Origin of the sequence: Streptomyces flavochromogenes (assembly GCF_000717595.1) — a bacterium.
GTDB classification, from domain to species: Bacteria; Actinomycetota; Actinomycetes; order Streptomycetales; family Streptomycetaceae; genus Streptomyces; species Streptomyces flavochromogenes.
Map to the genome: position 1 here is coordinate 112,381 of NZ_JNZO01000010.1, position 57,671 is coordinate 170,051.

Genomic DNA, 57,671 nt, shown 5'->3' on the forward strand with positions numbered 1-57,671 from the left:
CGGATCCAGGACTGCTGAGGCGAACGCGCGTGTGCGAAACCGCCTGTGGCCTCCAAGGCGACGAACCCGTGGAACGTGCTGCGCAGCAACCGGACCGCGTCGGTCAGGTCGGGCTCGGCCAGTCCGTAGCCGCGCAGCATGCCGTAGGTCAGCTCGACCGCACGTCGCGGTCCGAGGGCCTTCGCGGCCAGCTCGGGATCGATCTGGATCGGGGTCTGCGTCGCCGTGTAGCGCCCCGGATTCTCGTGGGCGTACTCCCGCCACGCGTTGGCGAACGCGACCAGGGCGTCCTTGCCTGCCAGCCCGGAGGTTGCCTCCGCGATACGGATGGTCTTCTCGTCCGCAGCCAGCAGCGCGATCCGCCCGCGCAGATCCTCCAGGCTGCGGACGTGCGTGTAGAGGCTCGCATCCTTCACGCCGAGCCGCCGAGCCACCCGCGCCATGGTCACCTGGTCCAGCCCGACCTCGTCGGCCAACTCGGCTCCCGAGATCGTCACTTGCTCCGCCGTCAGTCCTGCCCGCGCCATGGATCCTCCCCTTCCTAGGGGCCCTAGGTATAACCTAGGGTCCCTAGGAAGGGCAAGCTGGCAACCATGGTGAGCACTACGCCGGCCGCGCCGTCGACGAGCGACTGGGGGAGGGCATCGCCATGGCATGCACGTCCGGCGCATTCGGCCGTCGCGGCACTGGTCGAAGGTCAGCCGTTTCATCGGGCAACAGTCGGCACCTTGTTCGTGCAGAGAAGAGGGAGGAAGCGAGCGCGCTATCTGAAACTACGTCGCCTGGAGTGGTTCAGGGCTACGGCCAGTCACGGACATGATGTACGACTGCAGGACCTCCAAGCTTGTGTCAGCGAGGTAGGCCGTCTCGGTGTGGCCGCGATACTTCATCTGGTCGGCGGTCAACGCTTTCGGGACGCCTTGAGCTCGAACCCAAGACTTGATTTGACGCTCGAACGCCCAAGCGTCTCTGGTGAGGTCGAAGTTCCAACGAGCGACCGGCGTCCAGCCTTGAGAGAGGTGCTGGGCCAGCCTCTGCTCGCTGTTGGCGATGCCCCACTTGAGTGCCTGGTGGCCGTCGTGAACGACAATGTAGAGATAGCCGGGTTTGGCGGGGTCGATGCCGCGCTCCGCGCAGCCCGCGCACCCTCCCTGTGAGCCCCGGATGTTGTGCAGTGTCGGGCCAGGGTCCAGGATCCTCTCGCACTTCATGCAGCGGGCTTTCCAAGGAATCTCCGTGCTGCCGGGATAGGGCACGAGCGGATCGAGTGCCTTCTCCAGCATGCTGGCGATGGCTTCCTCGTTGCTGAGGCGCAATGTGTCCGCGATCTTCTCCGAGCGGCATGACCAGCACTGGTGTCCGCGGGAACGGATCTTCGCATAGGTCGGAGTTCCGACGTGTCCGCAGCGCATGCAGCGACACAACCAAGGCTGAAGAGAGCCGGGGTAGTGCACGAGAGGCTCCAGCTCGGCCTTGCTCGCGATCTTCCGCGCGTCCTCGTCGCTGACATCGCGTCCCGCGCAGTTGGTGCAGCCGCCGCGGCCCTTCTGAACATGCGCGAGCTTCTTCGGCTTGATGATTCCGCAGTGGGTACATCTGGCAGACCATGACTTCCCCGCACCCGGGTAGTCCTCCAGCGGATCCCATCCCCACTGGAGCATGACGGCGCAGGCCTCCGCTCCGTCGCGGCTGAGCCTTGCTGCGATCTTGCGTGACCGACAGGTCTTGCTGCAGGCCCCTGTCCCCTTGTTGACAACATCGTTGTAACGTGGCGAACTCGCCTCATTGCACGTCAGGCAGAGACACTTCCAGGGCAGTTGTGTCCCAGGAAAGGGTTCCAGTGGGCGCGCACCCCGTGCAAGCATGGCTTCGACGGCGTCGGCTTCGATCACTCTACGTGCCACTGAATATCCCCCTCGAACAGGACGTTGTGTGAGCGCACCCCCACACTAAAGGAGCTTGAATTCCGCGTTTTGGGGGCCGGTGAGGCGGAGTGGACCACGAGGCGACCACGACTCCCGAGTGCTCCACTGGACGGCGAGTGTCGGATTGCCGCGTCGGCCGTTGCAACTTCAGTCGTGGCACGCGCGGCCATCTGTCAGACGTTGGGATTCTCGTGAAGATCGAGGAACCCCCGCGTTCCTGCCTTGAGGTCAGCTGAGCGATCCTTTCCTCGGTTGCAGCAGGTTGGTGGAGTTCGACGAGGCGTTCCGCACCCAGCGTCTGCCGGGGCGGCCGGTGTCTGCGATCCCCGGTGTGGGGCGGGGCTGGGTAGTGCTGCTGCGGGGCCACGATCCCAGCGGAGGAGCAGGTCGCCCAGGACGAGATCACGCACCCGGCGCTGGCCGGCGGTCCTTGGCCGGTGATCGATGTAAGGGTGCAGCGTGAGGACCGGGACCCGTCGGCGGCCCCGGCCCGCTCCGTACGCTGCGCCGGAGGACGTCCTGCTGCCCTGCGAGCGGCCGGAGTTGGAGGCTGCGCGCAGATCGCCACGGGGCTGCCCCGGGGCCAGGGGGTTCGTGTGCGACCTCGGCGGCGTCGGCCTGGATCGGCGGATGGCGCTGTGCCAGCCTTGAACGCTTCTTGAGGTTGGACGCCGTACTGAGGGGAGGGACGCTCCAGGGATTCCAGGAAGGGTCCCTCCCGGCTCAGGTGTGTCAGCTGTGGATGAACCACCAGTTGTCGGCCTGGTTCGGCTCCACGTAGTCCTGCTTCTCGCCGCCGGTGGCCTCGCCGGAGCAGCCGGCGCCCGAGTAGCCGATCCAGTGCAGGTTCCCCTTCCACCACCAGCCGCCGATGTAGTTGTCCTTCACTGGGGTGTTGAAGCAGGCCGTGGTGTACTCGTCGGCCTGGGCCCCGACGGGGTGACCGAGGGCGATCGCACCCCCGTTGACCTTCTCCCGATGGAAGCGTGTTACAGGCCGATCTGGACGTAGTTGGCGCTGCCCTGGTTCCAGGGAGCCAGGCGATTGGCTTCCGAGGTTGGCGCCGGAGCAGCCACCGCTGAAGTAGGGGTGTCACTTGCTTTGGCACGGCCCTTGAGGGCGTTCTCCGAACGGGGCGTCCGGAAGCAGTGGCCGAGCCATTCGTCCTTCTGGTTCCGGCGAGCCGGGAGAGGCTCACTCGCCGACGTACCACCGTTGGTTCGTTCCGTCGTTCTTCCGCCACAGCTGTGCCGGCGCGCCGACAACGTCGCTGAAGTTGCCGATTTCGATGGTGTAAGGGCTGAAGGAAGTGAGGTATTCGACAGGTCCCTCGCCCTCCGCGCTCCAGCGCATGAAGCGCTGGTTGTGCTCGTAGTGGCAGGTCCACTGGATGAGCTGGACGCCGTTCCCGGCGTTGCTGCCGGGGACGTCGATGCACTTTCCGCTGTTCTTGTTCGCGATGGCCCACTGGTTGGACCCATGGACGTCGTAGAACCACCAGAGCTGGTTGGCGCCGCCGTGGCAGTCCCACTGCCGGATCGGAGCCTCGTCGTCGAGTCGCCAGTCGGCGACCTCCAGACATTTGCCGGAGGCCCGGTTGATGATCCTGAAAGGGCCCTGCAGTTCGTCGTCCGCCGAGGCGGGCTGGGCGAGTGCGCCGTTCTCGTCATACGGATGCAGAACACGGAAGGGGCTGATCGTGACGGCCGACGCGGTCGGCGCCGTGACGGCGAGAAGGCCGGCGGAGACCACCACGGCTCCGAGGGCCGCGGCGGTCTTCTTCCATAAGGACATGAACGTGCCTTCCTGCTGAGTGGGGGTGGTCCCCCACGGGTGAGGACGACCCTGCCCGGCGCCTCTAACCGCTCGTTAACGACCGGGTCGAGCGCTCTGACGACCGGGCTTCAGAGAGCCTGGGCCCCGCGCAGCAGACCGCGCACCCGGGCGGCGTCAGGGGCGCCAAGCCGCTCGTCGACAGCCAGTGCGCGACGGAGGAAGGCGCGCCCCTCCTCGGAGCGGCCCAGCTCCCCGAGGGCCCGGCCGGCGCCCTCGCACGCGCGGGCCTCTTCGTAGGGGGCCCGTATCGCGTCGGCGAGGGCGAGGGCCTCCTCGTGGCATTCCAGTGCCTTGCTCCAGGCGCCTTCGGCAAGCCGAAGATCTCCGAGGATGACGAGTGCGCGCGCTCGACCGCCCCGGTCCCTTGTCTGCCGGCACAGTTCGATGCCCGCCCGTGCCAGGGCCACGGCGTCCGTGTGCGCCCCCAGCGAGGACCGCGCCTCGGCCAGGTGCATCGTCGCGTAGGCCCGTCCGAACAGGCTGCCGAGCTCCTCACAGAACGCCAGTGCCTCGCACAGGCCGGACTCGGCGGCCTCGGGCCGACCCCGGCGGAGGTCGACGCGCGCGAGGTACGTGAGGGACTGGGCCTCACCAAGTCTGCTGCCGATCTCGCGGAACAGGCGCAAAGCCTCCTCGATGCTCTCCGCGGCTTCGTCGTACGCACCGGTCAGCCGCAGCACGTCGCCGAGGTCGACCCGCGCGTTCGCCTCGCCCAGCGGATTGGCGAGGCGCACGTACAGGACAAGTGCCTCCCGGTGCCGCGCGATGGACTCTTCGTACCGGCCGAGGGAGGTCAGCACATCGGCGAGCATGGTGAGCGTGTTGGCCCGGCTGCGCTCGTCCTCCCGCTCCCCGTACGGTTCCAGAGCCCGCTCCAGATACTGCGCAGCCTCCCAGTAGTCCCCGGTGCTCTGGTGCAGGTGCCCGATGTCGATCCGGGCGGCGACCTGACCTCGAGCGTCGCCTGTGTCGACGAAGCACGCGAGCGCGCCGCGTTCGCTCCGCATGGCGTCGCCGAACCGGCCGGTCAGTCGCTGGACCCTGCCCAGGCCATGCAGCGCGATGCCCTCCCCCTGGCGGTCTCGCAGCTCGCGTACGAGTTCCAGAGCCGTTCGGAATCCCGCCTCGGCCTGCTCGTAGTCGCCTCTGAGGCAGTTGATCATCGCCGTGTCGAGCCGCGCCTGGGCCTGTCCGCCGAGATCGGACCTCGTCAGCGCCGCGGCGAGCGCGGTCCCGTGCAGCCGTAGAGCCTCGCTCCAGTGACCCGTGGTGCGTAGGAACTCGGCCATCGCGGCAGGCAGACGGTGGGCGTGAGCAGTGAACCCGTGCCGGGCCGCGTGCCGGACCGCGGCGACCAGGTTCTCCTGTTCGGCCTGCATCCAGGCCCGTGCGTCCTCGGCCGCGCGGAGGACCGGCAGGACGGCCGTCCCGTGCGCGGGGAGCCCGGCGCCGGGCGCCGCAGCGTGCCGGGCCAGATGCCGGTCGGCCTCGACGGCGGCACTCAGGTAGTAGTCGAGAACGCGTTCCACGGCGGCCCCGGCCGAATCGCCGGTGTCCTCGGCGGCCCGCTCCCGCGCGTAGGCGCGGACCAGATCGTGCATGCGGTACCGGCCGCGCACCCGTTCCTCCAGCAGGTGCCTGCTCTCCAGGTCGTCGAGGAGGGCGCGGGCGGTACCCAGGGGAACGTCCTCGGCGGCAGCGGCGGCGTGGACGTCGACGCTGTCCCCGGGCAGCAGGCCGATCCGCTGGAAGAGGCGCCGGCTGCGTGGGGAGAGGTCCCGATACGACAGCGCGAAGGCCGCCTCGACCGAGGTGTTTTCGGAACTGAGGGCGTCGAGACCGCCGTGGGCGGCGCGGAGCTCCGCCACCACATCTGCGGGACCCCACGCGAGACGGTGCCGCAGCCGGGCGGAGACGAGCTGGAGCGCGAGCGGCAGATGCCCGCACAGAGAGCCGAGTGCGGGGACCGCCGGATCGTCGGCGGTGATGTCGACGCGTGCTGCCTTGGCCACGAGCAGCGTGACCGAGGCTTCCGGGGTCAGCAACCCGAGGGTGAGGGGCGTGGCGTCCACCAAGGCCTCGAGGCGCTGCCGGCTCGTGACGAGGACCAGCGAGCCGGGCGTGCCCGGCAGGAGCGGTTCGACCTGTTCGCTGTTCAGGGCGTCGTCGAGGACGACGAGGAATCGGCGGCCGGCGAGGCGGCTGCGCCACAGGCTGGCGAGGGCCGCCTGGTCGGTCGGCACGCGCTCGGGCAGTTCGCCCACGGCGAGCAGCAGGCTCGTGAGGGCCTCCACCGGGGCGACCGGTGCGGCGCCCGACGTGTGGGCGTGCAGGGTCAGGAAGATCTGGCCGTCGGGAAAGGCACTCTTGAGACGGTGGGCCACATGGACGGCGAGGGCCGTCTTGCCGACCCCGGGCATGCCGTCGACCGTGAGGACCTGCACGGCGCCGGGATCATCGGCGGAGGCGTACGGGACGGCGTCCAGCAGCCGGTCGATCTCCCGGTCCCGGCCGGTGAACGCTGCCGCCTGGCGGGGGAGCGCCGTCGGCGCGGCGACCTCCTCCGCCCGTGGGGCGACGTCTGCGACGCGCGTCCCCCGCCTCGCTCTGCCCCCGCGGTCGGGCCCGGGCACGCGCACCGGTTCGTCCTCCAGCGCCGCCTGGTACGCGGCGCGAACCACCGGGCCGGGCTCTACTCCCATGTCGTGGACGAGCGTGCGCCGCAGCCGGTGATACGCCTCCAGTGCCTCCGCCCTCCCGCCCGTCCGGTGCAGAGCACGGACCAACTGCGCGTGGAAGGACTCCCGGAGCGGGAACTCCTCGGTCAGGCGGCGCAGTTCCGGCAGCAGTTCAGCGAGTCGGCCTTGGCGAAGTGAGGCCTCCCCCCGTAGTTCGACGGCCTGCAGACGGGCCTCCTGCCACTCCGCCACCTGCGCGGCCGCCGCGTGGGCGAGGGTGGGGAACTCCGCGAGTGGAGCGCCGTGCCACAGCGACAGCGCCGCGTCCGTCTCGCGCCCGACCTGCTCCCAGTCAGCGCGGAGCCGGGCGGTGCGCGCTGCCTCAAGATGACGGGCCAGGAGCGTGTGGTCCACCTCGTCGGGGGCGGCTGTCAGCACGAGTCCGCCCGCTTCGCTGCGGACGCGGGTGCTGTCACCGAGCGAACGCCGCAGGCGCATCAGGTGGTTGTGGAGCGAGGCACGGGCCCTGACCGGTGGGTTTCCGGCCCACAGCAGGTCTTCGAGCCTGTCGAGGGGGAGTACCCGGTTCGGTTCAAGCAGTAGCGCCGCCAACAGGGACCGGGCCATAGGGGACCGCGGAGCGAGGTCGCCCCTGAACGCGTCCCGCGCGACGAGCACGCCGAGCACGCCGAACCTCATGCTCACCCCCCGTGAGAACGCGGGGTCGGTCAGTACCCGCAGCTCGCATGATACGGCGGCGGGTCGGGCGACCGGGCGCAGCGGATGGTGTCGTGCACAAGCCGGCTCATACATGGTCGTGAAACCTCGGCGCGTGGTCTTGATGACCTGAGCCGGAACCGGGCCGAAGTCTTCCTAGAGGTGGCCTTGTGGCGATGCGTTCACCCCGATGGCTGGCGACGCGTCCGATCTCCGTGACTGGCCGGGATCATGATCGTTACTCGCAGTGGCAGCTCCGAGGGCAGCGGTACGGCCGCCCTCTCGCGCACTGAACGCGTGTCCGACGTCAGGTCGTCACGAGGAGGAATGACGAGTGGGTGGCTGGATCAGTGTCGGTCTCGGGGCTGCGGCGGTGCTGTGCCCGCTGCCGCACGGAGACGTGGCCGTCGTCATGGATCACTCTCCCACCCACGGTCACATGGTGGTCTGTGCCCCGGACGTATGGGTCGACATGGGCTACGGCGGCGAGGTGACGGAAGCCCCGCGTCCCGCGTGCGCTCCCACGACCCCGCGGCCCACGGTTCCGCCGACTCCGTCACCCACCGGGCCGCCGCTTCCGTCTCCTACGGCGCCGGCTCCTCCGGCGCAGCCGTCACCACCACCTCCGCCCCCGTCGGTCCCCGAGCCGGCGCCGCCGAGGCCGCCCGCGCTCTCGTCACCGGAAGCCGCTCCGGAACCCGCTGCCCCCGCACCCGGCCCCGAGTCGGCGCCGCCGACGCCCCCGGTGCCGAGCGTCGCCACCCCCGCTCCGGCGCAAGCGCTCAAGACATTCCAGTGGGAGCCGCGTTCGCACTACACGGGAGGTCCCTCCCGTCCCGCTCCGGCCAAGCTCTCGATGACCATGTCCACGGTCGTGATCACCCTGCCGGCTGTTCTGGCCGCAGCCGCCCTGCGGCCCGGGTCCCGTCGTCGCGTCCGCGGCTGACCATCTGCCTGTCGTCCGGCCGCCGGGCCCTCCATCGGCCCACGGCGTCCGCCCCCGTACCTCCTACACATCGCCTCGCTCGTCCTGGAGTTATGCAATGCCGGAATGGCTCGTCTACACCCTGGCCTCGGTCCTGGTCTGCGTTCTCGTCGTCACGGCGACCGTCCTGCGGCACCGCCGCGTGGCCGTCGACGAAGACACCTCCGAGACACCGGACGTCCTGGAGTACATGGTCATGATGGTCGGCGTCGTCTACGCCATCGTGCTCGGACTGGCGATCGCCGGGGTGTGGGAGGCCCGTACCGCGGCCGAGGACACCGTCCAGCGCGAGGCCCAGGCCCTGTACGAGATCGATCAACGCCTGGACGTCTACCCCGACGCCTTCCGGACACAGATCAAGGAGCACATCGACGCCTACGCCCGGCACGCGGTCACCGCCGAATGGCCCGCTCTGAAGGACGACCTGCCCGTCGACGGCACCGGCGCCGAACTGCTCGGCCGCATCCGGAGCGACATCGCTCATCGCACCCCGGCGGACGAGCTCCAGGCTCAGGCCTACCAGCCGCTCCTGGACCAGGTGGCGGCGGCGGACGACGCCCGTCACCAGCGCCTGGACACCTCCGGCACGACCCTGCCCGCAGCCCTCTGGTTCGGCCTCCTCGCCGGTGCCCTGGTCACCCTCGGCCTGCTCTACACCCTGCAGATCCGCCGCTCCGCACGCGAACTGCTGCTGGCCACCACCTTCAGCGCCCTGGTGGTCTTCCTGCTCTTCCTCGTCTGGAGCTTCGACGCGCCGCTCGGCCACTCCGGAACGGACTCCGCCCAGCCCTTGAGCGACCTCATCGACGCCGCCGTCTGACCAGGGATCACGAAGGATCGCGACACCGCACGTCGTGAAGCCGGGGCCCATCGGAAGCGGCGGGGCGGTACGGCACGGTGCCGGGTCGCTTGCGCCGTCGAGCCCGAACAGGAATCACGCAGACCTGCATCCGGACCGGTGCCGACAACGGAAGTGCCGGTGAGCGCCCGTCTTCATCCCCCGAGAGGCGGGCGCTCACCCCGCCCGGACAGCGAGACCCCGGCTGCCCCGCTGGCTGGTGGTGACGGCTGACCGGCGATCCGCCGCTGCCCGTGGTGGGCGGCATCAGGGAATGGGGCGCACTGGGAGGTTTTGACGTCGCCCATGACCTGCCTGCATCGCTTCGGCCTGTGCAACCTCTTCACCACTGGCTACGTCCTGTCGCCATACCCGGACAGATGCGACGGCCCCATCGCCTCGTACGGCCCCCGCAGCCAGCCCGGAACGAGCGGAGTCAGCCTCGGCCCGCACATCACGGCTTGACCTTCCAGCTGGGTCGAAGGTTTACCGTCGAAGGCATGACGAGCTACCGCATCTCGCAGCTGGCCGAACGCAGCGGCGTGCCGGCCACCACGCTGCGGTTCTACGAGGACGCCGGTCTGCTCCCCGCGGACCGCACGCCGTCCGGGTACCGGATGTACGGCGAGGACGCGGTGGAGCGCCTGGCGTTCATCTCCTCGGCCAAGCTGCTGGGCCTGGCCCTGGACGAGATCCGCGAGCTTCTCGACGTCCGCGAGGAGGGGGTGTGCGCCTCGGTACGAGCGCGGATGCTGCCGCTGGTCGCGGACCGGCTCACGGAGACCGACGGCCGGATCGCCGAGCTGCGTGCGTTCTCCGCCCACCTGGCCGGTGTCCACGCCGAGCTGTCGGACCCGGCGCCCGCTGGGACGTGCGGGCCGGACTGCGGCTGCACCACGGCCACGGGCCCGGCACCGGCCGGGCCCGTGGCGAACACGCTGTCGCCCATCCGCCCCGCCTCGGCCACCGAGGCGCGGCGGGACGCCCCGGTGGCCTGCACGCTGGGCGGCGCCGAACGGAGCGAGCGCACCGAGCAGTGGCAACAGCTGGTCGGCCAGGCCGAGGGGCGCGAGCAGATCCCCGACGGTGTCCGTCTTTCCTTCCCCGCCGGTGCCGAGCTGGCCGGCGAGGTCGTGGCGCTCGCTGCGGCGGAGCAGGGCTGCTGCGCGTTCTTCGACTTCACCTTGCGTCTGACCCCGATCGCTCTCCAGCTGGAGGTGCGGGCGCCCGAGTCAGCCGCCGGGATGCTGGACGACCTTTTCGGGGCAACCGCCTGACCACCCCAGACCTCGCGTCCCGCCCGACCGGGCCTCGGCGCATGCTCGGCGCCGGCGCGGCCGCGGCCGCCGCCTGTGCGGTGTGCGTCGCTCCTCGTCGCAGCGATCTGGTGCACGCACCGGACCCGGACGGCTGCGGGGCCGACCCGCCCACAGGCGCCTGATCACGCGGGACGTGAACGTCGAGCCGGTCTGCTTGGCCGTCGTGCAGTCTCCGGTGTCGCCGTGTGCGCCCTATTCCAAGGCTGCGGACCGGTTGTCCAGCAGGTCCAGCAGCGGTGCCCGATGGAGGGCGGCGATGGGTTCGAGCAGGTCGGGGTGGCGCAGCAGGGGCGCGGCGTCGTGTTCGTGGTCGCTGGGGCTGGTGAGGCGCGTGAGCTCGCCGGACTGGCCGCGGTCGGCGAAGTGGTGGGCGCCGACGGCGAGTGCGGGGGCGGCGAGGAGGCAGGCGGCCCAGCTGACGACGGTCTCGTCCACCCAGGTGCGCCAGGCGTCGTCGGCGTCGTCGCCGTGATCGGCGCCGGTGAGCCAGTCGAGCCGCGCGCTTCCGCCGGGGCCGAGGAGGTGCAGGATCTCGGCATCGATCGCCGTCGGGAACCGCAGGGCGGTGGCGAGGGTGACGGCCTGCTGGGCCTGGGCCTCGGCCAGAGCCCGGCTGAATGCGCCCGGGGCGGGTGGGAAGGCGGTCAGCAGCCAGCGGGTGCCGGCGGCTATGACGGGTGCGAGATCGGCGGTCACGGCGGCTTCCTCGGGGGCGTGCTCGCCCCGGCCCGATACCCGGGCCTGCGAGCTGCGGCGCGAAGCTGCGCCGCTCCGCTGGTGGCCGGCCAGCGTAGCCCGGAGCGGCAGGCGTGCGGCATGACGCACGTCACCGTCCATCCAGGGCGGCGGGCCCGCACGCGTACCCTGCGGTCCGGCGCCCCGCACGCGTACCCTGCGGTCCGGCGCCCCGCACGCGTACCTGCGGCCCGCCGCTCCGGACGGGGTCAGGACTTGCCGCGGCCCGTCACGAAGTCGCGGGCCCGGTCCACCAGACCGGCGCCCGGTGCGAGGAGCTTGCTGGCCGTGGGGCTGCTCGGTGCGGCCGGGTGCGGCCGCGTGGGCGCCATGGACTTGGCGCGACGGATCTTGTCACCGAGATCGTCCAGCTGCTGCGGAGTGCAGGCTCGCTTCAGCATCGGGAACAGGTTGCTCTCCTCGTCCTGGACATGGGCGGCGACCTCGCCCATGAGCTGCTGCAGGAGCGGGCTCATCTGTGCGTCGTCGGTACTCATCTTCTCCAGCCGCTTGAGCATCTTCTCCACGCGCCCGTGGTCCTCGATCTCCTTGTCCGCCATCGGCCCGCCGCCCTCCACGTGCTCGCGCACCGCCGGATAGAGGTACTGCTCCTCGGCGACCGAGTGCCGAACCAGCTCGATGGTGAGCTCGTCGATGAGATCGCGGAGCTCCTGCCCGGCACTGGTCATGGCCTGGATCCGGGCGAACATCTCCTCCACCTCCCGATGGTCGGCCATCAGCTCGTCGATCACGTTTCCGCCGTGTCCCATGTTTCCTCCATGCGTTTTCGTGCGGTGGTGGGGCCGGTCCGACCCGCCCCGATCGGTTCCCCGTACGGCCCGGAGGCGCCCGGCCGCACCGGGAGTCTCACCCGCTCGGAGGAGCCGGCGGCCACGAGCCGGGACGGCGCGCGGAGCAGAAGGAGCGTGTTTCACTGCCGGTCGCTCCTGGCCGCCAGGAGGCGTCGGAGCGGCCAGGTAGTGATCAGCCGGTCTGCTCCCAGGCCGATCCGGGCCGCGCGTGCGTACCCCGTGCTCTGCCAGCGCAGCTGTTCGGGGGCGTGGGCGTCGGTGTCCACGGCGAAGAGGCAGCCCGCTGCGGCGGCCAGGGCGAGCAGGTCGTCCGGGGGGTCTCGCCGTTCGGGCCGGCAGTTGATCTCCACCGCGGTGCCGGCCTCCGCACACGCGGCGAACACGGCTTCGGCGTCGAAGCGGGACTGGGGGCGCCCACGGCCGGTGATGATCCTTCCCGTGCAGTGCCCCAGGACGTCGACACGGGGGTTGCGCACCGCTGCCAGCATGCGGGCGGTCATCGGGCCGCGTTCCGAGCGGAGCTTGGAATGCACGGAAGCCACGACGAGGTCGAGTCGGCCGAGGAGGTCGTCGTCCTGGTCGAGGGAGCCGTCGTCGAGGATGTCGCACTCGATGCCGGTGAGCAGCCGACAGTCCGGGCCGATTCTGGAGTTCACGGCGGCCACGGCCTCCAGTTGGCTCCTCAGCCGCTCTGGGCTCAGTCCGTGGGCGATCGTGAGCCGTGGTGAGTGATCGGTCAGAACCGCCCACTGGTGGCCCAGGGCGCGGGCCGCGTCGGCCATGTCCTCGATCGGGCTGCCGCCGTCGGACCAGTCGGAGTGCAGGTGGCAGTCGCCGGTGCTCGCGGCCGCGAGGTCCCAGCCGGCCCGGGCGTCCGGGCCGGTCTCGTCCTGCAGACGGGCCAGGTAGTCCGGTACCGCGCCGGTCGACGCCTGGGAGATCACGTCGGCGGTGACCGGGCCCACCCCGCGGAGGTGAATGGCTCGGGCCGCGTCCACCGGGCCCGGTGGCAGGTCACGGACGGCGTCGGCCGCCGTGTGGAAGGCTCGCACCCGGTACGGGGACGCCCCACGCCATTCGAGGAGGAAGGCGATTCGGCGCAGAGCCTCGTCCGGGGTCATGGCAGAGGGGTTCCGCCGGTGGCGTTGACGATCTCTCCGGTGATGTAGGAGGCCTGGTCGGAGGCGAGGAATACGAAGGCGGGTGCCATCTCCACCGGTTGCGCGGGCCTGCCCAGAGGGGACTGCTCGCCGAACGTCGTCGGGTCGGGCATCGTCGCCGGGATCAGGGGAGTCCAGACCGGACCCGGCGCAACGGCGTTGGCCCGGATACCGCGCTCGGCGAGCATCTGAGCGAGGTTGTGGGTGAAGGAGATGATCGCGGACTTGGTCATGGCGTAGTCGAGGAGGTGCGGGCTGGGCTGGTAGCCCTGCACGGAGGCGGTGTTGATCACCGAGGCGCCGCGCGGCATGTGGGCCAGTGCGGCCTTGGTGAGCCAGAACATGCCGTACAGATTGGTCTTCATCACGCGGTCGAACTGCTCGGTGGTGATCGCCTCGATCCCGTCCGGCTGGGCCATCTGGTAGGCGGCGTTGTTGACGAGAAGGTCGATGCCGGCCAGCTCGCCCACCGTCTTGTCGACGAGGGCGGTGCACTCGTCTTCGTGCCGGATGTCGCAGGCGACGGCGACCGCCGTGCGGCCCGCGCCGCGGATCAGGCGGGCGGTCTCGTCGGCTTCGTCGCCCTCCTCGGGCAGGTAGGTGAAGACGACGTCGGCGCCCTCCCGTGCGAAGGCCAGGCAGACGGCCCGGCCGATCCCGGAGTCCCCTCCGGTGACCAGCGCCTTGCGGCCGCGCAGCAGCCCGTGGCCTTCGTACGTGTCCTCGCCGTGGTCGGGGCGGGGATCCATGGCCTCGGTCGAGCCGGGGTGGTCCTGATCCTGCTCGGGAAACGGGGGCCGGGGGTGCATCCCCACCGGATCGGTGAGGCGGGGGCGGTCGTGGGAGGGCATCGCGGGTTCCTTCCGGCACGGTCGGGGGAGATGTCTCAGGCAGAGGGCGGATAGGCGGCACCCTTGAGGCGACGCGCCAGGTGCGCGGTGTTGGCGGCCAGGGTCCTGGTCGTGGCCGCCGTCTGTTCGGGGGCCTTGTCGAGGTCCTGGTAGTCGGTGCCCTGCATGGCTTCGCCGACCCAGTAGGTCACCGCGTTCGGGGCCAGGGAGAAGCCGACGTCGTTGAGGCCCTGGAAGAGTTCGGCACTGACGTGGTGGGCGCCGTCCTCGTTGCCGACCACGCACACGGCTGCGGCCTTGCCGTAGGTGAGCATGCGGCCCTCCTCGTCGCTCTCGCCCAGTTCGGCGTTGAGACGTTCCAGGACCCGCTGGGCGATGCTGGAGGGGTGGCCCAGCCAGATGGGCGTGGACAGGACCAGAATGTCGCAGCCCAGGATCGTGTCGCGGATCTCCGGCCAGGCGTCGCCGCCTCCCATGTCGACCTCGACGCCGGGTTCGACGTCGTGATCGGCGATGCGGATCACTTTCCCGGTGACACCGTGGTCGGCGAGGGCGGCCATGGTCTGCTCGGCGAGCAACTGCGAGCTGGACGGCTTCGGCGAGGGCGAGAGCGTACAGACCAGTGCGACGGCGCGCAGCGGCGTGGTTTCCGTGGTGGTACCCATGTGGTTCGGCTACCCCGATGGTCCGGCCCTATCCCGACCCGTACGGGGAGCCCTCCGCCTCGCGGCGGTCGTGCAGGGCCTTGGTGGTCCTGGCCTGTGCCCGGGGCTGCAGCGACCCGGCGGACGACCTTGTCCTCGCCCGCGAAGAGCCCGTCTCGCCGACTGTCCTCAGAAGTGGATGTCGTCCGAGGACGCCGTCATCCCCAGGTGAGGCTCCCTGCATGAGTGAGTGGGATCGCCCTGGTCGCCGCCGGTTCGGCCATCTTGGTGGGCATCACGACCGCGTGCCGCCCTCGGCGGCTCCTGCGTGGGTCGCGATGGCCTTCGTTCGGCACGCGAGCAGGCTACGGAGCGCTTCTGACCCCGCTTCGTTGCGCATCTGCTCCTCGTGGACGAGGAGCCATCGCGCTCCCGCTTCGACCTCGGCCCACGCCAGTCGGCTGCGCCGGTTCTCGGCGCGTCTTACGTCACTGCGAAGAAAGCCCGCCCCTGCTGCGAACCCTGCGGCCACGAGGGCCAGCAGTGCCGCTGGAACACGGGCATCTGGCGATGACAACCCAGCAGCGCCGGAAAGCGCGGCGAGCACCGCAGCGGGGAAACCGAGCGCGACATCCATGAGGGACCAGAAACGGACGCGATGGTGGGCAGCGCGCTCCCGCCGTTCCGCTTCGGCCAGCACACGCTCGACCTCAGCCCGGTAGAGCGCCCTCTGGCCCTGCTTACTGCCCGAATGCCGCCTGTCGTCACCAGCCACCAGCCCATGATGGCCCAGGAATCCAGACAATGATCACTCGAGCCGCACCCGTGCCGCCGGCCGGGGGCGGCAGGATCTCCGGCGTACGTCTCGGAGTGCGACCCCGCAGCATGTCGCCTGGCAGCACGTCGCCGGAATCGGCCGGCAGTGGACGCGCGGCCCTACCTTGCCCTGGGCCAGGGGCAGGAGACCGGGGCGGATACCGGCTGGCCCGGCAACGGCGATCCACGGCGACGTCCCGCCGACCTCGACGGGGCCGCCAGGTGGCGTAAGCCGGCCGAGGGTGCGAGGCCGAGCGACCGGGCGCGTTCCGGCGAGCATCGTGCGGATCCCCGCCGGCGCGTCCGAGGGCTGTTCCCGGGGACCGGGTCGAGGTCACAGCAAGCGGTCCACCAGCCCGTCGACGTAGTCCGGGGTGAGCGGGACCATGCCGAACAGGACGCGGATGTACATCGGGGCCAGGATGTGGTCCAGCACGTCGAGCGCGTCGGGTGCGGATTCACCGCGGTCGCGGGCGCGATCGAGCATGGACTGCAGTTGCCGGGTGCGTTCGGCGCGCAGGTCGGCGCCGGCCTGCAGGCCCTGCTGACCTCTGCTCGACAGGGCGACGGCCAGGTGCAGCACAGCCGGACCGTCGGATCCCGTGATCTCGCGGGCCACTTGGGCCGCGTACGTGCGCAGGTCGCCGGCCAGGCTCCCGGTGTCGGGCATCGGCGACTGGGCGTTGAGACGGGTGAGCGCCACGTCGGTGAGCAGTGTTTCCAGGCTGCCCCACCGGCGGTAGATGCTGCTGTCGGCCACACCCGCGCGGGCCGCGACCTCGCCGACGGTGAAGTGGCCGTAGCCGCGCTCAAGGATCAGGTCGGTGACGGCCTGGTGCACCTGCGCGACGACGCGGGCGCTGCGTCCGCCGGGCCGCCGGACTCGCTGTCCCTCATTCATGCCCCCACCTTAACGCAGTAACCACTTGCGTTTGCATGTCGAGCCTCTCTACAGTCGCTAAAGCAGTCAGCGTCTGCGTTAGTGATCCAGGGTGGATCGTCGACCGCGTCGACCGTGCCCAGCGCAACCGACAATCGAGGGGGGACCCATGACCGCATCGCATGCGGCCGTAGCCAGTCGCCGGAACCGGGCCGTACCGCTCGCGGTGACCTGTCTGGGCCAGTTCATGGTTCTGCTCGACAACACGATCGTCGGAGCGGCGCTGCCCGATATGCAGCACCGGCTCCACACACAGCTGACCGGTCTGCAATGGATCGTCGACGCGTACGTGCTGCTGGTCGCCATGCTGCTGCTGTCCGGCGGTGTCTTCGCCGACCGGTTCGGCCGCAAGCGGGTGTACTTGACCGGTGTGGTGGTGTTCACCGCCGCGTCGCTCCTGTGCAGCCTCGCGCCCTCACTCGGCTGGCTGGTCGCCGGCCGGGTGCTGCAGGGCATCGGGGCAGCGGCGCTGAGCCCTGCCTCGCTCGCCCTGCTCGTCGCCGCCCATCCCGTGCCGCAGGAACGGATCAAGGTGATCGGGCTGTGGGCCGGATTCAGCGGAATCGGTCTGGCCGCGGGCCCCGTTGCCGGTGGCGTTCTGACGGATGCCTTCGGCTGGTCTGCCATCTTCCTGGTCAACCTGCCCATCGGAGTGGTCCTGCTGCTGGTCGGCCGGCGCCACCTCGCCGAGTCCCGCAATCCGAGCGCATCCGCGATCGACGTTCCCGGTACGGTGCTGTCCGTTCTGGCGGTGGGGGTACTGACCTACGGTCTGATCGAGGGTGGTGCCCGCGGCTGGACCTCACCGGTCATCCTGGGCAGCTTCACCGCCGCGGCAATCCTCTTCGCCGCCTTCCTCTCCGTCGAAGCACGCCGCTCCACACCCATGCTGCCGCTGCGGCTGTTCCGGCAACGGCTGTTCGCCGTGTCCAACACCGCCATGGTCGTGGTCGGGTTCGCACTCATGGGCTCGTCGTTCTTCTTCTCCCAGTTCTTCGTGTACGTCCAGGGCAGTTCGATCCTGAGCGCCGGCCTGCAGACCCTGCCGGTATCCCTCGCGATGGTGATCGTCAGCCCGTACGCGGGCCGGCTCGCCGCCCGGTACGGCTTCCGAGGCGTGGTCACCACCGGCCTGGCCCTGGCCGGAGGAGGGCTCGTGGCGCTGGGCATGGTGCACGCCGACACCGGTTACGAGAACGTGTGGTGGCGGCTGGGAGCCGTCGGCTGCGGTTTCGCTCTGACCCTGTCCCCGCTGACGGGAGCCGCGATCCAAGCGGTCGACCCGGAGGAGGGCGGCCTCGCGTCAGGCATCAGCAGCACCACTCGGCAGATCGGTGCGGTGCTCGGCGTGGCGGTGCTCGGAGCCGTCGTGCGCACCCGGCAAGCCGACGGAGCCTCGTTCGAGGCCGGCCTCGACAGCGCCTTCGTCGCGGCCGGCGTCATCACTCTGGCCACCGCCGTGTTCACCGGCCTGTGGCTGGCGAGGTCCCAACCCTCGCCAGGCTCCGCGGTGACGCAACGTTCCGACGATCCTGATGCGGTCACCACGCCGAACGGGGCTTCCGCGAAGAGCCGTTGACCACGACAAGCGCCTCGGCTGGGAGGAGTTCCACAGGAAGCTCCTCCTGCGGGACACCAGCCATCACCCAGGACGACGTCCTGGATCCACTCGAGAGGAACTGCTTCCACGATGCCGCCCGTTCCCGCCGACCCCACCGTGCTCCACCCGATGCCCGAGCACCCGCGCGTGGTTCTGCTCAAGCCGCTGGTGAAATCGCCGCTGATCGAGGTCGGTGACTTCTCCTACTACGACGATCCCGACGACCCGACCGCGTTCGAGACGCGCAACGTCCTCTACCACTACGGGCCCGAGCGGCTCGTCATCGGCAAGTACTGCGCGCTGGGGACGGGCACCCGGTTCCTCATGAACGGTGCCAACCACCGTATGGACGGCCCGTCCACCTTCCCGTTCCCCACCATGGGAGGCTCCTGGGCGGAGCACTTCGACCTGCTCACCGACCTGCCCGGTCGGGGCGACACGGTCGTCGGCAACGACGTGTGGTTCGGCCACGGCGCCACGGTCATGCCCGGTGTACGCATCGGGCACGGCGCGATCATCGCCGCCGGCGCCGTGGTCACCGCCGACGTCCCCGACTACGGCATCGCCGGCGGCAACCCCGCCCGGCTCATCCGCACCCGCTACGACGCCGCGGACATCGCCCGGCTCCTCGCCGTCGCCTGGTGGGACTGGCCCGTGCGGCACATCACCAGGCACGTACGGACCATCATGGCGGGGACCGTCGCCGACCTGGAGGAGGCCGCCGCACAGATCGACCAGCCGTGACACCGCGTCCCCGCCACATCGCCCGCACCCTCGTCCCACTCCTGATGTGGGCCGGGCAAGTCCGTCCTGGACCGCCTCGCCGATGCGGCCCATGCGTTCCAGCAACCGGGCCTGGAGCTCCAGCGCCCCCTCGTCGCTGGAATCCCAAGGGGGCCTTCGCGAGGGCCCACCGCCCGGTCTCAGCGTATGGGGCGATCAGCTGCAGCACCTGCTCGTCGCGGCCCTGCCCTTCGGTGACCTCCACCAGCACCGATCGGATCCACCACCCCACGAGACGCGGCACGAGCAGATCGACAGCCACGTCAACACGGCCCGCTCTCACGAGCGGCTCGGCTACGTCACGGCACACGTACTGCGAGGTACGGCCCTCTTGAGTGGCCGCCCCAACTGCCCTGACTCGTACAGTCGTTAGCGCTCGGAGGTGCAAGCCAGTAGCCTGATCGAACGAGTTCGTGAGACATGGGGAGGGGTGGCGAGTGCAGGCGCCTGCGACGGTCGTGCAGCTCGTTCTGCTCGTCCTACTGGTGCTGCCCGGGGTCACCTATCAGTTCGTCCGGGAACGCCGCCGTGGGCCGGTGCCAGGTGAGCGTGATCTGGGTGAGCGGGTGCTGCGGGCGATCGTCGCGTCGATCGCGCTGGACGCCCTGTACGCCGTGGTGGCGGGGCCGGCGCTGGTTCGCCTGGCTCGAGGCACCGGCGGCGGCTGGGACGGCTTCGTGGAGCGGCCGCGAGTGGTCGGCTTCGTCGCCGTGGTGCTGTTCCTCGTCGTGCCGGCCGTGGCGGCGGCCACTGTTTCCCTGGTGGATCGGCGGCGGCGCAAGGCCCGGTTCCTGCGCACGCCCAGCGCCTGGGACCACGCGTTCCGCGACCGCGAACCGTGCTTCGTGCGCGTGCGGCTCAAGGACGGCAACTGGGCGGGCGGCTGGTACGGCGACCGGTCGTACGCCTCCTCGTACCCCCACCCGGCCGAGCTGTACCTGGAATCGGCGCGCATGATGGGCGCCGACGGGTCGCTCGGCGCGCGCGTGCAGGGGACAGCGGGCCTGCTGCTGCGGGCAGAAGACTTCGACGTGCTGGAGTTCGTCGAACCCGGAGAACCGGCGGCCGTGCCGGGGGAGGAGCGATAATGGCGCACGAACCCGAGCTCTCGCCCGAAGAGGCGGCGCTGCTTGAGGAGGCCACGGAGCGCGGCTACACCCCGAAACGCACGGTCGCCGAACCGGACGAGGCGCCCGGCGGCCCGGCCGGCACCTCGAACGCCAACGAGGACTGACTCGTGGGTGGGGGGTCCACGGACGGCCTGGCCGAGCGGTTCTGGGAGGCGTTCCACGTGGCCCGGCACAGCGCGGACCCCGCGTCGGTCGAGAAGGCGATCGACCTCGGCCATGCCCTGCTGGCCACCGAGGACGTGACCGAGCGCCGTTCGGTCCTGTCGAATCTCGGAGGCCTGCTGCAGACCCGCTACCACCAGACCGGCGACTTCGCGTTCCTGCAGGAAGCCGTCCAGGCAGTCACGGAGGCCTACTTCCTGGCGTACGGAAGCCCGGAGGACTCGGCGAGCTACGCCAACAACCTCGGCATGCTGCTGCACACCGCGTTCCGGCAGAACCAGGACCGCGGAACCCTGGCCGACGCGCTGGACTGGAGCCGGGCGGCCGTCGACGAGGAACCGTCCACGAAGAAGGCGTTCTACCTGGGCAACCTCGTCGTCGCGCTGCGGACGGCGTTCACCGTGACGGAAGACCTCGCCCCCCTGGCGGAAGCCGCCGAGCACGCGCGGGCCGCCGTCGCATGCTCCCCCGATGACGTGTCCACGGCCAGGAGTCTGCACTTCCTCGCCGTCGTCCTGCGCGACTGGTTCCATGAGACGGGGGAGACCGGTGTCGTGGAGGAAGCCGTCGACGCCGCACGGCGGGCGGTGGAGCTCACGCCGGCCGGATCGTCCGACGTACGCGACCGGTTGAAGAGCCTCGCCTACCTTCTCGACGACCGCTACCGGGCTCGCGGAGCGCGGGATGATCTGGCCGAACTGCTTCGGGTCCGGCAGACGCTGGTGGCCCACACCCCGGTCACCGATCCACGGCACTCGCAGAACCTCGTCGAGCTGACGACCACGGAACGAGACTGGGCCGCGCTCACCGGCGAGCGCCCGGAATCGGACCGTGGCTGGGAACGCGCCGATACCGAAGCCGAAGTGTGCGGCCGGTACGCCGCCGAGTTCAAGCAGACCCGGGACTCGGCCCTGCTCGACCGGGCGATCGAGCTCGGGCGTTCGGCGGCGGCGGCGACCCCCGTCGGGCACCCCCGTCGGGGCGTCCGGCTGGACCACTTCGCCTCCGCGCTGGCCACCCGGGGTGAAGAGTTCGGGGACCACGCCGCGCTCGCGGAGGCCGTCAGCATCGAGCGGGAGGCGGTCGCGTGCACGTCGGCGGGCCATCCGCTGCGGATCCAGTTCATGGGCAACCTCGCCGTCAATCTGAACGCGTTGTTCCATGCGACCGGGGACCTGGCTCATGTCATGGACGCGATCGACGTCGCCCGCCGTGCGGCTGAGGCCACGGCCGGGCAGGGCGACCACCCACGTTCGCTGGCGATCCTCGCGGTCGTGCTGCACAACCGGTTCCGGGCGACCGGTGAGCTGCACGTGTTGTCGGAGGCGGTGGACCGTGCGCGGGAGTCCGTCCGCCTCGGCGCGAGCCTGGTTGTCGATCAGGCCCAGCGGCTTTCCAACCTCGGCGCCATGCTGTCCGACTGGTTCACCAGGACGGGGGAGGCGAGCGTGCTCGACGAGGCGATCGCCGCGCACCGCGCGGCCACGGACGTGACGGCGGACGACGACCCCGGCCGTGCCGTGCGGCTCGCCAATCTCGGCGGCGTGCTGGGGACGGCGTACGAGAAGTTCGGCGACCGGAACGCGTTGCGGGACGCCATCGCCGCGCGTCGCGCGTCCGTGGCCGCGACTCCGCAGGACAGCCCGCACTGGCCCGGGTACACCGCAAGCCTGGCCGCCGCGCTCGCCGACTGGTGCACCAACCCCGCCGCAGCCGCCGCGCGACCGGAGCCCTCGGATCCGCACCTCCTCGCCGAGGCGGTCGACCTGGCCCGGAGTGCGGCTCGAAGGCCCGATCCGGACGCCTATTCACGGGCGGATTTACTGACCCGCGTCGCCAACGTCCTGGCGCTCGGCTTCCGACACCTGGGCGACGGCGACGCGCTGACCGAGGCACTCGGCTGCTACCGGGAGGCCGCGGAGTCTGCCGGATCGCCGACGGACAGCCGGGCGGAAGCGGCGGACCGGTGGGGCGGTCTGGCCGCCGAGGCCGGCCGGTTCGACGTGGCCGCCGAGGGGTACGCCGCCGCGGTCCGGCTGCTGCCCCGGCTCGCCGGACGCCGCCTGGGCCGCGAGGACGCCCAGTACTGGCTCGGCCGGTTCGCCGGGGTCGCCGCCGACGCGGCCGCGTGTGCACTGGCCGCCGGCGACGCGGTGAGCGCGGTGACCCTGCTCGAATCCGGACGCTGCGTGCTCGCCGCCCAGGCGCTCGACAGCCGCGGCGATCTTTCCGACCTGCACGAGCGGGCGCCCGAGCTGGCCGAACGCTTCCGGACGCTTACCGCGGAGTTCGAAACCGACACCACGAGCGACCGCGTGGCCCTCGCCGACGAGCTCGACGCGGTGACCGAACGGATCCGCGCGCTGCCCGGGATGGAGCGGTTCCTCCGGCCCCCGCTGCTCACCGACCTCACCGCCCAGGCACACGAGGGCCCGATCGTGTACGTCAACGTCAGCCACCACCGGTGTGACGCGCTGATCATCACTCCGGACGGGGTCCGGTCACGCGCGCTGGACCGGCTCAGCGAGGAGACCGTGAGTCACCGCGTACGCGCTCTGCACACCGCGTTCACGGAGGGGCGGATGGTCGCCGAGCAGGCCATCCATGACACGCTCGAATGGCTGTGGGACACCGTCGTGGGCCCTGTGCTCGCCGAACTGGGGCTGACAGCGGAACCGGCGGCGGATGGCCCGTGGCCGAGGATCTGGTGGGCCCCGGTCGGGCCGCTCAGTCTGCTCCCCCTGCACGCCGCGGGCCACCACCGCGACGGCGGGCCCGTGCTCCTCGACCGCGTCGTCTCCTCGACGACACCGACGATCCGCGCACTGGGCCACGCCCGCGCGGGCCGCCGCGACGACCGGAGCGAACCGCGGCTGCTGGTGGTCGCGATGCCGCACACTCCGGACGCCCCGGACCTGCCCGGCGCACAGGCCGAAGCCGACCACCTGGCCGCTCTCGTACCCGGCGCCACGGTCCTGATCGGCGCGGACGCGACTCGTGACGCCGTTCTCGACGCCTTGCCGGCCAGTGGCTGGGCGCACTTCGCCTGCCACGGATACAGCGACCCGGACAACCCTTCGGACAGCCACCTCGCACTGCACGACCACGACCGCGCGCCGTTCCGGGTGCTGGACCTTTCCCGGCTGCGCCTGGGGAATGCCACGTTCGCGTTCCTGTCGGCCTGCGACACGGCCCGCACCACCGCGCGCCTGTCCGACGAGGCGATCCACCCGTTGGCGGCCTTTCAGATAGCCGGGTTCTCCCAGGTGATCGGCACGCTCTGGCGCGTCGACGACGTCGTGGCGCCGGCCTTCAGTCAGCAGATCTACGGCGAGTTGATCGCGGATCGATCCGGTGCGCTGTGCGCGTCGGCGGCGGTCCATCGCACAGTCAGGCGGCTCAGGAGGAAGTATCCGAATCTGCCGTCGGTGTGGGCCGCACACGTCCACGCAGGCGCCTGATGACGCGCACTGCGTCGTAGCCGGGGTTGATCGCAGCCGACTCGACCGGCCTGTGCCACGGGCGTTCCCGTCCTGAAGGCGCCGGGCAGTGCGCGGACGGGCCGGGCGGGCCGGGCGGGAACGCGGTGCGGCCGGGGGCGAGGACGCGCCGCTGGGACTTGTCCGGCCGATCGTCCGGCAGCCCGGCCGTTGCTGCCGCCGGAGCAACCGGAGCCTGGTCCGAGGGAAACGCCGAACAAGGCGACAGCACCGCTCGTTGGGCCCCGGCCTCGTGGCCAGACGCTCCAGAGCAAGGCGCGCGCCGCCCACGCCGCTGTCGGCAGGGGCCGTTCCTTGACGATCGGCCCATGGGCGTCCGGTGCCGCAGGCGTGCCTGCGGCACCGGGTTGGGCTGCAGGCACGCCAGGGCGGGTGGGCTTCGGCTTCAGCGGCCGGGGGCGGCTGCGACCAGGTCTCGTCCGCGATCGGCGAAACGGGCTTCCCTCAAGGGGGATTGCGCCGCAGGTTCCGGTGAGCGGCCGACATCTGCCGAGGATCGCCCGGCGAGGCCGGCAGACGGGGGCGGGAGCGGGACCCGAACGCAGCCGGACCGGTGCGACTCCAGCGCGCCGTTGAACGCGGAGACGCAGAATTCGAAGTTCCAGTTGCCCGGGAACAGGAAGGCGACTTCATGCGAGGTGGTGTCGGTCGTGGATCGGTCCGCCGTGAACGGGCCGCCCTCGGTGGCGTTCCGTACCCACACCCGGTATCCGGCCGCCTGGGCGGACCCCTGCCAGGTGAGGCGGACGGTCGTGGCGTCGAGAGACTGGATCTTCACGTCTGCCGGGATGGGGGGCACACCCGCGCCTACCGTCACGGACCTGGCCACGACGGGCATACCGCCGCCCGCCTCGTTCCAGGTCACCACCGCCACGAGATAGTGGTGGCCCGGTACAAGGCCGTCGATTTGCGCTGATACGCCCTTGACCGCGGTGCTGCTGATGTAGGAGCCCGGCACGTCCTTGTCCCAGGTGATGATCTCGTACCGGTCGATGCTGTCCGTGTGCGGGCCGGTCGGCGCATCCCAGTACACGTCGAGCCCGTCGGAGGCAGGACGGGTGGAGACGTTGGTGGGCGGGGCGGCGGTCGCCGGATGCGCGGTCGCGGAGACCGTCCCGGACCATACGGACACGCCGTCGGTGCCGTTGTCGGTGTTGACCTGGTATTCCCAGGTCCAGCCGTCCTCCGTCCAGGTGGTGTCGTAGCGGTTGGTCGACACATGGGTCTGGTTCCAGTCGGCAGCGCCGGCAAGCCGGTACCGGACCGTGTAGCCGCGCGCACCGAACACCGGTGACCAGGTCACCTTCACGCCGCTCGGGACGGCCTCGGCCACGACGCTGTTCACCGGGAAGATCGGCCGCCGGGGGATCGTGGTGGGGATGCCGGGCACGAACTGACCCATGCCGTAGTCGTCGTGGAGGGTGCGTGCGAAGGCGGACGCGATCTGGAACTCCCCCAGGGCATTGGGATGCAGGTCGTCGTATCCGGCGGGGCAGGAGTTCGTGTCGCAGCTGTACGCCGCCTCCCAGTCGACCAGTTTCACCGGGGAGGCGAGGGTGCTCCAGGACGGGATCGCATCACGGAGCATCGTGTTGTACTGCCTGGTCTTGACGATCAGGTCCTGCCGGCCGTCGATGAGAGGCCGCATGGGAACGTTCGCCACGGCGAACCGGATGTCTCCCTTGGCGGCGCGGGCCCTGTCGACGAGGGTCTTCATGCTGTCCAACGTGCCTGTCGCGTCGCTGACGAGCCATCCCATGTCGTTGAACCCGATACCGAAGAGGACCAGGTCGGGCTTGTACTCCGCGACCACCGGCCCGATCAGGTCCTTGTCCTGGGCGGCCTGGCGGCCCCACACGGCGAAGTGGTCGCTGTCGAAGCCCGCGGGGATGCCCTGGGCGTACGCGCCCGAGACGGGCGGGGGCGTGGCAGAGGGACTCTCGATCTCCCCCTGAAGCGGGGGAGGGGCCGGCGGGCCGGTCGGAGTGTCAGGCTGTTTCGTCCCCTGGTAGGGGCCGACGAAGTCGACCGCGACGTGCTGGTCCTTGAACCACTCCCACAGCCGGTACCGCCAGGTGAAGTCCCCCTCCATTCCCTGGGTCATGGAGTCCCCCACCGCCAGCACCCGCAGGGGCGCACCGGTGCCGCCGATACCTCGCGACTGCCGCAGGAACGCCGCGTACAGCTTCGGCGCCATCGAGCCCAGCGCACCGGACATGTAGGTCATCGGGTTGCCGAGGAATTTGAGCTTCGTCCCGAAGTTGAGCAGGATCGTCTGCATCTCGGTGATGGCAGCGGGGCCGCTGGCTGCGACCCAGTTCAGCAACGCCCCGCCGAAAGCGCCGGCGACCGTCGGCCACACCGACGCGGCCACCGCATCGGCCCAGACGTCGGCGTCGCCGAGAGACTTGCCGTCGAAGTGGGCGTTGAGCACTTCGGTGGTGAGGGCGCCGAGACCGGCCGAGATGGCGCCGCACACGGGAGCGGCGGCGGGCGCGCCGGGGCCGAAACTGACCAGACATCCGGCCCCGACCAGGATCCCCACCCCGGTCCCGACGCCGCTGGCGATGAACTTCTGAAACCTGCTCTCCTCGAACCCGACGACGACGTCCATGGGGATGATCATCACGAGGCTGTCGTCGACGGCGTGCACTGTCCCCTGGAAGTCGGCACTTCCCTCCTGCGGCGGATAGATCCCGACGCTGTGCTGCCGGACGCGCCTGGTCAGCGAAGTACCCAGGGTCATGCCCGCGTCCTGGTCGGCACGGGTCTCGTCGACCAACCCCCGTATGAGGGTGCGCACTTGCTCACGGCGCTCGGCAATCGGGAAGTCGAAGACCATGATCAGGTCGTTGTCGCTCGCCGCGAGCGAGCGGAGACCCCCCGCGTCCTTGGCGCAACCCAGACGCGCCGTCATGGGCGCTCCCGCCTCGCCGTCGCTGGCGAAGGAGGTGGCGTGGGTGGCGCACATGGGGGGAGGGTTCGACCGCGGAGCCCGGGGCCGTTGCGGGCCCGGCGACCGTGCCGAGCGCCAAGGCCAGTGACACCATCAAGGTTGTCGCGCGGCGGCGCGTCGTGGACGCCCTCGCCCCACGTCGCTTACGGACCGTTCCTAATGCACGTCGCCATGAACGCATGTCGTTCCGTGTTCCCTTCGAGGGCTCCGTGGGCGCTGAGTTCGCGATCACGTGTGGGCTGATGATCGCCTGCACGTCCTGCCAGGCCAAGTCCGGTACTGAACGGATGGCTGACAGCGTGCCCCTCCCCGGACCCCAGAACGTGGGCCGGCCGCCGAACCCTCGGGGCTTGTTCCGGCGTGCGCGGTGCGAGCAGCAGGGTTTCTCCCGCCCCCTGCCCGCCGCCCGCGCACGCGGACGAGCGCCGACGGGCCCGGGCCTTCCGGGCCGGTCGACGCTCGCTCCGGTCACTTGCTCACTGCGGTCGTGCACACGCGCCTGCCGTTCGGTTCCACGCGGCACGCGCGGGGTGGGTCAGCGGCGCAGCTTCAGGCGGTGTACCCCGCCGTCGACGGAGCCGACGTAGAGAGTGCGGCCGTCGGGGGCGGCGGCCAGCCTGGTGGTGTCGGTGTTCTGCAGACCGCTCGAGATGTTCTCCCACGTGAGACCGTTGTCGGTGCTGCGCAGGACACCTCGGCCGCCCTGGACGAGTCCGGATTCCTTCGAGCCGGCGGTGGCCGCGTAGAGCGCTCCGCCGACCCGCAGCAGGTCCGCGACGTGGACCGCGAGCGGGCCGGTGTCGGCGGTGCGGAACGTCTTGCCGTCATCGGTGCTGATCCGGACGGACGAGCCGCCGACGACCAGGCGTCGGCCGTCCATCACGATCGCGGAGACGGGGCCCTCGGCGACCTTGGTCTTGGTGACGCCGCCGTCGTCCGAGCGGTACAGGCCGGAGGCGTTGCCGAGCCAGAGGCGCCGCGGGTCGCGCGGGTCGCCGGCCATGGCATCGAAGGACCTCTCGTGGAACAGGTTCTTCCATGTCTTGCCGCCGTCGGACGTCGCGAACAGCCCGTCGCCGAAGATGCTCCTGAAGCTGATCGCCACCCGGTTCGGGTCGGCCGGATGGACCAGGAGGGAGGTCGGAACCTCCGACGACGTGCCCTTCACCTGCCTGGTCCGGCCGGCGTCACCGCTGCGGGAGACCTCGAAGAGGCCGGTCGCGGTGCGCCGGACCTGCCACACCACCTTGGTGTCCTTGGGCGAGACGGCGATGTGCGAGGTGAGAAGACCGGTCCTGCCCTCTGCCCCGGACTGGCCCCACTCGGGGCCGGCGACGGGGATCGTGGTGCGGTAGGTGCCGCTCACCGTTCCGGCGAGCAGCTGGTCGCCGCTGGCCGCGAGGGCGAAGGTGGTCAGGCCCTGGACGCCGATCCTCCGGTAACCGGTACCGTCGGCCGAGCCGCGGTACAGGCCGTCCTGTTCGCTGGACACGGTCACCGATCCGTCGGCCCAGCGGTCGTAGTCCATCGCGATGGCGGCCTTCGAGGGGGCGGCCACGGGCTTCCAGGTCCTGCCATGGTCGTGGCTCACCTGCCCGGCGCCGAACAGCGCGCGCAGGTACAGGTCGCCGCCGGAGGCGGACAGTCCGTCGCCGCCCTCCGCCAGAGGCAGCAGAGTGGACCAGGTGCGGCCCTTGTCGTAGGAGCCGCGGATGCCCGTACCAGGGACGTACGCCGCCACCACGGTGGAGTCGGCCGCCATGCCGCGGACGGTCTTCACCGGCTCGTCGAGGACGAGGTGCGCCGTACCGGGGTCGCCCTTGCCGACTCCGTCGATCCGCCAGACGCCGTCGAAGGTCGCCAGGTACAGGGTGTCGCCGGTGAGTGTGGCGTCGCGGACCCCGGTCACGCCGGTGGGGTACGTCGCCCAGCTGTCACCCGCGTCCGTGCTGACCAGCAGCGTGCCGTCGACCACCGCGGCGAGGGTACGGGTCTGCTCGTCGGCGACGAACTCGTCGATGTGCGCGTCGGGTACGTCGAGCTTGCGCCAGGTACGGCCGTTGTCGTCGGTGCGCAGAATGGTGCCGCGGCGGGTGGGGTCGGCGGCCCTGTTCACGGCGTACCACCAGCGATCGGGGCGACGGGCGTCGACCACGACCGCGCCGGTGCCGTTGCCGTCGGCGATCGGCAGTCGGCCCACCTGGCGCCAGGTGGCGCCGCCGTCGGTGGTCAGCCAGGGGGCGGCCTTGCGGAACTGGGTCACGACGGCCTGCTTCGGCCGGGCGGGCGAGAGCGCGACGTGGCCCGCCTCGCTGTTCGGGCCGATGGGCGTCCAGCGGTCGCCGCGGCTGCCGGCCGGAGTGACCTCGAAGGCGCTGGTTCCGGTGATCAGCCGGCCGTCGGTGGTCGTGGCGCGCACGGCCAGCAGGTAGGCGCCGGCCGTCTTCCCGGTCACGTCGGCCTGGTAGTAGCCGGCGCCGTTCATGGTGGTGGGCAGTGTGAAGGGCTTGCCGTGCGGCGGTGTGACGGTGATCATCGGCGGCGCGTTGAGGGCCGCCGGGGCGGCGACGTGCACGGTGGAGCGGCCGTCGCTCGGGTCCGGGGACGCCTGGACGACCAGGTGCCGGACGACGAGCAGGTACGGCACCCGGAGGGCCGGGCCGCGCGCGGGCGTGGCCGTGATCCGGCCGCTGATCTCCGTGTCGGTGGCCGGGCGGTCGGCGCGCAGGGTCACGGTGACGGTCGTGGACCCTCCGGCGGGCACGGTGACCCGCGCCGGGGACACGGTGGTGGGCCCGGTACTGCTGAGGACGGTGGTCAGCGGTTCCTTGCCGGGGTTGGTCAGGCGTACCTTCGCGGTGCCGCCGACGGTCCTGTCCGCCAGGTCGGCGAGGCCGAACGACACGGCCGTCGGGGAGGCGCTGAGGGTGGCCGACGCCGCGGCGGCCACGTCCAGCCGTCCGTTGCCCTGGACGGTGGGGCCGGTGCCGGTGAGCTGCTTCGCGGTGCCGACCAGTGCGGACCTGATCCCGTCGGGGTCCTGGTCCGGGCGCAGTTGGCGCAGCAGGGCGGCGGCTCCGGCGACGTGCGGGCTCGCCATCGAGGTGCCCGACATGCGGTAGACGCCGGGTCCGTACATCGAGGTGGGGATCGCGGAGCGGATCTCCACACCGGGTGCGACCAGGTCGGGCTTGAGGCCGAAGCCCGTACCGGGTCCGCGCGACGAGAACGAGGCGATCTCGTCGGTGGAGTCGGTGCCGCGGAGGGTGACGGACACCTTTCCGGCGGCCAGTTCACGGCTCAGCTGGGCGTACTGGGTCGTGTCGATGCCCATGACGACCAGGCGGTCCATCCGCAACGAGTCGCCGGAGGCTGCGGTCCGGGTGAGGTCGGGGCGGGCGGGGGTCGGCAGAGCCTCGACCGTTCCCGGTGTGGCGGCGAACACGGGGCCGCCGTGGGCCGGAAGGCCGCCGAGCACGGCGAGCGCGCCGCGCTTCTCGGCCTCGCGCGCCCAGTCGATGTCGTGCTGGCTCAGGACGTCCGTGCTGGGCGGGACGAGAATGTCGGCCCGTAGGATCTTGCCGCGTACGTCACCGATCCGCTTCCAGTCCTCGGCGGTGCCCGCGCCGACGTCCACGAGAGGCGCGGTGACGGGCATGCGCGGCGGGTTCGCGGACAGGATGCCCCGGTACGTCTGGATCAGTTCGGGCTCTTTGCCCTCCAGGTACGCACTGGGTGTCCGAATCCCGCTGGTGGAGGCGCCGACCGCGATGACGCCTTCGGCCGACGCCGGAGTGCTGACGGTGCCGCTGCCGGGCCCCTCGTTGCCCGCCGCGGCGACGACGACCACTCCGGCCCGCACGGCGGCGGTCGCGGCGCGGCCCAGCGGGTCGGTGCCGTCGCCGGGGCCGCCGAGGCTCATGTTGATGACGTCGGCCGGGTAGGGGTTGGCCGGGTCGGCCGCCGCCTCGATGCCGGCGATGATGTCGGAGGTGTAACCGCTGCCGTCGGCGCCGGTGACCTTGTAGGCCAGCAGCCGAGCGTCGGGCGCCATGCCGGTGACGCCTCCCTTGCCGGCCGCCTTGCCCGCGATGATGCCCGCGACGTGGGTGCCGTGACCGTTGTCGTCCATCGGGTCGTCGTCACCATTGGCGAAGTCGAAGCCGCCGACGACCTTGTGGCCCTTGCCGAAGCCGCCGCCCAGGTCGGGGTGGCCGTAGTCCACGCCGCTGTCCAGGACCGCCACGACGGTCCCCTTGCCGGTGGCCTTCGCCCCGGCCGGATCCTCGCGCTTCCAGACCTCGGGTGCGCCGGTCAGCGGCACGCTGGTGTCGGTGCGTACCTGTATCCGGGTGTCGGGCCGGACGGCGGTGACCCCCGGCAGCGCGGCCAGCCGCGCCGTCTCGGAGGCGGGCACCGTCATGGCCACGGCATTGACGAGCAGGCCGAGTTTGCGGGGTGAAGCGGGGTGCAGACCGGCGTCCCGCACCGTCCCGACGAAGGCGTCCTGCCGTGCCGCCAGGGCCCGCCGGGCGTCGCCGACGGCTGAGGCGGTGCCGCCGGCCGGCGATGTGAGCGAGCGACCGGGGGCGGCTGCGACGGCGGCGTCCCCGGACAGTTCGACGATGACCCGCTGGTTCGGGTCGGGTGACTTCGCGGTCGCAGCGCCCGGTATCGCGGTGAGCGTCCCGGCGAGCGCGACGGTGGTGACCGTGACGGCCACCAGGCGTCGGTTTCTTCGTGGGTTCTTGGCCATGAAGAGAAGTCCTAGCGCCGGAGTCACTCTCCGTACAACAGATCCTCAAGGCCCATTGCTGCCGCTGGCACACGTGGGCCAGTATGCGCATATGACGAACGAGCTCACTGCCGCAGGCATCGATCCGTTCGACGAAAGCGTCTACCGGGCCGTGTTGACGAGGCGTACGGCGGTCCCGGCCGAACTCGCCGCCGACCTCAACTGCTCCCCTCTCCGCGCCGCCAGGGCGCTGGACCGGCTGCACGACCACGGCCTGGTCGGGCGGCTCGCGGGCGTCCGCCGCCGGTACGCGGCGATCGAGCCCGGAGCCGCGGTCGAGTCCCTGGTACGGGCCAGGGCCGAGGAGTTGGACCGGGTCCGCGCGGCGGCGGGCGAACTGTCCCGTCTCTTCGCGGCGGCACAGGCCGGTACCGCCGGGGAGGACGAGGTGGAGATCGTCACCGGTCGCGAGGCGCTCGGCCGCTGGTTCGTCCGCCTCCAGCAGGAAGCGCGCGAGGACGTCATGACCCTGGATCGGCCACCGTACGCACTGACCACCTCCAACCCGGTGGAGAGCACGGCGCTGGGGCGGGGCGTGCGCTATCGCGCGGTCTACGCCCCCGAAGCGCTGGAGTGGCCGGGGGTGCTCGAGGACATCCGCGGACTCGTGCGCCGCGGCGAACAGGCCCGGGTGATGCCGGGCCTGCGGATCAAACTGGCAATCGCGGACCGCAGGCTGGCGCTGATGCCGCTCTCCCTGGACCTCGACGGCGTGCGCGCTGCGGTCATCCGCCCCTCCACCCTGCTGGACGCCCTCACCGACTACTGGGAGCTGTGCTGGAAACAGGCGTTGCCGCTCGACGTCCCCGCAGAGGACCCGCTCGGTGAGGAAGACCGCCTCGTACTCACCCTGCTGGTGAGCGGCCTGAAGGACGAGGCCATAGCCCGCCAGCTCGGCTGGTCGGTCCGCACCATGCGCCGGCGGATGAGCCGGCTCCTTGAACTCCTGGGCGCGGCGAACCGGTTCCAGGCCGGCGTCGTCGCGGCCCGCCGGGGCTGGATCTGACCCGCCACCGCGTCGGAAGCGAATCGTCTGGCGGCGATCCAGCCACCAGCCACCAGCCATCAGCCCGACCCGCCGGCAGCGACGACGGCGCGATCACCGCCCACGCGGCGTCAGGAATCGGTCCTGTCGTTTCACGGTGGTGGAGACGTGCTCGCTCATGGTGGTGCAGCGGTCGTGTGTCACCGAGCCTTCAGCCGTACCAAGGTCATCTCCGGCGTGCGCAAAGCGTGCCTGGTGCGACCGGTCACCGAGGACGCCTTCGCCAAGCGCGGCCGGCGGGTCGAGGAGGAGGTGCGCGCCGCCGAGGATGGCTGCGACTCGACCGAACCCTCACCTCGACCGAACCCTCACCTCGGCTGAGCACGACGTCGGCTGAGCACGACGTCGGCTGAGCACGACGTCGGCTGAGCACCACGAGATCCGTCGCGTCAGCAGTCAAGCGTCCGCTTCCGATCATGCTCAACCCGTCCTCCGGGCCTTCCGGGACGCGGCATCCCCATCACCGACGGCCTCATCCTCCCGGCGGAAGGGGCGGCCGTCGGCGTACGAGCCGAAGTGCAGGGCCGGGGTAACCGGGTTGCGAGGCAGCCGGGGCTGCGGTGGAATCTGGCGGGCTGCGCACCTGTGGCCGGGCGGGGAAGGAACGCTTGATGGACGAGACGACAGCGCTGGACAGTGTGCTGCGGCACGCGCACCTGGCTCAGGTGAGTTCGTTGAGCGGGTGCGAGGCGGGCGGAGAGATCCGGGTGGACCTCTCCGATCCAGCGGAGTCGGCCCATCTCAGGAGGGCCATGGCGGTGGAATCGCTGCCCGGGTTCCACTGCATGTGTGGCGGGGACGTCCGCTTTGAGTTGTTCGACCGGGACGGTGAGCGGCTCGCAGTGGTCCTCCTGCACCACGGGACGTCGCTGAGGTGGGAGCAGTGGGAGAGCGACGCCGTCCTCACCGACGGCCGCCTGCTCCTGACGTGGCTGGCCGGGCACGGCATACCCGGTCCCAAGCAGCAGTTCGAGGCCGAACGGCAGCGAGCGGAGGAAGGGGCGGAGGAGGAGCGCACCTGGCTGGCCGCGATGCCCGCCGGACTGGAAGGGACCGCAGACCGGATCCTCGACCTCTCCCGCACCGGCGGCGGGCCCTCCGCGGAATTGCTCGCGGAACTCACGCACCGACTGCTGCTGACGTTCCCCGACCCGGTGGAGCGGGTGCTGGCCCTGCTCGACTGGCACGGCTCCGGCAGCGGGCGCTGCTCCGGCTACGCCGTCCACGAGGGCGTGCCTGGCGAACTGCTCGGCAGGGTACCGATCGCCGACCTGCTCGCCGGGCTGGCCGACCCGCGGGCCGAGGATCGGCACGAGGCCGGGGCCGTGCGGCATCTGGTGGGCTGGAAGACCCGCCCGCACCAGAAGCGGGACGTCGCCGACCTGCCCGAACCGCTGCGCGCCCGACTGCTGGCGCACGCCCGCCGCTCCGGAGACTCCGACAAGCAGCGTCGTGCAGAACGGTGGTTGGCACCCCCGAGGGCCTGAGATCAGCCGGAGCGTTCAGAGGCCCGGCGAGGCGGTGCTGGATCGGCCGGTGTCTCCACGAACTCGGGATCCGACCCCGGCAGGACCGCTCCACCGCACTGTTCACCCTCGCCGCCGAACCTGTCCGCCGCCATCCTCGCCCGAGTACTCGGCGCCCCCATCCAGGCCGCCGTCCCATGGCAGAAGACATCAGCCGGCGACTGGGCCCTCGTACGCGCCGATGTCAGCCGCCGTGTCTGTCCCGGAGAACCAATGAAGCTAACCGTCACCATCCACCAAGCGCGTCTCGGATCAAAGGAGTTCAAGGTCATCCGACCCGCCGGGCCCCTGGTCCACGCAGTGCTGATCGACCACGACCGGCACCTGGGCACCTACCTCGATCAGGACGCCGCCCAACGAATCGGTGGGCTGTGGAGGCTCGCAGCCTCTTCACCGCGCTCGCTGGTCCACCTGCCGATGCGGGGGAACCGTGGCCCCTCCCACGCGCTGTCAGAAGACGGCGTACGGCAGCTAGATCTCGTGCTGCTGCACCACTCGCTGCAGTTCGCACCCTCACGCTGGAAGGAGATCCGACGACGGCTCGGTCCAGGGCGGCTGCAGACCGTGACACTGCCCGGCCCAGAACACACCGACGAAGCCGTGATTGATCACGAAGCACGGCATTACAAGGAGAACCGGGATCTGTTTCACCAGCATCTCCATGCCGAGACCCTGTTCATGACCGGCAGCGCGAAAGTATTCGGCGACACCGCCCGGCACTTCTTCGACGTCGCCCGAAACGGCCCCGGATACGTCCCCGTCCATCCGAGCTACCCGCACTTCTGCACCGAGCTCCACTCCGACGCCGGCATTCTCGGCGATGCGCGCGAGATCCACATCGAGTACTGCGACCAGTGGGACGCATGACTCTGAACGACCGGACGCCGCCGACCAGACATCTATGGTGCCGCCGGCGGACCAGTGCCGGAAGCGTTCGGAGACCGCCATCCATGGCACGTAGCGTTCGGGGAGGCCACGCCACGCGACGCCAGTGGACAGCTGCCACAAGACACCAGATCCCGTCGACGACCCTGTGCCGGTACCGCAGGGGGCGCCCACCCGGCCTGGTGCGGGCAAGGGGCTGTGGTCGAGTGGGAATGCCTTCTGGCCGGCGGCAGTTTCGGGGACTCGTCGAAGCCGATGTGCCTCGGATCGTCGCCGGCCAGCACGATGACGGGTGCGTCGTCTTCGCGATGTCGCCCCGCCTGTCCGCTGCACTCTCGGACGTACGGGCCTCATGATCTGCCGAACAGCTTTCGGCCGCCGCCGATGGACAGCGCGGATCGGGGTACACGGGCGGGCATGTCGACGAAGACTGAACGCCTCATGTCCCTGCGGGCCGCACGGCAGCTGCGCCGGGTTCGCGACTTCTACTCGGCCGGCGTCCTGCTGTGGGCGGCAGCCGCGGCCTGGACCGGATGGACCCATCCCGGGAGTCGGCAGATGTGGGTCTCCCTTCTCCTCTTGGGGGTCTTCGCCGGCCTGCTCGCCACGGCCTCCGTCTGGCTGCGGCACTTCCAGGACGCCCCGGACCACAAGCCCGCGCATCACGCCGCCCCGGGCCGCGCACGCACGCATCACGCCGCCCCGTGGCGCGAATCCGCTCCACGCCACGTGCGCGCCTGAGATCGGGACCCCGACCCACCAACTTTCCCCTACGACTCGCTGCCATGTCAGAAGTCTTTCGGCGCGGGGTCGTCACCGAGGATGAGAGAAGCAGTACGACACCCGCACTCAGACTCACGCGAGGAGCCCCCAATGACCACCTTCGTCATCACCGTTCCCGGCACGTTCACCTCGGCCATCGCCGACTCCGAGCGCGCTGTCCTCGAGCGGAAGCTGGCCCCCCAGCACACAGAAGTGAGCGAGAGCGAAGGCGTGAACCTGCTGACGCTCAACGAGGACGGCACGTTCGCCATTCGGCTGGAGGTCGAGGCCGCCGACCGTTACGAGGCGAAGCTGGACGCGACAAGGCTCGTCTCGGCCGCACTGCGGGAGGCGGGAATCGCGGAAGCCGACGCTCCGCTGGCGCCGCCGGTCGTCACCGGCATCGACAGCGATCTCTGACGTGCGGGTGAGCGGTCGTCTCGGCTGACAAGGCGATCTCCTGGCCCTGAACGTCGACCGGTGACACACCTCCAAGTCAAGGGTGCCGGGAACATGGCCAACGCCTGGAGCTCACCGTCAGCACGGGAGCGGACGAGGAACGGCGTGTGATGCTCCTCTCCACGCTGCGGACCTGGTTCGACCAGGCCGAGGCGCACGCGCCGACGTGGTACCGCGCGATGGACGATCCGGCGGTGGGCCAGGCGCTGCGACTGCTCCATTCCGATCCGGCCCACCCCTGGACCGTGGCGAAGCCGGCGGCCACATCGGGGCTGTCCCGCGCCGCCCTCGCTCGCCTCTTCACCGCACAGGTCGGCCAACCGCCGATGAGCCACCTCGCCTCCTGGCGCATCGACTTGGCGGCCGACCTGCTGCGCGAGACGGACGCCACGGTCGGCTCAATCGCCCGGAGGGTCGGCCATGCCAACACTTTCGCTTTGAGCGTCGCCTTCAAACGTCTCCGCGGCATCACTCCGACGGAACACCGCGCCACAGTGCCGTCCCCGAGGCTTCAGGGCTGAGGCAAGGAATCCGGCGCCGCCTGCACGGCCGCGAAGACGGGCTATCGCCATCAGCGGAGGGGGCTTTGGCTTCTGGCAAGAACTGCTGCGAGGGACGGGCCGCACACCGCACCCGAACGGACGAGAGGGCACCGCGCGGTCACGGGCCATTGGCCGGGCTTCACCGGAGCGATCTGCACGTCGCCGACGCCGGCCTCGGCAGTCTTGCGGACCTTGTCCGTCTCGGCCGCGGTCAGCGCGTAGGTGACGACGGAGCCCTCAGGCTCGTCCCGTCCTTCTTGCGTCCACGCCAGCCGGTAGCTCTCCACGGCCGCGTGCCCGGCGGCGGACCCCGGGGAGTGGCCTGCCGCACCGCGCTGCCGGCCCCGGGTCAGGACAGGGTGGCGAGCAGGCCGATCTCCGGGGCCAGGACCCCGGGTTGGGCGAGCGTACGGAAGGCCGGCTCGACCTCGGCGAGGTCGAGGGCGCCGGACCGGACGGCGTGGTAGCGGACCATCGTCCAGACGAAGACGTCGAGGCTGTCGAACCGCGTGTGCGGCTCCAGGACCTCTTCCTCGTGGAACCACACCGCGACCCGGCCGTCGGCGAGCACGACGAAGTAGTTGCCCCCGCCGTCGGCGCCGACGGACCACACGTCCTCGTCCGAGAGCTCCGTCTCGTAGTCGGAGTCCAGGACGCGGCAGTCGTTTGCGGCGAAGTCGAAGGCGTACGACCAGTCCTCGATGCCGAGGACCGCCGGCAGGGTGCCCGAGCGGACGCGGCGGTCGAAGGCGGCCAGCGCGGCCGCCGCGTCCATCGGGAGCCGCGCCAGGAAGGGGTCGACCGGGCGGGCGTCGGCCGGGATGCCGGCCCTCGGCGCGCCGGCGAACCAGCGCGCCAGGTCGGCGTCCAGGTCGCGCTCCACGTACCCGGCCAGCTGATCAACGGTGAGTGACATGAGGCGAGGCTAGCCGAGGCTGTACGGGCGGCCCGCGGCGGCGGTGTTCCCCGGACTCCCACGCCGGCTGCCGGCCGACAGGCGGGTCGCGGCGCAGCGCCTACGACAACGTCGTCGTGCCCGGCGCGGCCCCCTCGACGTCGACCACTTCGTACCGTCGGCCGAGATCTCCGACTCCGAGCAGACCCGTGGAGTGCGGCCCGGCGTGAGGCGTACGCGAACGACCAGGACAGCCCCGGCACACCGATCGCCGTCACTGCGGCGTCCACCCGGTCCAAGAGCGATGGCCGCCGCAGTCACAGTGCTGAGGAAGATACAGCCGCGACTGTCGTAACGAACCCGCCCGCGAGCGGCCCAGGCCCTTGCTTCCAGCACCACCTCCACCAGGCGGGCGACGAGACACTGCCACGATGTCTTGCCCTGGTATTCCACCCCTGCGACGCCGCCGCGTTTGCCGAGCGTGCTCGTGGCGTGTCACACCCGCGCGTCCGGACCCGTGCTCTGGAACGGTCGCCGTACACCGGATGACCGGAGCCGTGGCGTGCGGCAGGAATGCGCCTGGCCGGGGCGGCGTGGAGCTGACGGATGGAGAGCGACCGTCATGTCGGATTCCCGCCGGACAGCGGGCTCAAGTGGCGGTTGGCTAGCCGCATGATCGCATCGCAGACGGACAAAGCCCTGCTCTTCCAGTCCCTACACAGCCCCGCACGCCCCCTTGCGCTCGCCAACGCCTGGGATGTCGCGAGTGCCCGTGTCATAGAAGCTGCAGGGGCCCCCGCACTCGCCACCACCAGCGCCGGGATCGCCTGGTCGCAGGGTTGTCCGGACGGAGAGAGCCTGTCGCCCGACCGGGTGCTGGAACTGATCGCGCGGGTCGTCGCTGCGGTCGGCGTCCCGGTGACCGCCGACATCGAGGGCGGGTACGGGCGGGACGCGGCAGGTGTCGCCGAGACCGTCGCCAGGGTGCTCGACGCGGGCGCGGTGGGCGTCAACATCGAGGACGGTACCCGGCCTCCGGCCGAACTCGAAGCGCGGCTGGCTGCCGCCCGAGGCGCTGCGGAACAAGCACACCTGCCCCTCTTCCTCAACGCCCGCACCGACACCTACCTGTTCGGCCTCGGCGACCCTGCCACTCGGCTGAGGGACACCCTGGACCGGGCACGCAGGTACGTGGACGCCGGCGCCGACGGCATCTTCGTCCCCGGAGTCACCGACCCCGCCACCATCGCGGAGCTGGCTGCCGGAATCTCCGTACCGCTGAACATCATGGCCGTCCCCGGAGCGCCGGACGTCGCAGAGCTGGGCGCTCTCGGCGTCGCACGCGTCAGCCTCGGCTCGGGCATCGCCCAGACCGCCTACGCCGCGACCCGCCGCGCCGCACAGCAGCTGTACGACACCGGCAGCTACCGCCCGCTCGTCGACGCCATCGACTTCGCCGACCTCAACGGCCTGTTCACCAGCACGCGCTGACCGTGGGGCTGGACAGGCCGCGACGACGCTCCCGGAACTCGCCAACATGTGAGGCATTCTCGACGGGGTAGCGGTCTCCACACCCAGCTACACATGCCCTTCGTTCTCGCGTACCTGGCCATCAAGACGATCACCAGCCGATGGTGAACTCTCGGATGTGCGCGACAGGGAGTGTGTGGGTGGTGGAGAACGTCTTCGCCCCCGACTGGCAGGCCGTCGAGTGGCTGAATGCACGCCATCCTCCGCGAAGGTCCGTACGGTGAGAATGCAGGGCGCTGTCTTCCCGGTCCTCCCGCGCCGGAGACCTCGCCGTGCCGCTACCCGACGGCGGCGTCCGTATCTACCGGATCTACCGGATCTACCGGCTGTGGACTGTGGGTTCGTGGTCCGACCGGAATCCTCCACCGGCCACACCCGGTTTGCTCACGGGGACCAGCAGTGGCTGCAGCAGGGGTCACTCATCGTCTGTCGGACCCCCTCCGCTGATCACGTCCGGCACGAAGTGTCACTTGATCGACGAGGGGTGCTCCGGCGACGCGGTGACGATCCAGACGTGCCCGGGAATGCAGACACCGTCGATGGTCTCGAACTCCCTGAGTGCGTCCTGCACTTCGGCGCGGACGCGGGAGATGGTCGCCGAGTCGACATCGCCCAGGTTGTAGCGCACCGGACCCATGGCGAGGATGAACTCGGTGGCGTCGACCGCGTCGGAGCCGAAGGTCATGGGAGCCTCGACGGGGGCTATGTCGATGTCGGTGAACCCGGCGGCGGTGAGAACCTGGCGGATGCGCGCGGGGTCGAGGAGGGACCCCATGCCTCTGGCAGCGGGGGATGCCTCGCGCAGGAACGGTGCGAGTGCGGCGGTCGCACGGGCGTAGGCACCGTCCGGATCCGCGGGCTGCGGGCCGAGGAACGCGAGTCGGCCGGCGGGCACGAGCGAGTGCCTGAGGTGGGTGAAGGCCGCGATGTGGTCGGCGAAGAACATGACACCGCCGCGGCTGAGGAGGACGTCGAAGCCGCGCACGGGTAGCGGATGTACTTGGGCGTCGCCCTGCTCGAAGGTGACGTTGCTGAGGCCTTCCGCGGCGGCGTCACGGCGGGCGCGTTCCAGCATGGGCGCGGACAGGTCAAGTCCCACGACGTCTCCGTCGTGTGCCTGCCGCGCGGCGATGCGTGTCGTCTGCCCAGTGCCGCACCCGACGTCGAGGACCCGGTCGTCGGCCGTGACGCCCGCGGCGGCGAACAGGGGCGCGTTGAACGCGCCCATCATGGCGTCGTAGCGCTCGGAGTGTTCGGCCCAGTGGATGCCCTCCCAGTCGTTCCATGCCTCTGCCTGCTGACGGTTGGCGATGGCGCGCATGACTCACCCCTCCAGTGACTAGAGTCAATCTCTAGAGTTCGACTCTAGATATAGGCTCCCGTCATGACTGAGGTCAAGGGAAAACGGGGCGACAAGGCTCGGGAGACGCGGCGGCGGATCATCGACGCGGCCGCCGAGCTCTTCGTCGAGCGGGGCTACGGGGCGACCAAGCTGCAGGAGATCGCTGACCGGGCAGGCGTGGCGGTGCAGACGATCTACTTCGTCTTCCGGAACAAGCCCTCGCTGCTCAAGGAACTGGTCGACGTCGCGATCGCGGGAGACGACGACCCCGTGCCCACGTTGGACCGGCCATGGTTCACGGAGGTCATGGCTTCACCTACCGCGGAGTCCGCCCTGGCCGCGCTCCTCGCCGGCACCCGCAGGACACTCGAACGTGTCGCGGCCATTGATGAGATGGTCCGTGCCGCGACCGCGACCAACCCGGAGATCCGGGAGCTGTGGCCGGACGAGACCGACCCGCGATACACCGTCATCTCGACAGCCGCCAAGGTTCTGACAGAGAAGCCAGGCGCCCGCCCCGCCCTCTCCGCAGGAGAGACGGCAGACATCATCTACGCATTGCTCAGTCCGGAGCTCTTCCTGGTGCTGACCCGCGATCGCGCGTGGCCGGCAGACAAATGGGAGCGATGGGCGTACGACACCCTTTGCTCTCAGCTGTTGGCCAGCGGCCGGAACCTGACTCCCTGACCATGATCGGGGAGAGAGAACCTGGTGCCGCATCAGGCAACGCCTGCCTCCACCCGCGGTGCGACGCCGTCGTGGTCTGCCGCCGCTCGATTCAGGTCCGTCCATTCTGATTCGACTAGGCTGGTCGACCTGGCACACGTGAACGAAGGACGCATATGGCTCGCCCCTACAACCCCGGACCGAAACAATTCGTCTTCGCTGTCGGTGACGGCAACGACCGACAGGTCCGCGTGAGCGACGCCCAGGAAGCCTACGTAGCGTTCTCGGCGTTCTTCCGGGATCGAGAGTCCGACACCTACACCATCAGTGAGGAGCCCTCGGGGCAGAGTCTGGTGCTCATGCCCGGGCAAGGTGTGATCTCTCGGATCAATGGTGCGGACCAGCCTCGGTCGGAATACCTCCGGGTCGACAGGGGGAATCGCTACCTTCCGAGCGCGATGCTTTTCTTCGAGAACGGATATGCCGGTCTCGACCGCTTCGGCCAGTGGTTCTCCGACCTCGCCGATCTCGACGCGTCACCGGAGACTCGCGGTGTCGCCCGCGCCGCCACGTTCACGACGGAAGCAGCTGCGATCGAAGAAGTCGCCCGGATCTGGGGAGATTCGGGCTGCGTGGACCCGAGCGACCAGTACTACGTCTTCTTCGACTCGCATGGTGTCGACGACGACCGAGCCGAACGAGCTGAATTGCTCAGACTGATCGAGTTCCTCGGCATCGCACGGGTCGACGCTCCGACCGAGGCTGCCGGGGGCGAAGTCTGGGTGCGCACCGACCCACGCCTCGACGTCGAATGCGCACGGTGGTCGTGAACAGATGGCGCGGGGTGAGGCCGCAGCATCGCCATGCCGGCCGGCGCCGTTCCGCGGAAGGCTGAGTCCATGAGAGACATCGTTTTCACGCGCATGAGCGGCTGGATCCCGAACGTGATCCGCGAGGACGGCGAGCTGCAGCTGATGCTCGGCGCCGGGGCCGATGCCAACCACGAGCCCCGCACGTTCACGTTCTCGATCAGCGAAGCCCACCTTGCGGTGATCCGGGAGGACCTTGCCAGGCACCTGCTGCTGTGGAGTGCGGTCCTTCCGCTGTGCGATGCCGCCGGAACCCGCGGCCGGCTCGACGAGAACGCTGCGACAGCGCTCCTGGACACGATCCTCCTTGGCGAGCCCGCGGACGTCGACGCGTTGTTCCGGCGCATCCGGTGGGACAGGAGCCGGCTCATCGCCCACGGGGCCGACATCGGTCTACTGGAACGCGGTCAGGTCTGCGCGGCGATGCGCACGGCGACGGAGACGTCAAACGGGAAGCGAGCTCAGGAGTACCACGCGGACCGCCGTCGTGCAGAGCGCGGAGCAGTCCTCGGTCCGCTCGACGCCGCTATTTTGAGGTTTACAGGCCGGTATCTGCACGGCGCGACGGTTCCGAGGCGGATACCCGATGCCGTTGACCCCGCGCTGCTGCCCGAGGTCATGCGGGTGATCGCCACTGCGGAGCAGGCGTGCGCCGGGATGCGGATCGGCCGCGATCCGCGACGGGGAAGCCGCGCCACGGACAGACGCGACTGGCATCGGATGGAGGCAGCAGTCGAAGCGGCCGTGCGCCGTGCACACCCTGAGCTCGTCGATGACGCGGTGCGTACCGTGAGCTTCCTCATGTGCTCGGAGGCCGCAGCCCGCTCCAGGAACACACCCATGGAGGATGACGAGGACGCAGTCGGCCTCAGCGTCGACGTCGGCGGGAGTGCGAGAAAGACGGTCCTGTCGTTCACCGACGACAAGGGCGTCGAGAAGAAGTGGCTACGGGACAGCCCCCGCTCTGCCGCGGCGGAGTTCTGGGAGTTCGTCGCCGATCGCTCCGCAGCGGACAACGAAGTGTTCACCATCGAGGACGAAGAGATGGGGGAAGGAATCCAGCTCCACCTCTACGCGGACTCCATCGCCCGGATCACGACGCTGCGCAAGGGTGATGGCAGGTCGGATCCGCAGTACCGGGTCGAGTACAGACTGGTCGACGGGATCGGTGGGTACCGGAACCTCGTGAGCGCCTTCGTCCGTGGCGGCTACGCCGCACTCGAGCAGCACGGCCCCTGGATGTCGGACGTCGCCGAGTTCGAGCGCGCGCGCCGGCGGCGCAACGCCCAGTAGCCCCAGCGGGGAAGCCGCGCCCGAGCCGCCGGACGCCCCTGAGAACAGCGGGCATGGAGCCCACGCACGAAGCGTTGTCCAACCTCACCTCGATGCGGGGTGAAGGACGCGGACTGCCTTCACGGCGTCGGTCGTTCGGTTGGTGTTGCCACAGATCAGCAAGTCCGTTCTCTGCACCGAGGCCAATGACTGGCCGGCCAGGACCACCGGCACCTGCCGATGCACCTCAGGCTTCTGAGAGCACTGGCTCGTGGGGGAGGGTGGGGCTCAACCAGCCCCACCCCGCATTTATTCGGCGGCCTTGAATCTTGAGAGCGAGGAATGGGGATTCACTGACGGCTCGCACGTCCTCGACCCCGGCGTCATAGAAGTCGTTTCTCTTGGTGAACGGGCGCGGCGCAGCATGACCATCGGGAGAGGCCACTGTGGAGAGAGCGGGACGGCAGATGTCTGGAGCTGTGACGGCGACTCTGACGGAGTTGTGGCAGCAGCACTGGCCCAACTGTCCTCCGGTTGGGTACAACCTCCGTGACCCGTACCGGAATGTCTGGGTGCGCTTCCACAGCCTGCCGGAGTCGAAGCGATACGCGGAGGACGAGAGCGAGTACACCGTCGTCCTGGAGCGGTACAACACCGTCCTCGATGAGTTGTTCGCCGGTGGGGACGTCTACGTGATCACCCCGGTTTGGGCGACCGAAGCCGAGGTTCCGCCATTCCGGTCAGACGCCGGCTACTGGCAGAGCCTGTTGGTGGGGGACGATCCAGATCCGGAGTTCCGTACCTACTGCCACCTCTTCGCCGCCCGCCGGCCTTGGCGGTACGGCTGCCTCGACGAGCTGCTCCGTGACATCGCGGACGACGAGGTCGCGGGAGTCCTCATCACCGACATCCAGATGGGACGCGTCTACCACCCCTACGACGGAGGCGCCGATGTCTTCCTCGCCACCCCCGAGGAGCGGGATCAGACACGCGATCGGCATGCCGACTGGCTTTCCAGTCACCCGTCGGGCCTCTGACAGGACTGGCTCACCACCCGCCCTCGTCGTGGGAGTCAGGTAGTCAGCCGGCAGAGCCATCGACGCAGATGGCCGTAAAAGACCGCCGATCGACATCGCTGAGAGGTCGAGGGGATCGCCTTCGTGGAGGTGTAGTGGCAGGGGCGGCAGGATTCGAACCTGCGGCGTACGGGTTTGGAGTCCGCTGCTCTGGCCAGCTGAGCTACGCCCCTTCGGTGGATGGAGCATGGCACCCAGGCCGATCTCAGCGCCACCCGATTTGGGGACCGCCGGACAGGTCGTGCGCGGCCGGGCGGGGTCTCGGGCGCGGCGGGACAGGTCTGGCGAGCGACGCCGGTACCAAGGTCGCCGTGGTGTAGCCGGCCCCCGCGAAGAACGTCAGGCCGATTCGCAGCCCGATGCATTCGCCGAGCGCGCCGGTTCCCTACCCAATGCCGATGCCGCAGAGCAGACATAGGGCCCACCAGCCCATCAGCACCCGCCACGTTCTGAGCTCCTTGTGGTCCTTCTGCTGCGTGGCGCCACACCTGTGGCTGCTGAATGAGGTTCCGGACTGCGCACCCCGTCGCAGCTCCCGCCCGGACCCGTTTCTCGCCAACCGCGCGCTACGGTGCACTTCACGCGGTGTGCCGGGCTCTTCGAACCGCGGGGTTCTCCAGCGACGATCTGAGCCGGCTCGGAGCACAGTGGGCCGGCCCGCCCACACCACATGTGCGGGCCGGTCTCCACCATGCCGGGGCCAGCGGTCGGGGGAGGCCGCGGGCCCTGCAGGAGCGGTCACGTTCTCCGCTCCCGGTCCTTGTGCCCGCGAACCTCGGCACCATGCACGCCGTTTCACACTGCGGCGCGGGGAGCCGCACGCCGGGAGATCCTGGCCGCCCTGGTCCTCCGGCCCAGCTGGGGCGGATGCGTGCCACCACCCCACTGCGGTGTCCGGCCGGGGGTACCGACTCGCATCGCGCCCACTGCGCGTCAGCCGTCGCCGCATACGAAAAGAGACCGGCAGCGGGGGGTTGGAACGACGCCCCTGTCTGGCGGTCGGCCCAGTGCACGGGGTGGACCGATGCTCACCCGTGACCTGCGGAAAGATCCACGACGGGGGTTACGGCAGGTTCCGTCGTCGCGCACACAGGATCGTCACCGAACCGACATACCAAGCGGTCGGAAACCCCTTACGCAGGAGCTATACCCATGAGTAACGTACGCGGACCACCAGCGCCACCCGCCCGTCCCCCGAGGCGGCAAGGAGCAAGATCGATGTCGTACCACCAGCCTTTCCCCAGCCCACCGCCCGTACCGCAGCACCCGAACGCCGGGCGGCACCGCCAAGAGGCGGCGTCGCAGTCCTGGGAGGGTGGATCGCCGTCCTGGGGCACCGATCCACAGGCAGCCTGGGACGCGTCCCCGCAAGCGTGGGACTCCTCGCCGCAGGGCTGGGACTCCGTGCAGCAGCCCTGGGACGCGTCCCCGCAGCCGCAACCGCCCGCCGCCACCGACGATCGTGATGATCTGCACCGGCTCGGATCGGCCTACCGCAGGCTCCGCCGCGTCGCCACCTTCACCGCGCTCGGCTACTTCGTCATCTTCCTCTTCCTGTCCGGCTACGCCCCCTCGTTGATGAACAGCAACATCGCCGGTGGCCTCACCACCGGTCTGGTCCTGGGGCTCCTCCAGCTGCCCGTGGCACTGGCTGCGATCGCGCTGTACGAGCGGATCGCGCGCAACCGCGTCGACCCGCTCGCCGCGGCGATCCGCGAACGCGCCGAACAGGCGGCCGCGGCAGCCGCCCCCCGTCCGGAACGCCCGAGCCGCTCCGGACGTCCCGTGTGGCAGCAGCCCACCGGAGGTGCGCGCGCATGACCAGCTTCAGCTCCGAGGCTCAGACCATGTCGCTGATCGCGTTCATCGCGGTCATCACCGTCACGCTGCTGCTGTGCGTGATGACCGGACCCGATCGTGACGATCTGGGTGATTTCTACACCGGCTACCGCTCGCTTTCCCCCGTGCAGAGTGGCCTCGCGATCGCCGGCGACTACATCTCCGCCGGCACCGTGCTCGGCACCATCGGCATCATCGCGCTCCTCGGCTACGACGGCGTCACGCTCGCCCTGAGCACCGCGCTCTCGCTGGTCCTGATGATGTTCCTGCTCGCCGAACCACTGCGTAACGCCGGCCGGTTCACGATCGGCGACGTCTTCACCCGGCGCCTCCCCGGTCCCGCCGTGCGGATCACCACGGCCGCGGTCACCCTGACCGCACTGCTGCCGCTGGTGATCTTCCAGCTCGCGGGCGCCGGCGATCTCCTCTCCGTCGTCCTCGGCTTCGACTCCGACGGTTTCAAGACCGGCGCGATCATGTTCCTGGGCCTGCTGATGATCGCGTACGCGGCGATCGGCGGCATGAAGGGCACCGCCTTCATCCAGATCGTCAAGACCGTCGCCCTGCTCGGCGCGTCCCTCGCGATCGCCGCGCTCATCCTCCACCGCTTCGACTTCAGCCTGCCCTCCCTGCTGGACGCCGCCAAGCGCGGCAGCGGGGCGGGAGACGCCTATCTCGCATCCGGTCTGCAGTTCGGCGGCAACGAACTCGACATGATCAGCACTCAGCTGACCGTCGTGCTCGGCGCCGCGGTGCTGCCGCAGATCACCATGCGCATGTTCACCGCGCGCAGCGCGGCAGCCGTGAGGCGCTCGATGTCCTGGGCCGTGTCGACCGTCGTCGTGACCTGTCTGCTGATCGCCGTCATCGGCTTCGGCGCGGCGGCGATCGTCGGCCACCAGGGGATCGTCGCCGGCGACCCGCAGGGCAAGACAGCGTTCCTCATGGTCAGCCAGGCCCTCATGGGCACGGACCAGACGACCGTCGAGACACTACTGTTCACGGCCGTGGCGACAGCCATCTTCCTCACCCTGCTGGCCTCGGTCGCCGGGATCACCCTTGCCTGCGCCAACACTCTGGCGCACGACCTCATCACGCACGGGCTGCGCCGCAAGGCGCGACTGAAGGACTCCGCGGAGATGGCCATCGCCCGGACCGCCGCGGCGGGCGTCGGGCTCGTGGCGATCGCGATCGCCGCCGGTGCACGGCATCTGAACCTTCAGGCACTGCTGACCCTGTCGTTCTGCATCGGCGCGTCCGCGGTCGCACCGGCCCTCATCTACAGCCTCTTCTGGCGCCGCTACTCCCGTACGGGACTGCTCTGCACCCTCATCCTGGGCAGCGCCTCCGCGTTCATCCTCATGACCGGCAGCAACCTGGTGTCCGGATCTCCCCAGGCGATCTTCCCGGACCAGGACTTCAACTGGTTCCCGTTCACCACGTCGGGCATCATCTCGGCCCCGCTGGGCTTCCTTGCGGGGTGGCTCGGCACGGTGCTCCACGAACGCGACCCGGCCGACCAGCGCATGCGGTACGACGCGGTGGAGGAGACGATCCTGGCCGGCACACCCGCGGCGAACAGCGCCTCCGTGTCCTGACACGCACGCCCCGACGAAAGGGCGCCCGGCCTTGATGTGCCAGGCCGGGCGCCGGACCCTGCGCATCGCTCCAGGCGGGTCCAGCGGGACGGCCTTGCGCGTCGAGGCCACTGCTTGGACCGAGGCCCACCAGACCTCTCCCCCCCCCCGCGAGCCCGACCGGCGGAACCTGACCGACCGAGCCGGAAAGGGCAGGTGCGATGCCCGGCCGCTGTGGCCGTGATGGTGGTTCGGGATCAGCGAGGGGTGAGGAGGCAGAATTCGTTGCCTTCCGGGTCGGCCAGAACCGTCCAGGCGATGGTGGACTGGTCGATACCGGGGTCGGTGGCGCCCAGGGCGCGCAGTCGGGCTTCTTCTGCTTGCAGGTCGTCGCCGGGGTAGGGGCTGACGTCGAGGTGGACGCGGTTCCACACGCTCTTGGTGTCGGGAGTGCGGAGGAACTCCAGGTAGGGACCGACGCCGAGGGCGGATCGCATGGAGGCGTGGTCGTCGGTGACCTCGCGCAGTGTCCAGTCCATCGCCTGGTCCCAGAAGCGGGCCATTGTTCGTGGGTCGGTGCAGTCGACCACCACCGCGGCGATCGGCCCGGTGTCCTGGTAGAGCGGACGGGGCTCCAGGACGCAGAACTCGTTGCCTTCCGGATCGGCCATGACCGTCCAGGGGACGTCGCCCTGACCGATGTCGGCGAGCGTTGCGCCGAGATCTCTCAGGCGTGCGACCAACTCCGCCTGATGGGCCCTGGAGGTGGTGGCCAGATCAAGGTGCACCCGGTTCTTCACCGTTTTGGGTTCGGGGCGGGCGACGATGTCGATGCAGACGGCCACGGGGTCGGGGTAGGAGAAGCCCACGGGTTCGAGGTTGGTCACACCGGGTCCCTCGCTGTCCACACCCCAGCCGAGTGCCTGCGCCCAGAACCGACCCAGCGCGGCGTCGTCCTGGGCCTTCATGTTGATCTGCACGAGTCTTGTCGCCATGCCGCAGATCCTAGAAGCTGCCGCCGGCCCGACCCGCTCCCTGTCCCACCCGCCCCGGCAGAACTCACGCATTGAACGGCGTCCGGCATCGGGCTGCGTCACGCCGTGCCAGGACGGGTCCACTGCGACGGCGGTGTTGGCGGCCCGGCCGGAACCCTCAAAGCACAGCCCGCAAAGCACCACCCCAACGCACCCGACCTACCCGACCCGCCAGGCCGGCCCGTCACGGCCCGGCGCGCCGGACGTCCCGGCCGCGCCGGCGCCGTATGGCGGCCGCAGCAGTGACCAGGGTTGCGAATACCAGCCACGCCGGACCCGAGGTGAGCGCCGTGGCGAGCACGGCGAGGTGTACATGAGCGGCCCCCGGGAGTGGGGAGCAGGCGCCACTCCCGGCCGAGCAGGACAGGGCCTGGACCGCCGTGGCCAGCGACAACGGCGCCACCGCCCCACAGCCCAGAATCGCCACCATTCCCCGAGCCAGCCGCAGCGGCGCGTAGTCGCGGGTCGCCCACAGCGCGGCCCACACCTGCGCGAGACCGAAGACCACCGTCACGACCCACCACGCGGCCGAGACCGGGCCCAGCATCACGACCACGGCCGCGACGGCCGCTACCGCCCCGGCGGGGACGCCCAGCCGGACCATACGTCCCGCGGTCGGAACAGCCGGGCCGAAACCCGACGCGGGTCTTCGCCCGCCCAGTCGGCGGGCCAGCGCGTGCCCGGTCACCGGGACGAGCGCCCCGGTCAGCACCAGCGGAAGCAGCAGCGTCGTCAGCCGGTCCGAGAGCAGCTGACCGGACCCCCAGAAGAACAGGACGACCCCAGGCATCTTGGGGGCGACGAACGCCGAGCCGTAGATCAACAGCCCCGGCAGCCTCAGAAGGAACTCGATCACGCCGAACAGCCCGGCCGCCGAGCCCGCCAGGACAGCGGCCAGCACGAGCCGCGGCCGGCCGCCGGCCTCCAGGACCGGCTGCCAGGACACAGCCACCGCCGCGAGCCAGCGCACCAGCCCCCAGCCTGCCAGGCACATCACGGCCGTGTACGGCAGGACGTACGAGAGCCCCGCTCCGCCGATCCCGAAACCGAGCCACACGACGTACGTGGCCAGGAGGTTGGACACACACACGCCCAGGCCGAGTCCGAGCCCCGCGGCCCGTGTCCGCGGTATGCCGTCCTCTACGGCGGCCCGCCACACCACCGTGCCCGCCGCGACGAGCAGCAACACAGCCACCGAAGCCGGGCCCGTCGACTCACCCCAGGCGGTCCGCGGAGCGGTGTTCCGGAACGTACCGCCACCAGGGCCGAGCTCGAACAGGTAGAAGAGGAAGGCCACGGCCGCGCCGACCGCGGCCATGTCCCAGAACCCGGGCGGCGGCTGCGGCCGCCCCTGTGCAAGGGCCAGAAGCCGCTGCCCCGTCGTGGGGTGCACCCTGCGCAGCTCCGCCAAGCGGCGCCGCCCACCGACCGGCCGCACGGGGCGGTCCGGGGCGGCGTACGTCGCGAAGAGGTGGCGCAGGCCTTCCGCCGAGCCCTCCCACTCGCGGACGCGGGCATCGGCGTACAGCTCGCGGCTGCGCAGAACGGCGCTGCTCAGCAGTGTGACCAGGAGCCCCATCAGGCCCAACAAGACCGCGAAGACGACGATCGCGGCGATGCGGTCCGCCCCGAACATCGCCGGGGCGAGGAGGACCGCCACGGCGGTGACCACCAGCATGGGCGGCCCGAAGGTCCGCGACGCGATCAAGGTCAGGAAGCCGATGTCGATGTCACGGTTGCGGATGTGGGCCAGCTCGTGAAGAACCACCGCCCGGAAGGCCGCACGATCCCGGCCGTACAGGGCGATCAGGCCTCCGCTGAGCACTACCTGCCGTCGTCCGGCCCGGCCGAAGGCCAGGGCGGAGACGGTCGGGTCCAACACGTCCGCCAGAAACGTCACCCGCGCCCGCACTCCGGTGCCGGACAGCAATTCGGCGACAGCGGACTCCAGTTCCGGCATCCCGGTCAGCGGCTGGTAGCCCCGGCGGGCGACGCGCCAGCGGGGCAGGGCCAGATAGCCGACGGCCAGGGCGAGCATCAAGCCCACGGTGGCGGCCCCGGGGATGAGCGGTCCGGCGAGGGGGCGGGGGTCAGGGCAGGCGTCCGGCGATCCGTCGGGGAGCGGGACGGCCACGCCCTCGGCCCGGAGGCGGGCGGTCTCCTCGCTGGTCCGTTCCAGGCACTCCAGGAAGGCCTGGGTGCCGGCCAGGTCCACGGCGTGCACTGCGGCCGCCGCGAACGTGGTGGCGGTCATGACCGTCAGAGTGGCGACGGCCGCGATGAGCAGGATGAACCGGACAGTGGTCCCTGAGGACAGCGCGAACGCCCCGACCGGCACGGGTGCGCGAGGCACCCCCGGCCCTGTACCGGCCTCCCTCACCCTGCGGCACCCGCTCCATTGGGTGCCGCCGCGGGCCCGTCGGGCTCGTTGGCGTCCACCGAGGCGCCTCCGTCCCCGGCGCCCGTACGGGCCTGGGGGAGGGGCCCGGGGGTGGGTCCGGCGCCGGCCGCCCCGACGACGGAACCGGTGTCCGCGTCCGCGTCAGGGCTCGTGGCAGCCACGGTGGTCGGGCCGGGGCCGACGCACGCACCCGTCCCGTCAGGGTCGGCGGCCACGAGCGGTTCCGCGACGGCGCCGGGTTCCGGGCGCGAGTCCGCCCCCGGGCCCGGTTGTCCGGTGGCGGCGGCGAGCTCCGCCACGATGCCGTCCGCGATGGCCCGGGCCGCATCCTCCGACACCCGCAGCCGCAGGGCGGTCTCCCGCGCGACCCGGCGCAGCTCCGCAAGCTGGGCCGCGGTCAGCGGCTCCCGGGAAGGCAGCGCGGCGACCGGCTGCTCTTCTGGCTCCCCGCGGCGGCGTAGACGCCGCAGGCGGCTCAGGAGACCGTGCCGCGCGGTGTCCGCCACGTGGCCCGCGGCCTGTTGGGCCCAGTGGTCGAGGACCTGCACCGCTGCCGCCAAGGCGACCGTGCCCAGCAGTGCCGCCACGGTCTCCAGCCCCAGGCCGAGCGGTTCGCGGGCTCGCGACCCGCCGCCGAACCGCAGGTGTTCCGGGGCGCTGTGGAAAGCCCGCGCCGTCAGCTCGAACTGTGGAAGCTCCTCGGGCGCGGCCATCGCCACCGCCCGTCGCGCCAGCCGTGTCGCCAGTTCCCGGTCGTAGGTCCCCGTCCCGATCGCCATCCTGATCGCCGCCCCCGCCGCGTCGCAGTACCGTTCGGTGCGCGCAGGGTACCTCCCGCCCACTGCCGCCCGAGCGGAGTTCCGACGAGACGTCCTGAATCCGCTGCATTGCCGACCGTCCCGGCAGCACCATCGGCGAGCGTGAGAGCACGCAGGCGAGGCCGGCGCTGCCGGGGCGCGCCGGACGAGCGCGAGGCAGCTGCTCTCAAGAGGCGGAGTGGATCTGGCCAACGGGGCTTTGGATGCCGGACGTTGAACGTCTGCCCCGAGGACCCGGGAGGCGACGTTCGTACTCGGCACGGGCGGTCGGTGGTGGTGGCGGGTGAACACAAGTCGGTCGACGTGAACAGCTGTCGTGGTACGACGGCTGTTCACGCTCGCCTCGCACAGTGATCAGAGGGGAGTGGGCTTGTCCGGCAACGTGTGCGGGACGAGCGACACGTTTTCCTTCCTCGTGCCGGCGGATGCTCCGGGTGGAGCCGCGGCGGTGCGGGTGTGTCTGGTGTAGTCGGGTTCTTCAGCCGGCATGCGAACGACGCTGAGGCCAACGCGGCAGCGAGCGGCGCCGATGGGTCGTGGAGGTGGGTGTACAGGTCTGGGTGGGTGGCAGACGTGCCCCTCGACCGATGGCGGTACGGACTCGCAGGTCCCCTCGAAGGGCGCGGCAGGCGCGTTCGGCGGCTTGGCGCGCAGGGCACGGCGGTGGGCGAGGGCGCATGGACGAGGTGGCCCGCAACGGGCGGGCGGGCAGCTGCGGGACGCGGGACGGCTCCGTGCGCAGCGCAGCCCGTGGAACGTCGCGCGGTCCTGCGCCGCCGCCGCGCTCGAATGCCCGAGCCTTGCTGCCCGAGCCGTGGTGCCGCGTGGCGCTGCCGCCTGCAAGAACGGGCTCCCGTCCAGGAACCACTGCGCTCGATGTCGGCCAGGGCCTGTCGGCGTTTGCAGCAGTAGCGGGCTGGGCCGCCCGGCACGCCGAATCGGAGAAGGTGCGCCGGACTCCTCTCGGCTGTGCTTGACCGACCACCGGGGTGCGGCTCGCGAGCTGCTGTCGGGGATGCGATCACGGCCTGAGAGGTGTGAACTGGAAGGGGGACGGTAGATGTTGGCGACCCCACTGCCTTGCGTGGTATTCCGCAGGACGGAAGGCCGCCGATCAGGCGCCGCGCCGCCTGTGCCGTCTGATGGAGGCGGCACGGTTGGGGGGGAGGTCGTCGCCACATCGAGGAGGGTGTAGCGGACGGAGACACACTCACGGGTGTCTTGCGCAGGTTTCTTCCATGCATGGTTCAGATGCTGGGACAACGGGAGCGGGGCACCATCAGCGGATGTGGACAGATGGGCCATGGAGCGTGCAGTAGTACTGATCGGCGTGGCCAGGTCCGGAGGGTTGCCCGCGCTGCAGGCCGTCGCCAGGGGACTGGACGCCATGCGCAAGTGGGCGGGGGACCAGCACATTCCCCCGGAACGCTGCGAAGTCCTGACCGACGAGCACGGCAGCCCAGTACACGAGTCCGACGTGTTCGACGCCGTGAAGAGGTTCGTGGAACTTCATACGGTCGAACAGCTGGTCATTTATTTCAGTGGTCACGGGGTGAACAACAACGGCAGCGAGTACTGGCTGCTCTCCGAAGCGCCGGACAATCCGAACGAGGCCGTCAACGTCGCACGCAGCATGCGGCTCGCCGAGCGCTGTGGCATCCCTCATGTCGTGCTGGTGTCGGATGCCTGCCGGACGGCGCCGGCGAGTATCCAGGCAGACGACGTGACCGGCTCAGCCATCTTCCCCAACGTCGGGGTGGGAGCCGTCGCCGTGAGCGGTGACGTGGACATCTTCTACGCCTGTCGGCTCGGCGAACCCGCCTACGAGATCGCCGACCCATGGGAAGCAAGCCATTCCTACCGCGCCCTGTACACAGAGGTGCTCGCCGAGGCTCTCGACGGCGCGTACGCAGACCTGCGTGAGCGCGTCACTGTCGACGGCGAAACGTATGACTTGATTCGTCCCTACCCGCTGCGGAAGGCCCTTCCGGACCTTGTCACCCGCCGCATCATCGACCTGAAGGCGACGATGACCGCGGTTCAGGTACCCGATGGCAAGGTCTGCTCCGACCCAGGTGCGGCCTGGCTTTCCCGGCTCTCCCTCTCTCCCGGCGCTCGGGCTCCTTCTCCGTCCGAGCGCGTTTCAGGCGCTCCTCCCGGCCCTCTCTCCGGCGGCGGCGGCTCTCCTCCGCCACAGTCGCCCAGCGCTCCGCCGTCTCCCCGCTACCCGGCCCCCGCCCTGTACCGGGACACCTGGTGGCGATCGATCCTGAGGGGCCGGCGGCGATCGCGTCGGGCTGAACCCGACGTAGTGCTCGAGTTCGACACGGACGACGCCCTCGAGATGGCCAGCCCCGCCCCGCGTGACCCGGCGAGGGACGATGCCGAACGCGCGGTCCGTCTGCTCGACAGCCCCCCGGACCTGGCGGGGACTGAAGAAGCTCCGGCCGCCCTGCGCGTACGCGGAACGACATTGACGGACGCGGAGGCGGTGCGCGGAGCGTTGCTCTCGGTCGACAAGGATGTCGTGCGGTTGGTCCCGGCCGGAGACGGCCCGACCCCTGTCCTTGTCCGCATCGGATCCGGCCACTGCGCGCTCGTCCCTGCCTTCGGCGGCTGCCTTGGCACCCTCACCGTAGAGAACGACCGACTGGTCGACGTCTCGTACGTGAACAGGGAGTCCGGCTGGCCCGGAACGGATCCGGAATACCGCCACCGCCGGGCGTGGATGGCCGCCGCCTCGCGTTACGGCATCTCCTGGGGGGAGGAGACCCCTGTCGAGGAACTACTCGACTGGCACGCGCAGTACGGCGGCGCGGACCCCTCGCTCGACGTGTACCTCGCTCATGCCTTGGCCGACCGCGGCCGCCGCGACCTCGTGACGATGCTCCTCGGCGAGGACGACGTCCCCGCTCTGTACGACGTCTGGCTACTCGCGCGCGAGCAGACTGACAGGCCGGTCGTGCCTCCGGTTCCGCTCCTGGCCCGCAGCTGGGCATTGCTCAGGCCGGCGGCGGCACAGCGGTTGCCCTCTTCGCTCCCCTCGCACTGGACGCTCTTCCCGGCACCCAAGCTGCCTCAGCTTCGGGAGCTGCTCGGCAAGGAAGGAGTGATGTGATGCGCAAGCTCATACTGATCCACGGACGCTCGCAACAGATGAAGGACGCCGAAAAGCTGAAGCAGGAATGGGTCGACGCGCTCCACGCCGGGCTCCGCACGGCCGACATCGACCTGGAGATACCGGACGAACAGATCCGCTTCCCCTACTACGGGCAGACCCTGTTCGAACTGGCAGAAGACTCCACGGTCAAGGCAACCGAGGTGATCGTCAAAGGAAGCCCCAGCTCCGCTGAACTGGACTTCATCGGCGCCGCTGTCAAAGACGTGGCGGCGGGCGCCGGCATCTCCGAAGACGACATCGTGGCCGCTGCGGAGGATCCGACTCAGATCCGGAAGGACATTCAGAACTGGCCATGGGTACTGGCCGCACTGAGCGCCATCGACCGCGTCCCGGGCCTGAGTGCGGTGAGCATCGCCCTCGCCACGCGCGACGTCTACCGGTACGTACGCAACCCGGGCATTCAGACGGTCATCGAAGACGGGGTTCGCGAGGCGTTCACGGCTGGGGAAGAGAGTGTCGTGGTGGCCCATTCACTCGGTTCTGTCGTCGCCTACAACATGATGAAGCGGGAAGGGAAAAGGCGGCAATGGACAGTGCCCGCTCTCGTCACTGTCGGCTCACCGCTGGGCGTCAACGCCATCTGTCGGCTCCTCAACCCGATCGGCCGGCCCGACTGCCTCGGCGACTGGTACAACGCGTATGACAAACACGATGTCGTGGCCCTTCACCCACTGGACGGCACGTACTTCCCGGTGACGCCCGGCATCGAGAACTACGACAGAGTGAAGAACCCGACGTCCAACAAACACGGCATCAGCGGCTACCTGGGTGACCCGGTCGTAGCCGTCCGAATCCGGGACGCACTCCTCGACGGGTCACACCGCTGACCCACCTGGACTTGTCTACCTCGGTCCGGGAGGGTGTCCCCCGTCCGCGCGGTGCTGAGCGAGGTCGAGCTGGGCGAGGCCGATGCCGGTCCCGTCCACGACACCGACGTGGAGAGCGCGCAGGGCAAGGTCGACGCCGTCGAGATCCCGGGCGGCCAGAACGCCGTCGCCCCGTACTCGGCGGCCACGCTGAAGGGGCTGCCCGGTTCGGGGGAACGGGCAGCCCCTCCGCCTCAGGAGGTCACTTCTCGCGGTACCGCTCGTCGGCCACGAGCACCGACGTGAGGTGGACCGGCAGGCCGTTCGCGTCGCGCGGCACCTCCTGGGAGGTGTCCCGGGTGAAGGCCAGGGTGACGCCGGGGATGTACGGGGCCCGCGGGTCGTCGTTGTTGACGTGCCAGCCCTTCCGGGCCGCGTGGGCGAAGACCTCTTCGGCCGGGGTGCGGAAGACGTCGATCCCGTCCAGCAGCACCTGCACGTCCGGGTCCTCGTCCTCGTCGGGTCCCCAGATGGTGACCGCGGTGACCCGGTGGTCGCGTTCGAGTGCGGCCTGGAAGCCGATGCCGTCGTACTCGGCGGACACCAGGTCGAAGTCGCGCACCGCGTCGGCCGGGTACACGCGCGGAGCGCCCCAGGCCGACACCGCGGCCACTGTTTCGTCGAGCGTCATCCCCAGGTGAACGGGAGCCACGCCGCGCGGCGGATCGAGGACGAACTGCATGAGGGGCCCTTCTGGTCGGTTGGGATCATTTCAGTATGTCGTAGTCGATGGTCCAGCCCCGGCGCTCCAGCATCGCCTGGAACTTTCTGTTCTCCTTGAGGCTCGTGACCATGTCGGCGATGTGCTGGTCGTACTTGTCGCCGTACTTGGCGCGCACCTCGTCGATGTCCATCTTCATCGCCAGGTCCCAGCGCCCGGCGTCGATGTGGGCGCGCTGGTCGGCACGCCACTTCACGGAGTGCGCCCACGAGCCGGTCGAGGACATGTCCCGGTGGTCGGCCTTCTCCATGCGGATCGCCGGACCCATGCCGGCGTCGTTGATGAAGCCCTCCTCGTCGAGGTGGGCGTAGGAGGCCTTGGCCGGTATGTGGTTGATCTCCATCTTGACCGGGTACTTCGGCTCGCCGTCCTCGTCCTTGAGGTTGGCCGGGGTCATGCCGCCGTACCAGCCGCCGTCCTCGGTGCATCCCTTGGCGATGAGGCCAAGCGGGTCGGTGAGGGTCCACGGGTTGGTCACATAGGCGACCGGGTTCGCCGCGGGTGCCAGGCCGAGCGGGTCGGGGCAGGCGTACCGGGCCGTCTCCGGGTCGTAGTGGCGCAGGTAGTTGTAGTGCAGGCCGGTCTCGGAGTCCTCGTACTGGCCGGGGAAGCGGAGGGGGGTGTACGCCGTGGCCGTGCGGTTCCAGCGGGTGCTGCCCCAGGTCGTCCTGCGGGCCTCCCACGCCACGTCGCCGCCCTCGTCGACCAGTTCGGTGGGTGCGCCGACCAGGTCGGTGACGATGGCGAAGAACCGTGTGTCGTAGGCGTCCTGGTCGTCGCCGCGCGGGCGTCGTTCGAGCTGGCTCAGCGGGCGGTGGTCGTGGGCGTCGTACTCCCAGGTGATCGTGGTGGCGCTGTCGGTGTCGGTCTGCTCCGCGAGCCGGGTGCCGTCCCAGGTGAAGTACGTCGACCGCTCGACGGTCGTGCCGTCGGGCGCCATACGGTGCTTGGCGGTGCGTCGGCCGAGGGGGTCGTACGCGTACCGCCAGGTGACCCCGTCGGGCGTCCGGCAGGCGACGAGCCGGTTCTCCGCGTCCCAGGTGTAGTGCCAGGTGTCGGGCTTGCGGGAGAGACGGGCCTTCTGCCGCAGCACCATGCGGCCGGCCGCGTCGTACTCGTAGCGGATCCGGCCGGCCCGGAGCAGTCGGTTCCCCTCGTAGGCGCGCTCACCGCGGGCCTCGTC

The 57,671-nt window shown here is 70.4% G+C and carries 42 protein-coding genes, 1 tRNA gene and 4 pseudogenes (2 of these 47 only partly in view); 24 read left to right on the forward strand and 23 right to left on the reverse strand.

The window, feature by feature from the left end:
- The 5 genes from IF00_RS0113735 to IF00_RS0113755 all read right to left on the reverse strand — a co-directional run.
- A protein-coding gene (locus IF00_RS0113735; RefSeq protein WP_030317822.1) for a TetR/AcrR family transcriptional regulator crosses the window boundary here: on the reverse strand, window positions 1–527 show its 5' portion. 67 nt of this gene lie to the left of the window's left edge; the window shows 527 of its 594 coding nt (coding positions 1–527); its start codon is at window positions 525–527; its stop codon lies off the left edge, out of view.
- 246 nt (window positions 528–773) lie between these two features.
- Window positions 774–1,892, reverse strand: coding sequence for a hypothetical protein (locus IF00_RS0113740; protein WP_158710461.1), 1,119 nt, complete (start codon window positions 1,890–1,892; stop codon window positions 774–776).
- 765 nt (window positions 1,893–2,657) lie between these two features.
- Window positions 2,658–2,813, reverse strand: coding sequence for a hypothetical protein (locus IF00_RS46935; protein WP_245234520.1), 156 nt, complete (start codon window positions 2,811–2,813; stop codon window positions 2,658–2,660).
- Between the two features lie 306 nt (window positions 2,814–3,119).
- Entirely contained in the window at window positions 3,120–3,719 is a 600-nt protein-coding gene (locus tag IF00_RS42630) for an RICIN domain-containing protein (RefSeq protein ID WP_051820227.1), read from the reverse strand.
- 110 nt (window positions 3,720–3,829) lie between these two features.
- Window positions 3,830–7,138 carry an AfsR/SARP family transcriptional regulator gene (locus tag IF00_RS0113755; RefSeq protein WP_158710462.1) on the reverse strand — a complete coding sequence of 1,103 codons (3,309 nt, stop codon included), beginning with the start codon at window positions 7,136–7,138 and terminating at the stop codon, window positions 3,830–3,832.
- A gap of 1,061 nt (window positions 7,139–8,199) precedes the next feature.
- On the opposite strand from IF00_RS0113755, the gene IF00_RS0113760 reads away from it, so the two are divergent.
- Entirely contained in the window at window positions 8,200–8,961 is a 762-nt protein-coding gene (locus IF00_RS0113760; RefSeq protein WP_030317830.1) for a bestrophin-like domain, read from the forward strand.
- A gap of 518 nt (window positions 8,962–9,479) precedes the next feature.
- Window positions 9,480–10,256, forward strand: coding sequence for a heavy metal-responsive transcriptional regulator (locus IF00_RS0113765; protein WP_030317832.1), 777 nt, complete (start codon window positions 9,480–9,482; stop codon window positions 10,254–10,256).
- A 234-nt stretch (window positions 10,257–10,490) separates the two neighbouring features.
- Here IF00_RS0113765 and IF00_RS0113770 read toward each other — a convergent pair whose 3' ends face one another.
- The 7 genes from IF00_RS0113770 to IF00_RS0113800 form a co-directional block, all read right to left on the reverse strand.
- Entirely contained in the window at window positions 10,491–10,994 is a 504-nt protein-coding gene (locus tag IF00_RS0113770) for a hypothetical protein (protein WP_030317834.1), read from the reverse strand.
- A 248-nt stretch (window positions 10,995–11,242) separates the two neighbouring features.
- Entirely contained in the window at window positions 11,243–11,803 is a 561-nt protein-coding gene (locus IF00_RS0113775) for a hemerythrin domain-containing protein (protein ID WP_030317835.1), read from the reverse strand.
- Between the two features lie 161 nt (window positions 11,804–11,964).
- Window positions 11,965–12,966, reverse strand: a complete 1,002-nt coding sequence (locus IF00_RS0113780; protein ID WP_030317837.1) for a PHP domain-containing protein — start codon at window positions 12,964–12,966, stop codon at window positions 11,965–11,967.
- Entirely contained in the window at window positions 12,963–13,856 is an 894-nt protein-coding gene (locus IF00_RS0113785; RefSeq protein ID WP_030317841.1) for an SDR family oxidoreductase, read from the reverse strand. Before IF00_RS0113785 ends, IF00_RS0113780 begins: the two co-directional genes overlap by 4 nt.
- Before the next feature lie 35 nt (window positions 13,857–13,891).
- A complete protein-coding gene (locus IF00_RS0113790) occupies window positions 13,892–14,521 on the reverse strand; it encodes a flavodoxin family protein (protein WP_030317845.1) in 630 nt (209 codons plus the stop codon).
- A gap of 274 nt (window positions 14,522–14,795) precedes the next feature.
- Entirely contained in the window at window positions 14,796–15,275 is a 480-nt protein-coding gene (locus tag IF00_RS43715; protein ID WP_245234521.1) for a hypothetical protein, read from the reverse strand.
- A gap of 375 nt (window positions 15,276–15,650) precedes the next feature.
- The gene (locus IF00_RS0113800) at window positions 15,651–16,217 is read right to left on the reverse strand and encodes a TetR/AcrR family transcriptional regulator (protein WP_030317846.1); all 567 of its coding nucleotides are present in this window, start codon (window positions 16,215–16,217) and stop codon (window positions 15,651–15,653) included.
- A 148-nt stretch (window positions 16,218–16,365) separates the two neighbouring features.
- Here IF00_RS0113800 and IF00_RS0113805 point away from each other — a divergent pair, with 148 nt between their 5' ends.
- The 5 genes from IF00_RS0113805 to IF00_RS0113825 all read left to right on the forward strand — a co-directional run bounded on the left by IF00_RS0113805 (window position 16,366) and on the right by IF00_RS0113825 (window position 23,392).
- The gene (locus IF00_RS0113805) at window positions 16,366–17,835 is read left to right on the forward strand and encodes an MFS transporter (protein WP_030317848.1); all 1,470 of its coding nucleotides are present in this window, start codon (window positions 16,366–16,368) and stop codon (window positions 17,833–17,835) included.
- A 111-nt stretch (window positions 17,836–17,946) separates the two neighbouring features.
- On the forward strand, window positions 17,947–18,600 hold the full coding sequence (locus IF00_RS0113810) for a CatB-related O-acetyltransferase (RefSeq protein ID WP_030317850.1): 654 nt from the start codon (window positions 17,947–17,949) through the stop codon (window positions 18,598–18,600).
- 497 nt (window positions 18,601–19,097) lie between these two features.
- Window positions 19,098–19,727: a DUF6338 family protein gene (locus tag IF00_RS0113815; RefSeq protein WP_245234522.1), complete on the forward strand. Its 630-nt coding sequence runs from the start codon at window positions 19,098–19,100 to the stop codon at window positions 19,725–19,727.
- The gene (locus IF00_RS46110) at window positions 19,727–19,873 is read left to right on the forward strand and encodes a hypothetical protein (RefSeq protein WP_167346859.1); all 147 of its coding nucleotides are present in this window, start codon (window positions 19,727–19,729) and stop codon (window positions 19,871–19,873) included. The genes IF00_RS0113815 and IF00_RS46110 overlap by 1 nt, the downstream gene beginning before the upstream one ends.
- Before the next feature lie 3 nt (window positions 19,874–19,876).
- Window positions 19,877–23,392, forward strand: coding sequence for a CHAT domain-containing protein (locus IF00_RS0113825; RefSeq protein WP_030317853.1), 3,516 nt, complete (start codon window positions 19,877–19,879; stop codon window positions 23,390–23,392).
- A gap of 424 nt (window positions 23,393–23,816) precedes the next feature.
- Here the strand turns inward: IF00_RS0113825 and IF00_RS0113830 are convergent, their stop codons facing one another.
- Window positions 23,817–26,402 (reverse strand): fibronectin type III domain-containing protein, encoded by a 2,586-nt coding sequence (locus IF00_RS0113830; RefSeq protein WP_030317856.1) that lies wholly within the window; start codon window positions 26,400–26,402, stop codon window positions 23,817–23,819.
- Between the two features lie 520 nt (window positions 26,403–26,922).
- Complete coding sequence (locus IF00_RS0113835; protein ID WP_078944673.1) at window positions 26,923–31,143, reverse strand: S8 family serine peptidase; 4,221 nt, start codon at window positions 31,141–31,143, stop codon at window positions 26,923–26,925.
- A 91-nt stretch (window positions 31,144–31,234) separates the two neighbouring features.
- On the opposite strand from IF00_RS0113835, the gene IF00_RS0113840 reads away from it, so the two are divergent.
- The 4 genes and pseudogenes from IF00_RS0113840 to IF00_RS0113855 all read left to right on the forward strand — a co-directional run bounded on the left by IF00_RS0113840 (window position 31,235) and on the right by IF00_RS0113855 (window position 34,620).
- A complete protein-coding gene (locus IF00_RS0113840; RefSeq protein ID WP_030317859.1) occupies window positions 31,235–32,188 on the forward strand; it encodes a helix-turn-helix transcriptional regulator in 954 nt (317 codons plus the stop codon).
- A gap of 124 nt (window positions 32,189–32,312) precedes the next feature.
- Window positions 32,313–32,488 (forward strand): annotated as a pseudogene (locus IF00_RS43720) (transcriptional regulator NrdR); the annotation flags it as partial.
- Between the two features lie 350 nt (window positions 32,489–32,838).
- Window positions 32,839–33,714 (forward strand): hypothetical protein, encoded by an 876-nt coding sequence (locus IF00_RS0113850; RefSeq protein ID WP_030317862.1) that lies wholly within the window; start codon window positions 32,839–32,841, stop codon window positions 33,712–33,714.
- Between the two features lie 252 nt (window positions 33,715–33,966).
- Window positions 33,967–34,620 (forward strand): hypothetical protein, encoded by a 654-nt coding sequence (locus tag IF00_RS0113855; RefSeq protein WP_030317864.1) that lies wholly within the window; start codon window positions 33,967–33,969, stop codon window positions 34,618–34,620.
- Window positions 34,621–34,662: 42 nt separating this feature from the next.
- Here IF00_RS0113855 and IF00_RS48020 read toward each other — a convergent pair.
- Window positions 34,663–34,992: pseudogene (locus tag IF00_RS48020) on the reverse strand (transposase); the annotation flags it as partial.
- Window positions 34,993–35,055: 63 nt separating this feature from the next.
- Here IF00_RS48020 and IF00_RS41220 point away from each other — a divergent pair.
- From IF00_RS41220 to IF00_RS0113870, 3 genes and pseudogenes are all read left to right on the forward strand, one after another.
- Window positions 35,056–35,379 (forward strand): hypothetical protein, encoded by a 324-nt coding sequence (locus IF00_RS41220; RefSeq protein ID WP_051820229.1) that lies wholly within the window; start codon window positions 35,056–35,058, stop codon window positions 35,377–35,379.
- 132 nt (window positions 35,380–35,511) lie between these two features.
- Window positions 35,512–35,820 carry a hypothetical protein gene (locus IF00_RS0113865; protein WP_030317867.1) on the forward strand — a complete coding sequence of 103 codons (309 nt, stop codon included), beginning with the start codon at window positions 35,512–35,514 and terminating at the stop codon, window positions 35,818–35,820.
- Window positions 35,821–35,966: 146 nt separating this feature from the next.
- Window positions 35,967–36,380 (forward strand): annotated as a pseudogene (locus IF00_RS0113870) (helix-turn-helix transcriptional regulator); the annotation flags it as partial.
- Between the two features lie 370 nt (window positions 36,381–36,750).
- Here the strand turns inward: IF00_RS0113870 and IF00_RS0113875 are convergent.
- Window positions 36,751–37,317 (reverse strand): hypothetical protein, encoded by a 567-nt coding sequence (locus tag IF00_RS0113875; RefSeq protein WP_030317871.1) that lies wholly within the window; start codon window positions 37,315–37,317, stop codon window positions 36,751–36,753.
- A gap of 651 nt (window positions 37,318–37,968) precedes the next feature.
- On the opposite strand from IF00_RS0113875, the gene IF00_RS0113880 reads away from it, so the two are divergent.
- Window positions 37,969–38,787, forward strand: a complete 819-nt coding sequence (locus IF00_RS0113880) for an isocitrate lyase/PEP mutase family protein (protein ID WP_030317873.1) — start codon at window positions 37,969–37,971, stop codon at window positions 38,785–38,787.
- Window positions 38,788–39,292: 505 nt separating this feature from the next.
- Here IF00_RS0113880 and IF00_RS0113885 read toward each other — a convergent pair.
- Window positions 39,293–40,147, reverse strand: a complete 855-nt coding sequence (locus IF00_RS0113885; RefSeq protein WP_030317875.1) for a class I SAM-dependent methyltransferase — start codon at window positions 40,145–40,147, stop codon at window positions 39,293–39,295.
- A gap of 63 nt (window positions 40,148–40,210) precedes the next feature.
- Between IF00_RS0113885 and IF00_RS0113890 the strand changes: the two genes are divergently transcribed.
- The 4 genes from IF00_RS0113890 to IF00_RS0113905 all read left to right on the forward strand — a co-directional run bounded on the left by IF00_RS0113890 (window position 40,211) and on the right by IF00_RS0113905 (window position 44,012).
- Window positions 40,211–40,855, forward strand: a complete 645-nt coding sequence (locus tag IF00_RS0113890) for a TetR/AcrR family transcriptional regulator (protein ID WP_030317877.1) — start codon at window positions 40,211–40,213, stop codon at window positions 40,853–40,855.
- A 155-nt stretch (window positions 40,856–41,010) separates the two neighbouring features.
- Window positions 41,011–41,664, forward strand: a complete 654-nt coding sequence (locus IF00_RS0113895) for a hypothetical protein (RefSeq protein WP_030317879.1) — start codon at window positions 41,011–41,013, stop codon at window positions 41,662–41,664.
- Between the two features lie 69 nt (window positions 41,665–41,733).
- Window positions 41,734–42,996: a DUF6357 family protein gene (locus IF00_RS0113900; protein WP_030317881.1), complete on the forward strand. Its 1,263-nt coding sequence runs from the start codon at window positions 41,734–41,736 to the stop codon at window positions 42,994–42,996.
- A 446-nt stretch (window positions 42,997–43,442) separates the two neighbouring features.
- Window positions 43,443–44,012, forward strand: a complete 570-nt coding sequence (locus IF00_RS0113905; RefSeq protein WP_030317883.1) for a DUF3885 domain-containing protein — start codon at window positions 43,443–43,445, stop codon at window positions 44,010–44,012.
- Window positions 44,013–44,147: 135 nt separating this feature from the next.
- Here the strand turns inward: IF00_RS0113905 and IF00_RS0113910 are convergent.
- A tRNA-Trp gene (locus IF00_RS0113910) sits at window positions 44,148–44,224 on the reverse strand.
- 1,045 nt (window positions 44,225–45,269) lie between these two features.
- Between IF00_RS0113910 and IF00_RS41225 the strand changes: the two genes are divergently transcribed.
- Both IF00_RS41225 and IF00_RS0113920 read left to right on the forward strand, forming a co-directional pair.
- Complete coding sequence (locus IF00_RS41225; RefSeq protein WP_078944674.1) at window positions 45,270–45,872, forward strand: DUF485 domain-containing protein; 603 nt, start codon at window positions 45,270–45,272, stop codon at window positions 45,870–45,872.
- Window positions 45,869–47,488: a sodium/solute symporter gene (locus IF00_RS0113920; RefSeq protein ID WP_030317887.1), complete on the forward strand. Its 1,620-nt coding sequence runs from the start codon at window positions 45,869–45,871 to the stop codon at window positions 47,486–47,488. The genes IF00_RS41225 and IF00_RS0113920 overlap by 4 nt, the downstream gene beginning before the upstream one ends.
- Window positions 47,489–47,724: 236 nt before the next feature.
- Here the strand turns inward: IF00_RS0113920 and IF00_RS0113925 are convergent, their stop codons facing one another.
- The 3 genes from IF00_RS0113925 to IF00_RS0113935 all read right to left on the reverse strand — a co-directional run bounded on the left by IF00_RS0113925 (window position 47,725) and on the right by IF00_RS0113935 (window position 51,681).
- Window positions 47,725–48,462, reverse strand: coding sequence for a VOC family protein (locus IF00_RS0113925; RefSeq protein WP_030317895.1), 738 nt, complete (start codon window positions 48,460–48,462; stop codon window positions 47,725–47,727).
- Window positions 48,463–48,685: 223 nt separating this feature from the next.
- Entirely contained in the window at window positions 48,686–50,755 is a 2,070-nt protein-coding gene (locus IF00_RS0113930) for a M48 family metalloprotease (RefSeq protein WP_158710463.1), read from the reverse strand.
- A gap of 122 nt (window positions 50,756–50,877) precedes the next feature.
- The gene (locus tag IF00_RS0113935) at window positions 50,878–51,681 is read right to left on the reverse strand and encodes a hypothetical protein (protein ID WP_030317901.1); all 804 of its coding nucleotides are present in this window, start codon (window positions 51,679–51,681) and stop codon (window positions 50,878–50,880) included.
- Between the two features lie 1,342 nt (window positions 51,682–53,023).
- Here IF00_RS0113935 and IF00_RS0113940 point away from each other — a divergent pair.
- The 3 genes and pseudogenes from IF00_RS0113940 to IF00_RS43730 all read left to right on the forward strand — a co-directional run.
- Window positions 53,024–54,838, forward strand: coding sequence for a caspase family protein (locus tag IF00_RS0113940; RefSeq protein WP_106975804.1), 1,815 nt, complete (start codon window positions 53,024–53,026; stop codon window positions 54,836–54,838).
- Window positions 54,838–55,728 carry a hypothetical protein gene (locus tag IF00_RS0113945; RefSeq protein ID WP_030317905.1) on the forward strand — a complete coding sequence of 297 codons (891 nt, stop codon included), beginning with the start codon at window positions 54,838–54,840 and terminating at the stop codon, window positions 55,726–55,728. The genes IF00_RS0113940 and IF00_RS0113945 overlap by 1 nt, the downstream gene beginning before the upstream one ends.
- A 42-nt stretch (window positions 55,729–55,770) precedes the next feature.
- A pseudogene (locus IF00_RS43730) lies at window positions 55,771–55,930 on the forward strand (molybdate ABC transporter substrate-binding protein); the annotation flags it as partial.
- Between the two features lie 39 nt (window positions 55,931–55,969).
- Here IF00_RS43730 and IF00_RS0113955 read toward each other — a convergent pair.
- Window positions 55,970–56,449, reverse strand: a complete 480-nt coding sequence (locus IF00_RS0113955) for a hypothetical protein (protein WP_030317908.1) — start codon at window positions 56,447–56,449, stop codon at window positions 55,970–55,972.
- Between the two features lie 25 nt (window positions 56,450–56,474).
- Window positions 56,475–57,671: the final stretch of a DUF6531 domain-containing protein gene (locus IF00_RS47630; protein ID WP_030317910.1), read on the reverse strand. 3,525 nt of this gene lie beyond the right edge of the window; the window shows 1,197 of its 4,722 coding nt (coding positions 3,526–4,722); its start codon lies off the right edge, out of view; its stop codon occupies window positions 56,475–56,477.

Bases quoted from the DNA above. Each gene is read 5' to 3' on its own strand.
- IF00_RS42630 (WP_051820227.1), bottom strand. From the start codon at position 3,719: ATGTCCTTATGGAAGAAGACCGCCGCGGCCCTCGGAGCCGTGGTGGTC.
- IF00_RS0113755 (WP_158710462.1), bottom strand. From the start codon at position 7,138: ATGAGGTTCGGCGTGCTCGGCGTGCTCGTCGCGCGGGACGCGTTCAGG.
- IF00_RS0113760 (WP_030317830.1), top strand. From the start codon at position 8,200: ATGCCGGAATGGCTCGTCTACACCCTGGCCTCGGTCCTGGTCTGCGTT.
- IF00_RS0113765 (WP_030317832.1), top strand. From the start codon at position 9,480: ATGACGAGCTACCGCATCTCGCAGCTGGCCGAACGCAGCGGCGTGCCG.
- IF00_RS0113775 (WP_030317835.1), bottom strand. From the start codon at position 11,803: ATGGGACACGGCGGAAACGTGATCGACGAGCTGATGGCCGACCATCGG.
- IF00_RS0113780 (WP_030317837.1), bottom strand. From the start codon at position 12,966: ATGACCCCGGACGAGGCTCTGCGCCGAATCGCCTTCCTCCTCGAATGG.
- IF00_RS0113785 (WP_030317841.1), bottom strand. From the start codon at position 13,856: ATGCCCTCCCACGACCGCCCCCGCCTCACCGATCCGGTGGGGATGCAC.
- IF00_RS0113790 (WP_030317845.1), bottom strand. From the start codon at position 14,521: ATGGGTACCACCACGGAAACCACGCCGCTGCGCGCCGTCGCACTGGTC.
- IF00_RS0113800 (WP_030317846.1), bottom strand. From the start codon at position 16,217: ATGAATGAGGGACAGCGAGTCCGGCGGCCCGGCGGACGCAGCGCCCGC.
- IF00_RS0113805 (WP_030317848.1), top strand. From the start codon at position 16,366: ATGACCGCATCGCATGCGGCCGTAGCCAGTCGCCGGAACCGGGCCGTA.
- IF00_RS0113810 (WP_030317850.1), top strand. From the start codon at position 17,947: ATGCCGCCCGTTCCCGCCGACCCCACCGTGCTCCACCCGATGCCCGAG.
- IF00_RS46110 (WP_167346859.1), top strand. From the start codon at position 19,727: ATGGCGCACGAACCCGAGCTCTCGCCCGAAGAGGCGGCGCTGCTTGAG.
- IF00_RS0113830 (WP_030317856.1), bottom strand. From the start codon at position 26,402: ATGTGCGCCACCCACGCCACCTCCTTCGCCAGCGACGGCGAGGCGGGA.
- IF00_RS0113835 (WP_078944673.1), bottom strand. From the start codon at position 31,143: ATGGCCAAGAACCCACGAAGAAACCGACGCCTGGTGGCCGTCACGGTC.
- IF00_RS0113840 (WP_030317859.1), top strand. From the start codon at position 31,235: ATGACGAACGAGCTCACTGCCGCAGGCATCGATCCGTTCGACGAAAGC.
- IF00_RS0113850 (WP_030317862.1), top strand. From the start codon at position 32,839: ATGGACGAGACGACAGCGCTGGACAGTGTGCTGCGGCACGCGCACCTG.
- IF00_RS0113855 (WP_030317864.1), top strand. From the start codon at position 33,967: ATGAAGCTAACCGTCACCATCCACCAAGCGCGTCTCGGATCAAAGGAG.
- IF00_RS41220 (WP_051820229.1), top strand. From the start codon at position 35,056: ATGTCGACGAAGACTGAACGCCTCATGTCCCTGCGGGCCGCACGGCAG.
- IF00_RS0113865 (WP_030317867.1), top strand. From the start codon at position 35,512: ATGACCACCTTCGTCATCACCGTTCCCGGCACGTTCACCTCGGCCATC.
- IF00_RS0113875 (WP_030317871.1), bottom strand. From the start codon at position 37,317: ATGTCACTCACCGTTGATCAGCTGGCCGGGTACGTGGAGCGCGACCTG.
- IF00_RS0113880 (WP_030317873.1), top strand. From the start codon at position 37,969: ATGATCGCATCGCAGACGGACAAAGCCCTGCTCTTCCAGTCCCTACAC.
- IF00_RS0113885 (WP_030317875.1), bottom strand. From the start codon at position 40,147: ATGCGCGCCATCGCCAACCGTCAGCAGGCAGAGGCATGGAACGACTGG.
- IF00_RS0113890 (WP_030317877.1), top strand. From the start codon at position 40,211: ATGACTGAGGTCAAGGGAAAACGGGGCGACAAGGCTCGGGAGACGCGG.
- IF00_RS0113895 (WP_030317879.1), top strand. From the start codon at position 41,011: ATGGCTCGCCCCTACAACCCCGGACCGAAACAATTCGTCTTCGCTGTC.
- IF00_RS0113900 (WP_030317881.1), top strand. From the start codon at position 41,734: ATGAGAGACATCGTTTTCACGCGCATGAGCGGCTGGATCCCGAACGTG.
- IF00_RS0113905 (WP_030317883.1), top strand. From the start codon at position 43,443: ATGTCTGGAGCTGTGACGGCGACTCTGACGGAGTTGTGGCAGCAGCAC.
- IF00_RS41225 (WP_078944674.1), top strand. From the start codon at position 45,270: ATGTCGTACCACCAGCCTTTCCCCAGCCCACCGCCCGTACCGCAGCAC.
- IF00_RS0113920 (WP_030317887.1), top strand. From the start codon at position 45,869: ATGACCAGCTTCAGCTCCGAGGCTCAGACCATGTCGCTGATCGCGTTC.
- IF00_RS0113925 (WP_030317895.1), bottom strand. From the start codon at position 48,462: ATGGCGACAAGACTCGTGCAGATCAACATGAAGGCCCAGGACGACGCC.
- IF00_RS0113930 (WP_158710463.1), bottom strand. From the start codon at position 50,755: ATGACCGCCACCACGTTCGCGGCGGCCGCAGTGCACGCCGTGGACCTG.
- IF00_RS0113935 (WP_030317901.1), bottom strand. From the start codon at position 51,681: ATGGCGATCGGGACGGGGACCTACGACCGGGAACTGGCGACACGGCTG.
- IF00_RS0113940 (WP_106975804.1), top strand. From the start codon at position 53,024: ATGGAGCGTGCAGTAGTACTGATCGGCGTGGCCAGGTCCGGAGGGTTG.
- IF00_RS0113945 (WP_030317905.1), top strand. From the start codon at position 54,838: ATGCGCAAGCTCATACTGATCCACGGACGCTCGCAACAGATGAAGGAC.
- IF00_RS0113955 (WP_030317908.1), bottom strand. From the start codon at position 56,449: ATGCAGTTCGTCCTCGATCCGCCGCGCGGCGTGGCTCCCGTTCACCTG.